At 68.3% G+C, this 57,671-nt stretch carries 48 protein-coding genes and 2 tRNA genes (1 of these 50 running past the window's edge); 31 read left to right on the top strand and 19 right to left on the bottom strand.

Features of this window, described 5'->3' with window-relative positions:
- The 5 genes in view from HF323_RS14055 to HF323_RS15660 are tightly spaced (at most 16 nt apart) and all read left to right on the top strand, a layout consistent with a single transcriptional unit that may run on beyond the window.
- Positions 1–1,136, top strand: partial view of a glycoside hydrolase family 88 protein gene (locus tag HF323_RS14055; protein ID WP_169583422.1) — the 3' portion only. It extends 49 nt beyond the left edge of the window; 1,136 of the gene's 1,185 nt are visible here — the last part of the coding sequence; its start codon lies beyond the left edge, outside the window; it ends in the stop codon at positions 1,134–1,136.
- Entirely contained in the window at positions 1,133–1,903 is a 771-nt protein-coding gene (kduD, locus tag HF323_RS14050; protein WP_317451085.1) for a 2-dehydro-3-deoxy-D-gluconate 5-dehydrogenase KduD, read from the top strand. The genes HF323_RS14055 and kduD overlap by 4 nt, the downstream gene beginning before the upstream one ends.
- A 16-nt stretch (positions 1,904–1,919) precedes the next feature.
- A complete protein-coding gene (kduI, locus tag HF323_RS14045; RefSeq protein WP_169583420.1) occupies positions 1,920–2,759 on the top strand; it encodes a 5-dehydro-4-deoxy-D-glucuronate isomerase in 840 nt (279 codons plus the stop codon).
- A 7-nt stretch (positions 2,760–2,766) separates the two neighbouring features.
- Positions 2,767–3,672, top strand: a complete 906-nt coding sequence (locus HF323_RS14040; protein ID WP_317451084.1) for a sugar kinase — start codon at positions 2,767–2,769, stop codon at positions 3,670–3,672.
- The gene (locus HF323_RS15660) at positions 3,669–4,352 is read left to right on the top strand and encodes a bifunctional 4-hydroxy-2-oxoglutarate aldolase/2-dehydro-3-deoxy-phosphogluconate aldolase (protein WP_169583418.1); all 684 of its coding nucleotides are present in this window, start codon (positions 3,669–3,671) and stop codon (positions 4,350–4,352) included. Before HF323_RS14040 ends, HF323_RS15660 begins: the two co-directional genes overlap by 4 nt.
- 6 nt (positions 4,353–4,358) lie before the next feature.
- Here the strand turns inward: HF323_RS15660 and HF323_RS14030 are convergent, their stop codons facing one another.
- The gene (locus tag HF323_RS14030; protein WP_169583416.1) at positions 4,359–5,393 is read right to left on the bottom strand and encodes a LacI family DNA-binding transcriptional regulator; all 1,035 of its coding nucleotides are present in this window, start codon (positions 5,391–5,393) and stop codon (positions 4,359–4,361) included.
- A 130-nt stretch (positions 5,394–5,523) separates the two neighbouring features.
- Positions 5,524–7,164: a phosphoglucomutase (alpha-D-glucose-1,6-bisphosphate-dependent) gene (pgm, locus tag HF323_RS14025; protein ID WP_169583414.1), complete on the bottom strand. Its 1,641-nt coding sequence runs from the start codon at positions 7,162–7,164 to the stop codon at positions 5,524–5,526.
- A 158-nt stretch (positions 7,165–7,322) separates the two neighbouring features.
- On the opposite strand from pgm, the gene pheA reads away from it, so the two are divergent.
- The 3 genes from pheA to HF323_RS14010 all read left to right on the top strand — a co-directional run bounded on the left by pheA (position 7,323) and on the right by HF323_RS14010 (position 9,966).
- The gene (pheA, locus tag HF323_RS14020; RefSeq protein ID WP_169583412.1) at positions 7,323–8,300 is read left to right on the top strand and encodes a prephenate dehydratase; all 978 of its coding nucleotides are present in this window, start codon (positions 7,323–7,325) and stop codon (positions 8,298–8,300) included.
- Positions 8,297–8,731 carry a pyridoxamine 5'-phosphate oxidase family protein gene (locus HF323_RS14015; RefSeq protein WP_169583410.1) on the top strand — a complete coding sequence of 145 codons (435 nt, stop codon included), beginning with the start codon at positions 8,297–8,299 and terminating at the stop codon, positions 8,729–8,731. The genes pheA and HF323_RS14015 overlap by 4 nt, the downstream gene beginning before the upstream one ends.
- Before the next feature lie 188 nt (positions 8,732–8,919).
- Positions 8,920–9,966 carry a class I SAM-dependent methyltransferase gene (locus tag HF323_RS14010; protein ID WP_223169461.1) on the top strand — a complete coding sequence of 349 codons (1,047 nt, stop codon included), beginning with the start codon at positions 8,920–8,922 and terminating at the stop codon, positions 9,964–9,966.
- Here the strand turns inward: HF323_RS14010 and HF323_RS14005 are convergent.
- The 3 genes from HF323_RS14005 to HF323_RS13995 all read right to left on the bottom strand — a co-directional run bounded on the left by HF323_RS14005 (position 9,932) and on the right by HF323_RS13995 (position 18,348).
- A complete protein-coding gene (locus HF323_RS14005; RefSeq protein WP_169583406.1) occupies positions 9,932–15,901 on the bottom strand; it encodes an SdrD B-like domain-containing protein in 5,970 nt (1,989 codons plus the stop codon). The genes HF323_RS14010 and HF323_RS14005 overlap by 35 nt on opposite strands.
- A 144-nt stretch (positions 15,902–16,045) precedes the next feature.
- A complete protein-coding gene (locus tag HF323_RS14000; protein ID WP_169583404.1) occupies positions 16,046–17,107 on the bottom strand; it encodes an MsnO8 family LLM class oxidoreductase in 1,062 nt (353 codons plus the stop codon).
- A gap of 221 nt (positions 17,108–17,328) precedes the next feature.
- Complete coding sequence (locus HF323_RS13995) at positions 17,329–18,348, bottom strand: LacI family DNA-binding transcriptional regulator (protein WP_169583402.1); 1,020 nt, start codon at positions 18,346–18,348, stop codon at positions 17,329–17,331.
- Positions 18,349–18,492: 144 nt separating this feature from the next.
- On the opposite strand from HF323_RS13995, the gene HF323_RS13990 reads away from it, so the two are divergent.
- The 5 genes from HF323_RS13990 (at position 18,493) to HF323_RS15775 (ending at position 25,826) form a co-directional block, all read left to right on the top strand.
- The gene (locus HF323_RS13990; RefSeq protein WP_169583400.1) at positions 18,493–20,508 is read left to right on the top strand and encodes a beta-galactosidase; all 2,016 of its coding nucleotides are present in this window, start codon (positions 18,493–18,495) and stop codon (positions 20,506–20,508) included.
- Positions 20,505–21,440: a sugar ABC transporter permease gene (locus HF323_RS13985; RefSeq protein WP_169583398.1), complete on the top strand. Its 936-nt coding sequence runs from the start codon at positions 20,505–20,507 to the stop codon at positions 21,438–21,440. The genes HF323_RS13990 and HF323_RS13985 overlap by 4 nt, the downstream gene beginning before the upstream one ends.
- The gene (locus HF323_RS13980) at positions 21,437–22,339 is read left to right on the top strand and encodes a carbohydrate ABC transporter permease (RefSeq protein ID WP_169583396.1); all 903 of its coding nucleotides are present in this window, start codon (positions 21,437–21,439) and stop codon (positions 22,337–22,339) included. The genes HF323_RS13985 and HF323_RS13980 overlap by 4 nt, the downstream gene beginning before the upstream one ends.
- A gap of 73 nt (positions 22,340–22,412) precedes the next feature.
- Positions 22,413–23,753, top strand: coding sequence for an extracellular solute-binding protein (locus HF323_RS13975; RefSeq protein ID WP_169583394.1), 1,341 nt, complete (start codon positions 22,413–22,415; stop codon positions 23,751–23,753).
- 9 nt (positions 23,754–23,762) lie between these two features.
- On the top strand, positions 23,763–25,826 hold the full coding sequence (locus tag HF323_RS15775; RefSeq protein WP_169583392.1) for an alpha-galactosidase: 2,064 nt from the start codon (positions 23,763–23,765) through the stop codon (positions 25,824–25,826).
- A 96-nt stretch (positions 25,827–25,922) separates the two neighbouring features.
- Here HF323_RS15775 and HF323_RS13965 read toward each other — a convergent pair whose 3' ends face one another.
- Together HF323_RS13965 and HF323_RS13960 are read right to left on the bottom strand one after the other, a co-directional pair.
- On the bottom strand, positions 25,923–27,278 hold the full coding sequence (locus HF323_RS13965; RefSeq protein ID WP_169583390.1) for a deoxyribodipyrimidine photo-lyase: 1,356 nt from the start codon (positions 27,276–27,278) through the stop codon (positions 25,923–25,925).
- An 81-nt stretch (positions 27,279–27,359) separates the two neighbouring features.
- On the bottom strand, positions 27,360–28,775 hold the full coding sequence (locus tag HF323_RS13960) for a diacylglycerol kinase family protein (protein WP_169583388.1): 1,416 nt from the start codon (positions 28,773–28,775) through the stop codon (positions 27,360–27,362).
- Positions 28,776–28,985: 210 nt separating this feature from the next.
- Here HF323_RS13960 and serS point away from each other — a divergent pair, with 210 nt between their 5' ends.
- The 7 genes from serS (at position 28,986) to HF323_RS13925 (ending at position 35,792) form a co-directional block, all read left to right on the top strand.
- A complete protein-coding gene (gene serS, locus HF323_RS13955; protein WP_169583386.1) occupies positions 28,986–30,260 on the top strand; it encodes a serine--tRNA ligase in 1,275 nt (424 codons plus the stop codon).
- Positions 30,257–31,210 (top strand): HAD family hydrolase, encoded by a 954-nt coding sequence (locus HF323_RS13950; protein ID WP_169583384.1) that lies wholly within the window; start codon positions 30,257–30,259, stop codon positions 31,208–31,210. The genes serS and HF323_RS13950 overlap by 4 nt, the downstream gene beginning before the upstream one ends.
- Before the next feature lie 130 nt (positions 31,211–31,340).
- Positions 31,341–31,425, top strand: a tRNA-Ser gene (locus HF323_RS13945).
- 55 nt (positions 31,426–31,480) lie between these two features.
- Positions 31,481–32,758, top strand: coding sequence for an LCP family protein (locus HF323_RS13940; protein WP_317451083.1), 1,278 nt, complete (start codon positions 31,481–31,483; stop codon positions 32,756–32,758).
- Positions 32,758–34,059 carry an LCP family protein gene (locus HF323_RS13935; protein ID WP_169583382.1) on the top strand — a complete coding sequence of 434 codons (1,302 nt, stop codon included), beginning with the start codon at positions 32,758–32,760 and terminating at the stop codon, positions 34,057–34,059. Before HF323_RS13940 ends, HF323_RS13935 begins: the two co-directional genes overlap by 1 nt.
- Positions 34,060–34,214: 155 nt before the next feature.
- On the top strand, positions 34,215–35,573 hold the full coding sequence (locus HF323_RS13930; RefSeq protein ID WP_169583380.1) for a serine hydrolase: 1,359 nt from the start codon (positions 34,215–34,217) through the stop codon (positions 35,571–35,573).
- A gap of 127 nt (positions 35,574–35,700) precedes the next feature.
- A tRNA-Ser gene (locus tag HF323_RS13925) sits at positions 35,701–35,792 on the top strand.
- 315 nt (positions 35,793–36,107) lie between these two features.
- Here the strand turns inward: HF323_RS13925 and HF323_RS13920 are convergent.
- The 4 genes from HF323_RS13920 to HF323_RS13905 all read right to left on the bottom strand — a co-directional run bounded on the left by HF323_RS13920 (position 36,108) and on the right by HF323_RS13905 (position 38,580).
- Positions 36,108–36,494: a hypothetical protein gene (locus tag HF323_RS13920; protein WP_169583378.1), complete on the bottom strand. Its 387-nt coding sequence runs from the start codon at positions 36,492–36,494 to the stop codon at positions 36,108–36,110.
- A 56-nt stretch (positions 36,495–36,550) separates the two neighbouring features.
- The gene (locus tag HF323_RS13915; RefSeq protein WP_169583376.1) at positions 36,551–36,784 is read right to left on the bottom strand and encodes a hypothetical protein; all 234 of its coding nucleotides are present in this window, start codon (positions 36,782–36,784) and stop codon (positions 36,551–36,553) included.
- 64 nt (positions 36,785–36,848) lie between these two features.
- Positions 36,849–37,985, bottom strand: coding sequence for a tyrosine-type recombinase/integrase (locus tag HF323_RS13910; RefSeq protein WP_169583374.1), 1,137 nt, complete (start codon positions 37,983–37,985; stop codon positions 36,849–36,851).
- A complete protein-coding gene (locus HF323_RS13905) occupies positions 37,978–38,580 on the bottom strand; it encodes a hypothetical protein (protein ID WP_317451082.1) in 603 nt (200 codons plus the stop codon). The genes HF323_RS13910 and HF323_RS13905 overlap by 8 nt, the downstream gene beginning before the upstream one ends.
- 110 nt (positions 38,581–38,690) lie before the next feature.
- Here HF323_RS13905 and HF323_RS13900 point away from each other — a divergent pair, with 110 nt between their 5' ends.
- The 4 genes from HF323_RS13900 (at position 38,691) to HF323_RS13885 (ending at position 40,499) form a co-directional block, all read left to right on the top strand.
- Entirely contained in the window at positions 38,691–38,939 is a 249-nt protein-coding gene (locus HF323_RS13900; protein ID WP_169583372.1) for a DNA-binding protein, read from the top strand.
- Complete coding sequence (locus tag HF323_RS13895) at positions 38,936–39,187, top strand: glutaredoxin domain-containing protein (protein ID WP_169583370.1); 252 nt, start codon at positions 38,936–38,938, stop codon at positions 39,185–39,187. The genes HF323_RS13900 and HF323_RS13895 overlap by 4 nt, the downstream gene beginning before the upstream one ends.
- A complete protein-coding gene (locus HF323_RS13890; protein ID WP_169583368.1) occupies positions 39,184–40,158 on the top strand; it encodes a hypothetical protein in 975 nt (324 codons plus the stop codon). The genes HF323_RS13895 and HF323_RS13890 overlap by 4 nt, the downstream gene beginning before the upstream one ends.
- A gap of 68 nt (positions 40,159–40,226) precedes the next feature.
- A complete protein-coding gene (locus tag HF323_RS13885) occupies positions 40,227–40,499 on the top strand; it encodes a hypothetical protein (RefSeq protein ID WP_169583366.1) in 273 nt (90 codons plus the stop codon).
- Between the two features lie 207 nt (positions 40,500–40,706).
- On the opposite strand, the gene HF323_RS13880 is transcribed toward HF323_RS13885, so the two are convergent.
- Together HF323_RS13880 and HF323_RS13875 are read right to left on the bottom strand one after the other, a co-directional pair.
- On the bottom strand, positions 40,707–41,270 hold the full coding sequence (locus tag HF323_RS13880; protein WP_169583364.1) for a recombinase family protein: 564 nt from the start codon (positions 41,268–41,270) through the stop codon (positions 40,707–40,709).
- Positions 41,267–42,259 (bottom strand): zeta toxin family protein, encoded by a 993-nt coding sequence (locus HF323_RS13875; protein ID WP_169583362.1) that lies wholly within the window; start codon positions 42,257–42,259, stop codon positions 41,267–41,269. The genes HF323_RS13880 and HF323_RS13875 overlap by 4 nt, the downstream gene beginning before the upstream one ends.
- A gap of 555 nt (positions 42,260–42,814) precedes the next feature.
- Between HF323_RS13875 and HF323_RS13870 the strand changes: the two genes are divergently transcribed.
- The 4 genes from HF323_RS13870 to HF323_RS15315 all read left to right on the top strand — a co-directional run bounded on the left by HF323_RS13870 (position 42,815) and on the right by HF323_RS15315 (position 46,112).
- Positions 42,815–43,156: a VOC family protein gene (locus HF323_RS13870; RefSeq protein ID WP_169583360.1), complete on the top strand. Its 342-nt coding sequence runs from the start codon at positions 42,815–42,817 to the stop codon at positions 43,154–43,156.
- A gap of 141 nt (positions 43,157–43,297) precedes the next feature.
- Positions 43,298–43,786 carry a hypothetical protein gene (locus HF323_RS13865; RefSeq protein WP_169583358.1) on the top strand — a complete coding sequence of 163 codons (489 nt, stop codon included), beginning with the start codon at positions 43,298–43,300 and terminating at the stop codon, positions 43,784–43,786.
- Positions 43,787–43,980: 194 nt separating this feature from the next.
- Positions 43,981–45,348 carry a hypothetical protein gene (locus HF323_RS13860; RefSeq protein WP_169583356.1) on the top strand — a complete coding sequence of 456 codons (1,368 nt, stop codon included), beginning with the start codon at positions 43,981–43,983 and terminating at the stop codon, positions 45,346–45,348.
- Positions 45,349–45,647: 299 nt separating this feature from the next.
- Positions 45,648–46,112: a hypothetical protein gene (locus tag HF323_RS15315; RefSeq protein ID WP_211160634.1), complete on the top strand. Its 465-nt coding sequence runs from the start codon at positions 45,648–45,650 to the stop codon at positions 46,110–46,112.
- Positions 46,113–46,600: 488 nt separating this feature from the next.
- On the opposite strand, the gene HF323_RS13850 is transcribed toward HF323_RS15315, so the two are convergent.
- From HF323_RS13850 to HF323_RS15645, 3 genes are all read right to left on the bottom strand, one after another.
- On the bottom strand, positions 46,601–48,016 hold the full coding sequence (locus HF323_RS13850; protein ID WP_169583353.1) for a hypothetical protein: 1,416 nt from the start codon (positions 48,014–48,016) through the stop codon (positions 46,601–46,603).
- A complete protein-coding gene (locus HF323_RS13845) occupies positions 48,013–48,579 on the bottom strand; it encodes a hypothetical protein (protein ID WP_169583351.1) in 567 nt (188 codons plus the stop codon). Before HF323_RS13845 ends, HF323_RS13850 begins: the two co-directional genes overlap by 4 nt.
- Positions 48,580–49,096: 517 nt before the next feature.
- Positions 49,097–49,222 carry a hypothetical protein gene (locus HF323_RS15645; RefSeq protein WP_262926877.1) on the bottom strand — a complete coding sequence of 42 codons (126 nt, stop codon included), beginning with the start codon at positions 49,220–49,222 and terminating at the stop codon, positions 49,097–49,099.
- Positions 49,223–49,547: 325 nt separating this feature from the next.
- Between HF323_RS15645 and HF323_RS13840 the strand changes: the two genes are divergently transcribed.
- The gene (locus HF323_RS13840; RefSeq protein ID WP_169583349.1) at positions 49,548–50,726 is read left to right on the top strand and encodes a hypothetical protein; all 1,179 of its coding nucleotides are present in this window, start codon (positions 49,548–49,550) and stop codon (positions 50,724–50,726) included.
- Here HF323_RS13840 and HF323_RS13835 read toward each other — a convergent pair.
- Positions 50,693–51,226: an NUDIX hydrolase gene (locus tag HF323_RS13835; protein WP_169583347.1), complete on the bottom strand. Its 534-nt coding sequence runs from the start codon at positions 51,224–51,226 to the stop codon at positions 50,693–50,695. The genes HF323_RS13840 and HF323_RS13835 overlap by 34 nt on opposite strands.
- 43 nt (positions 51,227–51,269) lie before the next feature.
- Between HF323_RS13835 and HF323_RS13830 the strand changes: the two genes are divergently transcribed.
- Positions 51,270–51,932: a nucleotidyltransferase family protein gene (locus tag HF323_RS13830; protein ID WP_211160632.1), complete on the top strand. Its 663-nt coding sequence runs from the start codon at positions 51,270–51,272 to the stop codon at positions 51,930–51,932.
- 337 nt (positions 51,933–52,269) lie between these two features.
- Here the strand turns inward: HF323_RS13830 and HF323_RS13825 are convergent, their stop codons facing one another.
- Positions 52,270–52,695 (bottom strand): hypothetical protein, encoded by a 426-nt coding sequence (locus HF323_RS13825; protein ID WP_169583345.1) that lies wholly within the window; start codon positions 52,693–52,695, stop codon positions 52,270–52,272.
- Positions 52,696–52,801: 106 nt separating this feature from the next.
- Entirely contained in the window at positions 52,802–54,040 is a 1,239-nt protein-coding gene (locus HF323_RS15770; RefSeq protein WP_169583343.1) for a PASTA domain-containing protein, read from the bottom strand.
- Between the two features lie 580 nt (positions 54,041–54,620).
- Here HF323_RS15770 and HF323_RS13815 point away from each other — a divergent pair.
- The gene (locus HF323_RS13815) at positions 54,621–57,194 is read left to right on the top strand and encodes an AAA family ATPase (RefSeq protein WP_223169470.1); all 2,574 of its coding nucleotides are present in this window, start codon (positions 54,621–54,623) and stop codon (positions 57,192–57,194) included.
- Positions 57,195–57,671: the final 477 nt, after the last annotated feature.

Raw genomic sequence — 57,671 nt, 5'->3', positions numbered from 1 at the left:
CGGCGATCGCCGCCGCGCTGTCGACGGTCCGCCGCAACATCGCGGCGTACGGCGATCTCTACCCCGACGACACCACTCGCGGCGATCGCTATGAGCTGCGCCCTGCGGCGGGCAGCATCAGCGAGGGCGGCAACCGCGGCTGGACGACGAGCTTCTGGCCGGGCATGCAATGGATCGCATGGGAGCTGACCGGCGATGTCGCCTTCCGCGCCGCCGCCGAGCGGCATGCCACGGACTTCGCCCGCCGGGTGAACGCGGGCGAGGACCTCGAGACGCACGACCTCGGTTTCCTCTACACCCTCTCCTGCGTGGCGCCGTGGCGGCTTCTCCGCGACGACGCGTCGCGCGACGCCGCGCTGGCCGCCGCCGATCACCTCATGACGCGCTTCCTCGAGCCCGCGGGAGTGATCCAGGCGTGGGGTGACCTGGCCGATCCCGAGCAGCGGGGCCGGACCATCATCGACAGCCTGATGAACATGCCGCTCCTCACCTGGGCGTACGAGCAGACGGGTGATCGGCGGTATGCCGAGGCGGTGCAGCGTCACACGGCGCAGCTCGAGGCGCACATCATCCGGGCCGACGGCTCCACGTTCCACACGTTCTTCTGGGATGCCGTGACGGGCGAGCCGCTGCGGGGCGGCACCGCCCAGGGCGCCCACGACGACTCGTGCTGGTCGCGCGGCCAGGCCTGGGGGATCTACGGGTTCGCGCTGAACTACGCCGCCGTCGGCGACGAGCGCCTGTTGAACGCGGCGCGGCGCTGTGCGGATTACTTCCTCGACCACCTTCCCGCCGACGGCGTGGCCTTCTGGGACCTCGTCTACGGCGACGGCAGCGGAGCCGAGCGCGACAGCTCCGCAGGCGCGATCGCGGTCTGCGGACTCCTCGAACTCGCGCAGCGCGAGACCGATCCGGCTCGCGCGGAGCGCTACGACGCGGCGGCGATCCGGATCCTGGACTCCCTCGTCGAGAACTACACGCCGCGCCCGCCGGAGTCGTCCGACGCCCTGTTGCTTCACAGCGTGTACGACCTGCCGAAGGGCAACGGGGTCGACGAAGGGTCGCTCTGGGGGGACTACTTCTATCTCGAGGCGCTCGCCCGCGTCGCCGATCCCGACTGGCGGCCGTACTGGTGAGCGGCATCCTGGAATCATTCCGCCTCGACGGACGCACGGCGCTCGTGACCGGCACGAGCAGAGGCCTCGGCCAGAGCGCCGCCGTCGCACTGGCAGAGGCCGGCGCGGACGTCGCGCTCCTCGATCGCGGCGACGCCGAGCACACCGCCGCTCGTATCGAGGCCCTCGGGCGCCGCGTCCTCCGGCTCCAGGCCGACTTCCGCTCCGCCGAGGCAGCCGATCACGCGGCCGTCATCGACGAGGTGGTGGCGACATTCGGACGGCTCGACGTGCTCGTCAACAACGCCGGCACGATACGGCGGGCACCGGCCGCCGAGCATCCCGTCGGTGATTGGGACGACGTGCTTCGCGTCAACCTCGACGCCGTCTTCCACTTGTCGCAGGCGGCGGGCAGGCACATGCTCGAACGCGGATACGGCCGCATCATCAACGTCGCCTCGATGCTCTCGTTCCAGGGCGGCATCACGGTCCCCGGCTACGCCGCCTCGAAGCATGCTGTCGCGGGACTCACGAAAGCCCTGGCCAACGAATGGGCGGCGTCAGGGGTGACGGTCAACGCGATCGCCCCCGGCTACATGGCGACCGACAACACTGCGGCGCTGCGAGCGGACCCCGAGCGCGAGGCTTCGATCCTGGGGCGCATCCCCGCCGGGCGCTGGGGCGCGCCCGCAGACCTGCAGGGGGCGTTCGTGTTCCTCGCCTCCGACGCGGCCGCGTACGTCACGGGGGTCGTCCTCCCCGTCGACGGCGGCTGGCTCGTCCGCTGATCAACCAAGGAGAACCATGCAGCAGCGTTACGCCACCCACCCGACGCAGATCCCAGGGATGACGACCGACCGACTCCGGTCCGAGTTCCTCGTTCGCGATGTCTTCGCGCCCGGCGAGATCCGCCTCGTCCTCACCCACCACGACCGCGTCGTTCTGGGCGGGGCCGTTCCCGCGGGCGATCGGCTCGCTCTGCCCGGGTACGACGAGATCCGCAGCGACTACTTCCTCGAGCATCGGGAGCTCGGGATCGTCAACGTGGGATCCGCCGGCACGGTGACAGCCGACGGCGAGGTGTATGCGCTCGAGAGCGGGGCATGCCTGTACCTCGGACGGGGCATCCGCGACATCGTCTTCGCCGACGACGTGGACGCGGCATCCGGGGCGGGCGCCCAGTTCTACCTCTTCTCGGCCCCGGCCCACACCACCTACCCGCCGGCGCTCGTCGCGCCGCACGAGGGCACGGTCCGAGAGCTCGGCGACCAGGTCACGTCGAACCGTCGCACCCTGACGCAGTACATCCATGAGGGCGGCGTCCGCAGCTGCCAGATCGTGATGGGGGTGACGCGCCTCCACCCCGGCTCGATGTGGAACACGATGCCCGCGCACACTCACGACCGGCGCACGGAGTGCTACCTCTACTTCGACCTCCCCGAGGACGCCCGCGTCATCCACCTGCTCGGTCAGCGCGAGGAGACCCGTCATCTCGTCGTGGCCGACCGGCAGGCGGTGATCTCGCCGAGTTGGTCGCTCCACTCCGGTGTCGGCACGGCGGCGTACTCGTTCGTGTGGGCCATGGCCGGCGAGAACCAGTCGTTCGACGACATGGATCCCGCCCCGGTCACGACGCTGCGGTGAGGCCTGCGTGACGAGCCTGCACCGCCCACGCCTTCTCGCCGCGGGCGAGACGATGGCGATGATCGCGCCCGTCGTGGCCGAGCCGTTCGAAACCGCGGTGGCATTCCGTGTCGAAGCCGGGGGTGCGGAGTCCAATGTCGCCGTGCATGCCGCCGCGCTCGGCGTCAGCGCACGATGGTTCAGCCGCCTGGGAGAGGACGCGATCGGCCGCCGCGTCGTACGCCAACTGAAAGGCCGGGGAGTCGACGTCCGTGACGTGGTCCTCGATCCCGCTCGCCCGACGGGAGTGTACGTCAAGGACCCGGGACGCGCTGTCGGCTACTACCGCAGGGGCTCTGCGGCGTCTCACCTGTCGCCGAACGACGCGCTCCGGCTCGATCTGGCCTGGGCGGATGTGCTGCACCTGTCGGGAATCACCCCGGCACTCTCGGCGTCCGCCGCCCGGTTCGTCGACCACGCGATCCTCCGGGCACGTGCCGCCGGGGTCGCAGTGAGCTTCGACGTGAATCACCGTCCCGCTCTGTGGGGGTGGAGTGAGGCCGCGCGGGCGCTCGCACCCCTCGCGCGACGGGCCGATGTCGTCTTCGTCGGTCAGGACGAGGCGGAGCGCCTGTGGGGTGTGCGGACGCCGGAGGAGGTGCGCGCGCTCTTCCCCGACGTGCCCGAACTCGTCGTCAAGGACGCGGACGTCGGCGCCACCGTGTTCTCTCGGGACGGGCAGGTGTTCGAAGCGTCGCGAGCGGTCGAGGTCGTCGAGCCCGTCGGTGCCGGCGATGCGTTCGCCGGCGGGTACCTCGCGGCGCGCCTCTCGCACGCCCCGCTGGCCGAGCGCCTGCGCGCCGGCCACGAGCGGGCCGCCGCGACCCTCGCCACCACCAGTGATTTTCCGGACCGAGAGAAGGACACCGCATGACCGACGATGAGATGTGCGCCTGGTTCGACGGCGCGTTCGACGGTGCCCCGCTCATGGCGATCCTCCGCGGGATGGGAGTCGAGCGCACCGTGCGGCTGGCCGAGACGGCGTGGGAGCTGGGGATCGCCTCCGTCGAGGTGCCGCTGCAGACCGAGCAGGACCTGATCGCGCTCGAGCGCGTCGCGCGTCTGGGCGAGCGCCGCGGGCGGGCGGTCGGCGCCGGCACGATCGTCTCCGCCGGACAGGTCGACGCCGCGATCCGGGCAGGTGCCCGCTACCTCGTCTCGCCGGGGCTGGACGCGGCGGTCGTCGAGGCTGCCCGCGTGAACGGCATCCCGATACTCCCCGGCGTCGCAACGCCCAGCGAGGTGCAGGCCGCGCTCGGGCTCGGGCTCACCTGGCTCAAGGCGTTCCCCGCGCACTGGCTGGGGGCGGAGTGGTTCGGGCACATGCGGGGACCATTCCCCCGGGCGCGATTCGTCGCGACGGGGGGCATGGACGCGTCGAATGCCCAGACGTTCCTCGACGCCGGCGCGCGTGTCGTCGCGGTCGGATCGGCGCTCGAAGACCCGCGGCAGCTGCCTCTCCTGGCGACGGTTCTCGCAGGCGCAGGCGCAGGCGCAGGCGCAGGCGCAGGCGCAGGCCCAGGCCCAGGCCCAGGCCCAGGCGCAGGGGCGTGACGGCGCTCAGCGGCGCGGCGGAGTGCTCTCGCGGACGAGGACCTCGAGGGTGAGCCCCGGTGTCGAGGCATCCGGGTCCGTCTCGACCACGGCCCGCAGGGCCCGGTAGCCGACCTCTTCGAGCGGAACGCGCACGGTCGTGAGCCCGGGGCGGATGTCGCGAGCCGCCGGGATGTCGTCGAACCCGGCGACCGCGATATCGGCGCCGACCTCGCGTCCGGCGTCCTGGACGGCGGCCATGACCCCGAAGGCGACCGCATCGCTGACCGCGAAGACGAGGGTTCCCGCGTCGAGACCGTCGGCGAGCAGGTCTCGTGCGGCGGCGTAGCCGTCGTCTCGGGCGAACCCGCTCCGGCGGATCTCGCGCACCTCGCCCCCGCCGCTCTGGAAGCCCTCGGCGAAGCCTTCGACGCGTGCGTCGGATGCGCGCAGCCCCGCCGGGGCAGCGACGACCACCGCCTCGCGATAGCCTCGTCCCGCGAGTTCGGCCCCGAGTGCGCGGGCTCCCGCGCGGTCGTCGAGCGCGATGCTGCGGGCCGTCTTCTCCTCGCCGCCGACCGTCACGGCGCGGCCGTTCATGTCGGCGAACGCCTGCAGCTCACGCTCCAGGTCCGCTCCCTGCGGCGCGCCCGAGCGGGCTTCGGCGAGGATGAGACCGCGCGGCCGATGGCCGCGCAGTGCGTGAACGAGCCGCACCTCCCGCTCCGGGTCGTGCTCGGTCACCGCGATCGTCAGGACCACACCGGCCTCCTCGGCACCCCGGGCGACCCCGGAGGCGAGGAGTGCGCTGGCCGGGTCGGCGATGTCGGGCACGAGAAGTGCCACCATCGCCGAGGTCCCGCGAGCCGTCGCCTGCGCGGACAGGTTGGGCGTGTAGCCGAGCTTCTCGGCTGCGGCCTCGACGCGTTCGCGGTAGCTCTCGGCCACTTTGCGGGTCGATCCGTTGAGCACGCGAGAGGCTGTCGCCAGGGACACACCGGCCTCGCGTGCGACGTCATGAAGTGTTGCGGCGCCTCGGGTAGGCGCGTGCTGGTCGCTCACAGTGCTGAGTCTATGGCCGCATTGCTCACGCGGCACCGGGCGGCAAGCGCTTTCTCACGCCGACCGTGTGATTGCTCGCTCAACTTCCGCTCACTCGGTCCCCGGGAGCGTGCGCTCGCACCCCGACGGGTCAGTCTCCCAGCGCGGCCGCCACCACGCGGCGAGCCTCGTCCTGCACCGCCGCGAGGTGCTCGGGACCCTTGAGCGATTCCGCGTAGAGCTTGTAGACATCCTCGGTCCCCGACGGGCGCGCGGCGAACCAGGCGTGCTCGGTCTGCACCTTCAGGCCGCCGATGGCTGCGCCGTTCCCGGGCGCGTGCGACAGCTTCGCGGTGATCGGCTCACCGGCCAGTTCGGTCGCCGTCACCGCCTCGGGTGCGAGCTTGCCGAGCGCTGCTTTCTGGGCGGGGCTCGCAGGGGCGTCCACCCGCTGATAGGCCGACGAGCCGAACTGCGACTCGAGCTCGGCGTAGCGCTGCGACGGCGTCTTGCCCGTCACCGCGAGGATCTCGGCCGCAAGCAGGCACAGCAGGATGCCGTCCTTGTCGGTCGTCCACACCGTGCCGTCCTTGCGCAGGAACGATGCGCCGGCGGACTCCTCGCCGCCGAACGCGACGGACCCGTCGAGGAGCCCGGGGACGAACCACTTGAACCCCACGGGCACCTCCAGCAGTCGGCGCCCCAGTGATGCGGCCACCCGGTCGATGATCATCGACGACACGAGGGTCTTGCCGACTGCGGCATCCGTCGGCCAATCCGGCCGGTGCGAGTACAGGTAGTCGATCGCGACCGCGAGGTAGTGGTTCGGGTTCATGAGCCCGCCGTCAGGGGTGACGATGCCGTGCCGGTCGGCGTCGGCATCGTTTCCCGTCAGGATGTCGTACTCGTCGCGTCGTGCGACGAGCGCCGCCATCGCGGACGGCGACGACGGGTCCATGCGGATCTTCTCGTCCCAGTCGAGCGTCATGAACTTCCACGTGGGATCGACGTCGGGGTTCACCACCGTCAGGTCGAGCCCGTGCACCTCGGCGATGAGCGACCAGTACTCCACCGACGCCCCGCCCAGCGGGTCGGCGCCGATCCGGACGCCGGCGGCGCGGATCGCATTGACGTCGATGATGCTCGCGAGATCCCGCACGTAGGCGTCGCGGAAGTCGTACTGGCCGAGGGCGTCGCCGTCGAGGTCCTTGAACGGCGTGCGCGCGACCCCGGCCAGGTCTGCCGCGATGAGCTCGTTGGCCCGATCCGCGATCCATCCGGTCGCGTCGGTGTCGGCGGGGCCGCCGTTCGGCGGGTTGTACTTGAAGCCGCCGTCGCGCGGCGGGTTGTGGCTGGGGGTGACGACGATGCCGTCGGCGCGACCCGGATCCGCGGCATCCCGGCCGTTGTTGTACGTCAGGATCGCGTGACTCAGTGCGGGCGTGGGCACCCACGAGTCACGCGCGTCGACCCGCACGTCCACGCCGTTGGCCACGAGCACTTCGATCGCGCTGCGCTCCGCCGGCAGCGACAGCCCGTGCGTGTCGCGCCCGAGGAACAGCGGCCCCTCGATCCCCTGCGCGCGGCGATAGTCGACGATCGCCTGCGTCGTGGCGAGGATGTGCACCTCGTTGAAGCTGGAGCTCAGCGACGAACCGCGGTGGCCGCTCGTGCCGAAGGCGACGCGCTGCTCGGGCACGTCGGGGTCGGGCCGCCGGTCGTAGTAGGCGGCGATCAGCTCATCGATGTCGATGAGATCGGATGCTTCGGCGGGCTGTCCTGCGCGAGTCATGTGTCCAGTCTGCCCGCTGACGGGCGTTCGTGTCGTGGGCTTGACGCCGGATGTCGGCCCGACCGGGGCATAACTCCTCCGGCGCGTGGGGATCCGGCCGCAGGCCGGTGTCTCGGCGCGGGAGATGAGGAGTTGTGCACGTCGCTAGGCTGGCACGCGTGACTTCCGAGGCGCTCGAGACCGAGGCATCCGTCCCCCATCGCCGTACCTACAGCTACCTCGGCCCGGCGGGGACGTTCACCGAGGCCGCCCTCGCGCAGGTCCCCGAGGCGCGAGGGCACGAGTGGCGCCCCGTGCGCAATGTCGGCGAGGCGCTGACCGACGTCGTGGACGGGCGCTCGGATGCGGCGATGATCGCGATCGAGAACTCGGTCGACGGCGGTGTGTCGACGGCGCAGGACGCGTTGGCCACCGTGCCGAACCTGCGGATCGTGGGGGAGTACCTCGTGCCGGTCGAGTTCGTCCTCGTCGGGCGCCCCGGTGCTCGTCTCGAGGACGTCTCGCTCGTGGCGGCGCACCCGGTCGCGTACGCGCAGTGCCTTCAGTGGCTGTCGAAGACCCTCCCCGCGCACGCGCACATCCCGGCGGCCAGCAACGTCGCGAGCGCGATGAGCCTGATCGACGGAAGCAGCGACGCGGATGCCGCGATCGCGCCTCCCGGGATCCTCGAGCACCACGAGCTCGAGCTGCTCGCGTCGGCGATCGGCGACAACGCCAACGCCGTGACGCGCTTCGTGCTCGTCAGCCGCACCGTCGCCCCGCCCCCGCCGACCGGCGCCGACAAGACGTCGCTCATCGTCGAGCTGCCCGACGACCACCCCGGCGCCCTGCTCGAGATGCTCGAGCAGTTCGCCACGCGAGGGATCAACCTGTCGCTGCTGGCCTCGCGCCCGATCGGCGATGCCCTCGGACGGTACCGCTTCGTGATCGATGCCGACGGTCACATCGAAGACGAGCGGATGGCCGATGCGCTGCTCGGGCTTCGCCGGTTCAGCCCGAAGGTCGTCTTCCTCGGCTCGTACCCGCGCGCCGATCGCGCCGTCGTGCACTACCCCGAGCGCTACTCCGACGACGTCTTCGTCGAGGCGCGCGACTGGCTGCGAGGCCTGCTCAGCGGAGAGCCGGACGAGACATGAGCTTCGTCTTCGACCCGGCCGACAAGGCCCACGCCCGCACCCTCGCGCGACTCGAGAGCGAGCAGGTCGCGTGGATCGGCACGAACGGCCGCGACGGATACCCGCACGCCGTGCCGGTCTGGTTCCTCTGGCTGGGTGACCGTGCCATCGTGCTCAGCGAGCCCGCGACCGTGAAGGTGCGCAATCTGCAGGCCGATCCCAAAGTGCTCCTGCATCTCGAGGCGGGCCCCGACGGCGAGCAGCTCAGCGTCCTGCGGGGAACGACGACGCTCTTCCCGGGCGCGGGGCCGGCGTGGCGCGAGCGCATCGGCGCCGAGTACGACGCGAAGTACGGCGAGTGGATGCTGCGTCTCGGGCTGCCGGGTGAGGCCATGTTCGCCCGCTACAGCACGGTCATCGAGATCACGCCGGTCACGCTGATCGCCTGGTAGACCCGGGCGTTCGAGCCGACCGGGTCGGGTCACCGGGAGCGCACGCGGAGGCAGATCTGCGCCGGGAGGGACTGGCGCGGCCGCCCCGACGCTCGTACCGTCGGGGATGCGAGCGCACGGGGGCGCTCGCCTGCACGAGTGAAACGGGGTTCCTCATGTCCACCTCGCCAGAGACCTCCCCTGCCGGCATGAGCGCCGACGCCTTCGCCGAGCGCATGCTGTCCTCCGCCCTGGGCTGGATCGACGTCATGTCGGCTTACGTCGGCGACCGGCTCGGCTGGTATCGCAGCCTCGCCGATCATGGACCTTGCACGCCGGACGAACTGGCCGCGCGCACCGCGACAGCGCCGAGGTACGCGCGGGAGTGGCTCGAACAGCAGGCGACGAGCGGGGTCCTCTCCCTGGGCGACGATGGGCGATACGCGCTGCCGGCCGGTGCGGCCGAGGTGCTGACCGACATGACCAGCCTCGCCTATCTGGCTCCGCTGACGCGGCTGTTCGCGGCATCCGGGGCGCAGACGGCCCACCTTCTCGACGCCTATCGCACCGGAGGGGGCGTGAGCTGGGAGCAGCTCGGCGCCGATGCGCGCGAGGCGCAGGCCGACCTGAACCGGCCGTGGTTCGCAGAGCTCGGTGCGGCGTTCGCCGAGGTGCCGGACCTCCACGAAGTGCTGTCCCGCCCCGGCGGACGCATCGCCGACGTGGGGATGGGCGGAGGCTGGTCGTCGATAGAACTGGCACGCGCCTACCCGGAGCTCCGCGTGCACGGGTTCGATATCGACGAGCCCTCGATCGAGCTCGCGAGGATGAACGCCGAGCAGGCGGGCGTGGCGGACCGCGTGGAGTTCCACAACGCCGACGGCGACGGACTCGAGTATTACGGCCCGTTCGACGCCGCTTTCGCCTTCGAGTGCATCCACGACATGCCCCGGCCTGTCGATGTGCTGGGGGCGATGCGGGTCGCGGTCCGGGACGGCGGGCCGGTGGTCGTCATGGACGAGGCGGTAGGGGAGCGGCTCGTCGCGCCCGGTGACGACGTCGAACGACTCATGTACGGATTCAGCCTCTTCTGCTGCCTGCCCGACGGACTGTCGCATCGGCCGAGCGCCGGCACCGGGACCGTCATGCGCCCCGAGACCCTCCGACGCTACGCGCAGGATGCCGGATTCGCCGATCTGCAGATCCTCCCCATCGAAGACTTCAGCTTCTTCCGGTTCTACTCCCTGCTGCGCTGACCCTGCGCCGGGTCGCCAGCAGCAGGATTCCGCCGAGCACCACGCCGAGAGCGCCTGCCCAGATCAGGGGCGTCGGGTCCGGACCACCCGTTGCGGGCAGGTCGCCATCCCCGCCGATGGCGGTCTTGGGTGACCCGGTATAGTGCGCCGCGTCTTCGTCGGTGACCGTCGTGTCGAGGTCGGGAGCATCGGCACGGACCGACCCGATGTTGACGTACGGGCCGCCGATCGCCACGCCGTCCGCCTCGCAGGTGAACGAGGCTCCCGGTGCGAGCGGACCGGCGACGACGTGGGACGGCGTGCCGTCGCACCGGATCTCGCTCGCCTCGAGCAGGTCGTCGCTGACGACGATGTTCGTCAGGGGCACCGAGCCCGTGTTCGTGACGACATAGGTCCACTCGACGTCGTCGCCTTCGGTGAGCGGCACTCCCGGGGCCTCGTCCGCGTCCTCGCCGTTGACGGCCTTCTCGATGTCGACCTCGGCGAAGTGACCGAAGTAGTGCGAGGGGTCGGCGTCGGCGACGACTTCGCCGGCGACCGGCTCCCCGTCGGCGTCGGTCGTCGCGGGGCCCGTCCCCTCGACCATTCCGGTGTTCGCGTACTGTCCTTCGATCGCCTCGCCGGAGGCGGTGCACGTGACGGACGCTCCCGGCGCGAGGGGGCCGGGGATCACGTTCTCGCTGGTGCCCTCGCAGTCGATGGCGTCGGACTCCACCCGGTCGTCCGTCACGGTGACATCCGTGAGGGGGGCGGTGCCGGTGTTGGTGACCACGTAGGTCCACTCGACGTCGTCGCCCGCGGCGAGCTCGACACCGGGAGCCTCGTTCGCATCCTCGCCGTCGGTCGATTTCACGATCTGCACGGCGGGCTCGATGCCGAGGTAATGGGAGGCGTCCTCGTCTCCGACCTGGACTCCCGGCACGGGTTCGCCGGCGGCGTCCGTCATCTCGGGTCCGGTCGCCAGGACCGTTCCCAGGTTGGTGTACTGCCCGGCTACGGCCGTGCCCGATGCGACGCACGTGACGCGTCCTCCTGGCGCGAGCGGCCCGGGAAGGACGTTGCTCCCCGTGCCGCCGCAGTCGATGTCGTCCGCCGCGACCAGGTCGTCGGTCACCGTCACATCGGTGAGCGGCACGTTGCCGGTGTTCGTGACCACGTAGGTCCAGCGCACGTCGCCCTCCACCGTCACAAGCGGGCCGGTCGGGTCGTCGGCGTCCTGTCCGTTCGTCGCCTTCTCGATGTCGACCGACGGCATTGCGCCGAAGTAGTGCGAGGGGTCCTCGTCGGTCACCGCCGTGCCGGTGGAGTCCAGCGCGCTCACCGCGCCGGTGTTGGCGTACTGGCCGGCGGTCGCTGCGCCCGTGGCCGTGCAGGTGACGGATGCTCCGGGGCCGAGCGGTCCGGGGATGACATTGCTCCCCGTACCGTCGCAGTCGATGTCGCCCGCGTCGACCATGTCGTCCGTCACGGTGACATCCGTCAGGTCCAGGGCGCCGGTGTTGGTCACCACGTACGTCCAGCGCACCTCCCCGCCGTCGGGGACGAAGGGTCCCGTCGGATCGTCGGCATCCTCGCCGTTGGTGGCCTTCTCGATGTCGATCGCGGAGGCCGCGATCACCGCCAGGTCGATCGTGAATGCGGTGAACGAGTCGGGGATGAGGGCTGCCGCGAGCGAGGCCACGTCGTCGCCGCTCGGGCCGTTGCCGCCCGTGAGGTCGCCGTCGCCGTCGCGCACGTACTCCAGCGTCACCGGCGCGCTGGTGAGCCCGGCGGCAGCCGGATCGGGGGATGCCGTGTTGTTGTTGTCGTCGTTCTCGTTCGGATCGAGCGCGTCGCCGGATCCGAACGTGCTCACCCGGTGACCTGCAAGAGGGCCGCCGCCGGTGAACATCGCCGCCGGGACGTGGACGGTGTAGGTGCCCGCCGGCAGCGCCGCGACCGACCAGCGTCCCGCCGCGTCGGTGACGGCCGAGGCGATCACGTCCCCTCCGGCGTCGCGCACCTGGACGGTCACCCCGGGCACGCCCTGCTCCTCGCCATCGAGGGTGCCGTCGCCATCGGCATCCATCCACACCAGATCACCCAGCGTGAAGCCGGGCATCAGCACGTACGGCTCGTTCGACAGCAGGGGCTGCAGCGCGAACGTCGGCGAGAAAATCATCGCGCGGTTCACGTAGACGTTGTCGAGGTCGTTGCTCGTCGATACGGCGGCGATCTGGGCGAGGACGCGGGACTGCACGGGCAGCGCCGTGCTCGAGACGAATCGCACGGCCGTCACGTCGTCGAAGTCGGCGACTTCGGCCGCCGTGAGCCACCGACCGCCGGGCGCGGCCGGGTCGACGTTCGTCGCATCGCGAGGATCGTGGTCGACGCTCGGCGACGGGGTCGTCGTGTAGTACCAGGTTCCCGGTACCGAGCCGGCGCCGCCTCGCACGTACGTCGGCGCCGCGAGCGGCCCGACGAGTTCGGCCAGCCCGGTGTACTGCGAGGAGAACTGGTCACGTCGCGACGGGGCATCCGCGGCGCCGTCGCCGTTCCACGGAAGCACATCGATCACGTCGGGCGGGAGGAACGAGAGCACCGTCGAGGTGTTGCCCCACTCCAGCGACCACGAGTACGTCTCGCCACTGGCGACGAAGGGCTTGTCGACGGACTTGGTGATGCCCATCTGCCCCGAGCCGACGACCTGGATCGTCGCCGTGGCAGTGGGCTGGTTCTCGGCGTTGGACGCCCTCGCCAGGACCGTGTTGACATAGGTGTCGCCAGGCTGGGCGAGCGTATCCACCCGCGTGCAGATCCGGAGGCGTGGCGCACCGTTCGTGGCATGGAACACCCACTGCGACGGAGCAGTCTCGATCTCGACGTCCCCGGCGCGGAAGGTCGCCTGACGGGTCGCCGCATCGTAACTGACCGTGACGCCGGCAGGCAGCAGGCCCTGCGTGCATCCCATATCGAAGTGAAGACCCTGGGGAATCGTGTCGACCACCTCGAGGTCGAGCAGTGTGGCGCCGATTGTGGCGCGGTTGATGCTGACCTGCAGGTCCCAGACAGCAGGATCGCCGGGGAGGTACTGCGTCGGGGTGACCGTCTTCGACACCGCGAGCTGCATGCCCGAGAACGTGAGCTGACGTGGCAGCGTGGCCCAGCCGTCGCCGCTCTGCCCCGTCGGCCACGCGCCCACGTTCGTGAGGCGCACGCCCGAGGGGATCGGTTCGCCGGCGTTCGGGCCACCGTTGTAGAACGTGCGGGTCTCGAGCTCGAACATGAGATGAGAGGCGAACGGCCCCGGCTGGACATGGCTCGGGTCGACGGGGCGGATGCGCACCATGTTCACGCTGTCCAGCCAGTCGGCGCCGAACTCCGCGGCCGGATCTGTCGCCCAGGGCCCCGCGTAGGTGCGGCAGCCCGCGGCGGCCGTGTTCAGCGAGGATGCGTCGATGGGATACACACCCCCGGAGATGGGTCCTGCCTGCGTATCCACCTCGTTCGGCCCGACGGCGTACTCGATCACGAAGTCGGAGGGGTCGACGTTGCTCCCTGACGGGAAGGCCCCCATCCGCGGGGTGCCGGGCACGAGCTCGAACACGGACACGTCGAACACGTCGCACATGCGCAGGTCGTCGACGGAGACCCGCGCGTTGTTGGCCGAGAGGGAGACGCGCGACTGCACGACATCTCCCCCGAAGGTGGGCGTCGTGACCTCGAAACCGTTACGGATGTACTGCTTGTTGCCGGTGAGCGTTCCGCACTCGCCGGTCGAAGGTCGCACGCTTCGCACATCGAGATTGTTCCCGGTCGCCGTCGTGCCGTCCCATCCCGGTTCGAAGCCCGTGCCGTTGTTCGGCTGCCCCTCGATCGTCCAGTGATCGGAGTCGACCGCCTCGTTGCGGAGGTCGATCGTCGCACCGGTCTCGCAAGGGTCCGATGGCAGGTCGTCGAGCGGAAGGAACAGGCGGGCGATGAAGTCCATCCGACGGTTGTTGAATCCCCGCTGATTCGGCATCGCGCTGATGTCCCAGCCATCAGCAGGCTGCACACCCGTCTCGCACGTGGTGGAGGCGACGTTCGGGTCGGGCTGCAGCTCCCGGCAGCTCAGCAGGATCGCGTCGGGCTGAGTGACCAGCCGATCCTTGAACGTGATCGGGCGATCGAGCCACGGTCCGACATTCTCGGGGCCGGCCAGATCCAGGATCCGGAAGTCGTAGTCCACGGTGTAACCCTCCACGGGCACGCCGTCGATGATCTGCGTGGTGAATGCCGGCCCCTGGCGGAAGTTCTTCTGCAGATCCCACGACGGTGCGGCCGAGCTCGCAGTCCGCGTGGCGAGGTTGTTCCCGGTGCCGTCCCACCCCGGCTCCTGCCCGTTGCCGAAGTTCAGTTCGCCGCCGTTCATGGCCCAGTGATCGGTGTCCTGAGCCCGGTTGTCGTAGCTGAACGACCCTGTCGGCACGTCGTCACCCGGCTGCCAGGTGGGGTCGATCGCGCGATTCATCTCGTCGAGGGGGACGAACACCGTCATGATCATCTGTCCGCCGCCGGTGTCTGCGCCCACTCCGCTGTTGGGCCGGATGCTGAGCTCCCAGCCGTCGGTCCCCTGCACCTCGGTGACGGGCGGACAGGTGAGCGTCCAGGGCGATGAGGCGAGGCCGTCGACCGGATGGCCCGATCGGCACTCGGTGATCCGGGCGCCAGGAAACTCGGGCAACACGTCTGTGAAGGTCACCGGCCACAGGAGCTCCGCGCCGCCGACGCCGCCCATCAGGTCGACCATGTTGAACCGGTAGCGCAGCAGGTAGCCCTCGAGAGGAGTTCCGCCGACGTTGAGGATCGTGAAGTCGGGTCCGGCATTGCCGACGGCGGTCGAGGGGTAGAGGACCTTCTGGAGATCCCACTGCGCGGTGGCCGTCACCGCGACCTCGGGCCCGGAGACCGAGTTGGACATTCCCGCGTCTCCCTGGCCCGCGTAGGCATGGAGCTCGACGCTCGCGTGCGCGGGGACGGGGGTGTCGGTGGTGAAGCGGTGCGCGAACTGGATCGCCGCGACGCTCGACGACATCGTCCCGAGGTTGCAGGTCACGGTGATCGATCCGTCCGCGTTCAGCGTGCGCGAGGACGCGGGGTTGGCTCCGTTGGCGGCGGCGAGGCAACCGGCGGGCAGCCCATTCGTGTTGGGGCCGACCAGTTCGAGCGCCGCCCCGTCGGGTGAGGAGAGGGTGAACTGCGCCACGACGTTCGGCACCGTCGCCCCGGTGGGAAGGCCGGTGAGTGACACCGAGTACGACTGCAGCACAGAATCCTCTGTGCGCACGATGCAGTTGCCGGGGCCCGAGTCGAGGCCCGGGCCGTCGGACGCGTCGAACGGGGGAAGGCCCGTGATGGCGAGTCCCTGGCACGCGTCGGCTTCGGGGAGCAGCTCGACCAGCAGATCGGCAATGGGCTGCATCCCGGCGTCCAAGCCGGTCACCTGCGTGGCGCCCGCAATGGTGAATGCGGCGCTCACTCCTCGCTCGGGGTCGCCGGGCAGGGGCTGTCCGGCGCGCACGAAGTCGTTCGCGCCCGTGGCGGTGGCGGGGAAGCGGAACGGTCCCGGCGCATTCACGCGCACCACGTGGGCGCCGTCGGCGACGTTGGCGAAAGAGTACGTGCCGCCCACCCCGCTGACTGTCGAGGCGATCACGGCACCGCCCGGTGAGGACAGGAGCTGGACCGTGACCCCCGGCTTGGTCGACTCCGAGGCATCCCGCAGACCGTCGCGATTCGCGTCGGCCCACACGATTCCGGAGATGAGGCTCCCGGGCCCCGCCACCGCCGCGGGGGTCCCCGCCATCGGGAGCATGGTGCCCATGATCACGGCGACCACGGTCGCGAACACGGCAGTTCGCCGTGCTTCTCGCTTCGACCTCGCGCGGTGGGCGCCCGTCTTCTGGCCCGACATGGATGACTCCTTCTCGGTCTGTGGCAGAGCGCGGGAAGTCGCTTTCTCACAAGCCACGGTTCTACGCTCCTGAGGCGTGCAGACGAAGGCATCACCCACAACGGGTGGTTTTCGTAATGTCTCTGTGTATTCGGTGAGGTCGCGTCAGCAGAGGTCGAGCTCGGCCGCGAGAAGCTCGAGAGTCTGCAGCCGGCCGGGCGCGGCATCCATCGGCTCGGCGTCATACGACCCGGCGATCGGCGAGATCATGATCTCGTCGACACCGTGCTCGGCCGCGAACTTCCGGAGCTCGCCGGCGACCGCCACGGCGGTGCCCACGAACCAGTTGGCGCGGGCGGATGCCATGAACGTGTCGCCCAGACCGTCGAAGTCCGCGGCTCCGGCGATCGACTGCTCCACGGTCTCGAGCGGGAGCGGCGGCCGATTGGTCCGCAGGCGCGCGGTCATGCGCAGGTTCGGGAGTGCGCGCTCCTCGGCCTCCTCGGCGGTGCCGGCGGCGAGCACGTTCGCGGTCAGGAAGGTGCGCGGCTCGGGGTGGGCCTCGCTCGGCTGATAGGCGCTCCGGTACAGGTCGAGCGCGCGCTCGAGGCCCTGCCCGGAGAAGTGGTTGGCGAAGACGTACGGCAGGCCGAGAGCCGCCGCGAGCTGGGCCGAGTAGTCGCTCGAGCCGAGCAGCCAGACCTCGGGCACGGTCGTGGCTGCGGGGGTGGCGTGCACGTCGTAGGTGCCGCCCGACGTGAAGCGCACGCTCGCGCCGTCGGGTGAGACGAGCGACACGATGTCGCGCACGTGATCGGGGAAGCGCTCGACGTCGCTCGTCGTGCCGCTCTGGCGCAGCAGCTGGGTGATGACGGGGTCCGAGCCCGGAGCCCGCCCGAGCCCGAGGTCGATGCGGCCGGGAGCGAGGGCCTCGAGCGCGGCGAACTGCTCGGCGACGACGAGGGGGGAGTGGTTCGGCAGCATCACCCCGCCCGATCCGAGCCGGATGCGCGTGGTCCTCGCTGCCGCGGCGGCGGCGAGGACCGGCGGTGTCGTCGATGCCACGGCAGGCATGTTGTGGTGCTCGGCGAACCAGTAGCGCGTGTAGCCGAGCTGGTCGGCCGCGGAGGCGAGCGAGAGGGATGCCGCGACCGCCTGGGCGCTGGACTGCCCGGCGCGCACCGGCACGAGGTCGAGGACGGAAAGGGCCGGGGTCGCAGTGCTCATCTCGAACTGCAACCCGCTCGCCGGTGCCGCCATTCCGCGCGGTGGAACGGATTCAGGAGACACGCCGGTCGAGGCATCCGTCTCCCGGCGTGCCGGACGGGTCTTCCTGAATCTGTCCCGCTGCGGCCCAGGGCCGGCGGCGTCACCTGGCCTTCCGGTCCTCTTTCGCACCGGTCGTTGAGCGAGCGCAGCGAGGTGAAGCGCACCCCCGGGGACGCGCGTCAGGCCGACTCGCGCCAGACGACCGGGCACTCCAGCACGCGCCCGCCGTTCTCGGGGTCCTCGCCGCGCAGCTGGCGCAGCACCGACTCCGCGGCGGCCCGCCCCAGCTCTGTCGCCGGCTGATGCACCGTCGACAGCGGCGGATCGCACCGCAGCGCCCACGAGCTGTCGTCGAATCCGACGACGCCGACATCGCGCGGGATGCTGCGGCCCGCCGCCTGCAGCACGTCCATCGCGCCCGCGGCGACGGCATCGCTCGAGGCGAAGACTCCGTCGATGTCGGGGGCGCGTTCGAGCAGCGCCCGCATGCCGGCCTGCCCGTCGGAGTAGGAGTACAGCGGGACGCGCTCGACGAGCTGCGGGTCGAACCTGTTGCCGAGGGCGTCGACGAAGCCGGCGAGCCGGTCGGAGCCGGAGTCGCGGTCGAGGGCCGAGGCGACCATGCCGATCCGCCGTCGACCGGTCGCGATGAGCCGGGTCGTGATCTCGCGCGCGGCGCCCCGGTTGTCGATCGCGACGTAGGCCGCCTCGCCGATGTCGCGCGGATGCCCGACGAAAGCCGCGGGAAGCCGCAGGTCGGCGACGGCACGCGTGATCGGGTCGCCGACGCGGGCGGAGACGATGATGACCCCGTCGATGAGTCCACCGCTGAGGTAGCGCGCGAGGCGTTCGATGTCGCGCGTGGAATCGGCGATCAGGCACGACAGCTGGTAGTCCGCCTCGGACAGGGCGGCGTTCGCGCCGAGGAGGATCGAGCCGATGTTCGGGTCCTCGACGAAGAGCGAGTGCGGCTCGTGGACGATGAGCCCGATGGCCTGCGAACTCTGCATCACGAGGCTGCGCGCGGCGCGGTTCGGCACGAAACCGACCTTTGCGATCGCGGCGTCGATGGCGGCGCGGGCCTCGTCCGAGACGTAGGGCTGACCGTTCAGCACGCGACTGACGGTGCCGCGCGAGACTCCTGCCTCGGTTGCGACATCCTTCACGGTGGCGCGGCGCTTGCGACCGTTGGACTCCACGGGACCATGGTATGTGCACGCGCACACTCCGTGTTGGCGATATTGACACGGAATTCCGGCAGGCTTACTCTGTACACGTTCACAGAACCTCAGCGTCGAGGAATCGCGCTCGGATCTGTGCACGTTCACAGATCCGAGGAGAGCATGACCACCCCCGCCCGCCCCTTCGAGCACGACGGCATCGCGTTCGGTTGCGACTACAACCCCGAACAGTGGACGCCCGAGGTGTGGGACGAGGACATCGCGCTGATGGGCGAGGCCGGCGTGGACCTCGTGGCCATCAACATCTTCGGCTGGTCGCACATCGAGCCGCGCGCCGGGGAGTACGACTTCCGGGCGCTCGACGACGTGCTCGGGCGGCTCCACACCGCCGGCATCCGCGTGAACCTGGGCACCGGAACGGCGTCGCCTCCCGCGTGGCTCACCACCGCCCACCCCGAGATCCTGCCGATGGCCGAGGACGGCACGCGCCGCTTCCCCGGCGGCCGGCAGGCGTGGTGCCCCAGCTCACCGCTGTTCCGTGAGGCGGCCCTCCGACTGGTCGACGCCGTCGCCCGTCGCTACGGCGACCACCCCGCGGTCGCGCTGTGGCACGTGTCGAACGAGCTCGGCTGCCACAACGCCATGTGCTTCTGCGATGAGAGCGCCGCCGCGTTCCGCCGCTGGCTGCGCGGCAGGTACGAGACGCTCGATGCGCTCAACAGCGCCTGGGGCACCGCCTTCTGGAGCCAGACCTACCGGGAGTGGGACGAGATCCTTCCGCCCCGTGCGACGCTGTCGACGCGCAACCCCGGGCAGTTCCTCGACTTCCACCGCTTCAGCTCCGACGAGCTCCTCTCGTACTACCGCGCCGAAGCCGACGTCATCCGCGGCATCAGCGCCGTGCCGATCACGACCAACTTCATGGTCACCGCGCACATCGAGAACCTCGACTACTGGTCGTGGGCCGCCGACATGGACATCGTCGCCAACGACCACTACCTCGACCACCGCCTCGGCGATCCGCTCGCCGAGCTGGCCTTCGCCGCGGACCTCTCCCGCGGGCTGGGGCGGGGGGCGCCCTGGCTGCTCATGGAGCACTCGACCGGCGCCGTGAACTGGCAGCCGCTCAACAAGCCCAAGGCCGCGGGCGAGATCATCCGCAACTCCCTCACCCACGTCGCGCGCGGCGCCGACGCAGTGTGCTTCTTCCAGTGGCGCGCCTCGGTGCAGGGCAGCGAGAAGTTCCACTCGGCGATGCTTCCCCATGCCGGCACCGACAGCGCCGTGTGGCGCGAGGTCGTGGAGCTGGGCGGCATCGTGGACCGCATCTCCGAGGTCGCCGGCTCGCGCGTGCAGGCCGATGTCGCTCTCGTTTTCTCGTGGGAGTCCTGGTGGGTCACCCACACCGAGTCCCGCCCAAGCCAGTCGCTCGGCTACCTCGACCAGGTGCATGCGGCGTACGGCGCGCTCCACGCGCTGGGCCTCACGGTCGACATCGTCGCGCCCGGGGCGGACCTGTCGGCGTACCGGCTCGTCGTCGTCCCCGGTCTGCACCTGGTGCGCGAGAGCGAGGCATCCGTCCTCACCGACTGGATCGCCGCAGGCGGCACCGCCCTCATCACCTTCTACAGCGGAACCGTCGACGAGGACGACCGCGTCTACACCGGCGGCTACACCGGACCGTTCCGCGACGCGCTCGGAATCCGCGTGGAGGAGTTCGCTCCCGTCGCGCCCGGCGAGCCGCTCACCCTCAGCACCGGCGCCGGTGCCGGACTGTGGTCGGAGCGCGCGCACGTCACCACGGCGGCGGTCGAGGCATCCTTCACCGACGGGCCCTCGGCAGGCCACCCCGCCGTCACCCGCAACGCGTGTGGCGAGGGGGCGGCGTGGTACGTCGCGACGCTGCTCGACGCCGATGCGTACCGCGAGCTGCTCGGCCGTCTGGCCGCCGAAGCGGGCGTGCGCCCCGCGGCCGACGTGCGCGGCGGCGACGGCGCGCTCGAGATCGTGCGCCGGACGGGGGCGGATGCCTCGTACCTGTTCGTCGTGAACCACGGCGGTGCCCCTGCATCCGTCGCGGCACGCGGCGCAGAACTCATCACCGAGATGCCGGTCGCCGGAGACCTGGTGGTCCCCGGCGGAGCCGTCCGCATCATCAGAGAGGAGGCGGCCGCATGACCGCCACGGAAGTCCTCGTGACACGAGGAGCCCGAAAGGGGACGGGAGCACCCGGCGCGGCGCGGCGCAAGACCCCGCACAAGGGCGCGATCGCGATCTTCACCGGCCCGTTCAGCGTGCTGTTCCTGCTCTTCTACCTGATCCCCATCGGCTACGCCGTGTGGCAATCGCTGCTGGTCGTCGAGCGCGAAGGCCTGTACGGCGAGCCGACGGAGGTCTTCGGCGGGCTGACGCAGTACATCCTCGTCTTCCAGAACGCTCCGTTCTGGGAGTCGGTCGGCCGCGTGCTGCTCTTCGGCGTCGTGCAGGTGCCCGTCATGCTCGGCCTGGCCCTGTTGTTCGCGCTGCTGCTGGACTCCCCGGTGCTCAAGGGCAAGAAGTTCTTCCGGCTCGCGTTCTTCGCGCCGTACGCCGTGCCCGGCGTCATCGCGGCGATCATGTGGGGCTTCCTGTACTCCCCGAACCTCTCGCCGTTCACCGATGTGACGCGGACGGTCGACTTCCTCTCGCCGGAGCTCGTGCTGTGGTCGATCGCGAATGTCGTGACGTGGGTGTTCGTCGGCTACAACATGCTCATCATCTACTCGGCGCTGCTGGCGATCCCGTCCGAGGTCTACGAGGCGGCCAGACTCGACGGCGCCGGGCAGGTGCGCATCGCGTGGTCGATCAAGATCCCGATGATCGCACCCGCGCTCATCCTCACGGCGGTCTTCTCGATCATCGGCACGCTGCAGCTGCTCGCCGAGCCGCAGGTGTTCCGGTCGTTCAGCGCGGCGGTGTCGAGCACGTACACGCCCAACATGACCATCTACGCGACCAACTCGATCCCCAACACGCACCTCGCGGCGGCTTTCTCGGTCGTCCTGGCGCTCGCGACATTCGTGCTGTCGTTCGTGTTCCTCAAGGTCACTCAGCGGAAGGCCGAAGCATGAGCCTCCTCACCCGTACCGCCGGCGCGACGGCCGACGACCTCACGCCCGCCTCCCGCGGGCCGAAGGAGAGCATCCTCTCGCGCGGTGCCGCCCTCCTGGTGATGGGCGTCTTCACGCTCTACTTCCTGGTGCCGATCTGGTGGCTGTTCATCGCCTCGACGAAGGACCGCGGAGACCTGCTGACCACGAACGCGCTGTGGTTCGCGGACTGGAACTTCTTCGCCAACGTCGCCGACCTGTTCGCCTACAACGACGGCATCTACCTGCGGTGGCTCCTCAACAGCCTGGCGTACGCCGGTCTCGGTGCCCTCCTCGCGACCGTCTTCGCCGGGATGGCGGGCTACGCGCTGGCGAAGTATCGCTTCCGCGGGCGGGAGGTGTACTTCAACGTCGTGCTGGGCGGCGTCCTCGTGCCGGCCACCGCGCTGGCTCTGCCGCTCTTCCTGCTGTTCAGCCAGGTCAACATGACCAACACGTTCTGGGCGGTGCTGCTGCCCAGCATCGTGAGCCCCTTCGGCGTGTACCTGAGCCGCATCTACGCGTCGGCGAGCGTGCCCGACGAGCTCATCGAGGCGGGCCGCATCGACGGCGCCGGCGAGGTGCGCACGTTCTTCACCGTGTCGGCCCGGCTCATGATGCCGGCCCTCATCACGGTGTTCCTCTTCCAGTTCGTGTCGATCTGGAACAACTTCTTCCTGCCGCTGATCATGCTGCGCAGCCAGGAGCTGTTCCCCGTCACGTACGGCCTCTACGCGTGGAACACGCAGCTCAACCAGATCCCCGAGCTGCGCACTTACGTCCTGGTCGGGTCGTTCCTCTCGATCGTCCCGCTCATCGTCGCCTTCCTCCTCCTTCAGCGCTTCTGGCGCAACGGCCTGGGCACCGGGTCCGTGAAGTGAGTCCCTGCCGCGGGTCCGCGCCCGAGGCATCCCCTGTAAATCCCGATCACCACCTCACCAAGTAAGGAAGATCATGCAGCACAACAAGAGGGCAGTCGTCACCGGCGTCGCACTGCTCAGCGCACTCGCGCTCGCCGGATGCGCCGCGGGCGGTTCCGGCAGCGGCACCGACGGCGGGGGAGCGGATGCCTCGGCCTGCGCCCCGTCGGACGAGAACGTCACGCTCGACTTCACCTCGTGGATCCCGGGCATCGAGGACGTCGTCGCCATCTGGAACGAGCAGAACCCCGACATCCAGGTCGAGGTGCAGACCGGCCCCAACGGCAACGGCGGCACGTACCAGTCGTTCTTCAGCCAGCTCGAGGCGGGCAACGCCCCCGACCTCGGTCAGATCGAGTACGACGCGCTCGCGAGCTTCCGCGTGCAGGACGGACTCGAGGACCTGTCCGCGTGCGAGGACGTCGTCGCCGCCGAGGAGCAGTTCATCCCGTGGACGTGGGGACAGGTGACGCTCGGCACCGACGGCGTCTACGGCATCCCCCAGGACTCCGGCCCCATGGCGCTGTTCTACCGCTCCGACCTGTTCGAGCAGAACGGCATCGAGGTTCCCACGACGTGGGAGGAGTACAAGGAAGCCGCCGTCAAGGTGCGCGAGGCCGGCGGCTACATCACGAACTTCTCCACCGCCGACATCAACCAGTTCGCGGGCTTCGTGTGGCAGGGCAACGGCGACTGGTTCGCCAACGACGGCGAGGAGTGGACCGTCGAGCTGACCGGCGAGGAGTCCACGACGGTCGCCGAGTACTGGCAGGAGCTGCTCGACGAGGACCTCGTCGCCACGTACCCGGCTTGGACCGAGGAGTGGAACAACGCGTACAACTCCGGTGAGGTCTGGACCTGGAACTCCGCCGTGTGGGGCGCCAACTCGATCTCGTCGGGCGCTCCCGACACGGCCGGCAAGTGGTCGGTCGCTCCGTCCCCGCAGTGGGAGGACGGCGGCGCCAGCTCGGGCAACTGGGGCGGCTCGTCGATCGCCGTGTTCAAGGGCACCGAGCACCTCTACGAGGCGACCAAGTTCGCCCTGTGGCTGAACACGTCCGACGAGGCGCTCACCGCGCTCAACGAGTCGGCGAACATCTACCCCGCCACGACGGCCGGTCTGCAGCTGCCGTCGCTCCAGGAGGGCGTGGAGTTCTACGGCGGCCAGAAGATCTACGAGGTCTTCGCCGAGGCGGCTGAGCAGGTCAACCCCGACTTCGTGTGGGGCCCGACCATGACGCAGACGTACGCGGACGTGTCGGACGGCTTCCAGAAGGCCGTCACCGGTCAGGGCACGCTCCTCGAGGCCCTCGAGGCGGCGCAGGAGTCGACGATCGCCACCCTGAAGGCGCAGTCGATCCCGGTTGCGGAGTAGTCTCCCCGCGTGATCCATCACCTCCGTGCCGCGGGAGTCAGCCTCGTGCTCGACTCCCGCGGCGCGGGCGTTCCGGCCGTCGTCCACTGGGGACGAGACGTCGGGGCGCTCGCCGAAGCCGACCTGAAACTCCTCGCCGATGCGGCGGTGCCCGCGGTGCCGCCGAGCTCGATCGACGCGCCGCTGCGGGTGTCGCTGCTTCCTGTGCTCGGCGACGGGTGGACGGGGCATCCGCCGCTCTCGCTCCCCGGAGTGCGGGGCGTGCCGAGTCACGTGCGCACCACGCGCGAGGGCGGGGCCCTCGTCGTCGAGAGCCGGTGGGCGGATGCCTCGATCTCGACGCGCCTGGAGCTCACGGCTCACGGCGTGCTGCTCGTCGCGCAGACGGTGCGCAACGACGGCGAGGCTCCGCTCGTGCTGGCGTCGGCGGGTGTCGCGCTTCCCGTGCCCGCTCGTGCGCGGGAGGTGCTCGACTTCTCCGGGCGCTGGGCGGGCGAGCGCGCTCCCCAGCGGGTGACGCCTGGCCACGGCGTCTGGTTGCGCGAAACGCGTCACGGCCGCGGCGGGCACGACGATCCGTTCCTCATGATCGCCGGCACGCCCGGCTTCGGCTTCCGATCCGGTGAGGTGTGGGCTGCGCACGTGGCGTTCAGCGGCGACACGCGGCAGTGGTTCGAGCGCGCCGATCTCGGACCCGCGCTGCTGGGAGCGGGTGAGCGAACGGCAGCGACGACGCTCATGCCCGGTGAGGAATACGATGCGCCGACGGTCGTGGCGACCTGGTCGGGGGCCGGGCTCGACGGGCTCTCGGACCGCCTCCACCCCTGGGTGCGCTCCTGGTCGACGGTCGGTCGAGCGCGGCCGCTGACGCTCAACACGTGGGAGGCGGTGTACTTCGATCACTCCCTCGCGAGGATCGAACCGCTCATCGAGCGGGCGAGCGAGGTCGGGGTCGAGCGCTTCGTGCTCGACGACGGCTGGTTCCTCGGCCGCACCGACGACCGCCGCGCTCTCGGCGACTGGACGGTCGACCCGGTGCGCTGGCCCGAGGGGCTCGGCCCGCTCATCGAGCGGGTGCATGCCGCCGGCATGGAGTTCGGTCTGTGGGTCGAGCCCGAGATGGTCAGTCTCGACTCCGAACTGGCGCGGAGGCATCCGGAATGGCTCCTCAGTCGTCCCGAGTCGGTGACCTGGCGCTGGCAGCATGTGCTCGACCTGTCGCTGCCCGAGGTCGAGGAGCACCTGTTCGAGCGACTCCACGCACTCCTGAGCGAGCACGCGATCGCCTACCTCAAGTGGGACCACAACCGCGACCTCCTGGTCGACGACACCGGCACGCAGGCGCGGGCGCTGTACCGGTTGCTCGATCGCGTGCGGGCGGCGCATCCCGGCGTCGAGATCGAGTCGTGCGCGTCGGGCGGCGCGCGCGTCGACCTCGGCATCCTGCGGCGGGTCGAGCGCGTGTGGGTCAGCGACACGAACGACCCGCTCGTGCGCCAGCGGATCCAGCGGTGGACGGGCATCGTGATCCCGCCCGAGTACCTCGGCTCGCACGTCGGCGACGCGCGCGCCCACACGACCGGACGGGTGTCGGGGCTGGGGCTGCGGCTCGCCACGGCCCTCTTCGGCCACGCCGGGATCGAGTCCGATCTCACCCGCATCGCGCCGGGCGACCTCGAGGCGCTGCGCCGGTGGGCGGACGCCTTCCGCGCACACCGCGACGTGCTCCACTCCGGGAAGGTCGTGAGGGCGGATGCCTCGGACGACGCCGTGCTGATCCACGGCGTCGTCTCGCAGGACCGGTCCGAAGCGCTGTTCTCGTACGCGGTGCTCGACGCGACCCCCGCCGCGCTGCCCGCGCCGGTTCGGCTCGTGGGTCTCGATGCCGCACGTCGCTATCGCGTGACGGTGGTCGATCTCGGCGCCCCGCCCGAGGTGCTGGAGGACGCACCGCCGCCGTGGTTCGCCGCCGGGGAGATCGAGCTTCCCGGCGCGGTGCTCTGCGAGACCGGGCTGCCGATGCCGCTCCTCCTTCCGGGAAACGCCGTCGTGCTGCACGTCACGGCGGTCTGAGCCGTTTCGTCTCGGTCGCTGCGCTCCCTCGCTCAACGACCGGATGCCCCTGGTCGTTGAGCGAGCGCAGCGAGTCGAAACGCGCCGGCGGCCGGCTCAACCCCGCGGCGCGCGCTTGACCACCTCGTACGCGGCGAGAGCCTCCTTGCGGGTCTCCGCAAGATCGACGATCGGCTCGGGCGGGGCATCCGATCGATGCTCCGGCGCCCACCGCCGGACGTAATGGCCGTCGGAATCGAACTTCTTCGCCTGCAGCTCGGGGTTGAAGACGCGGAAGTACGGCGCGGCATCGGCGCCCGACCCGGCGACCCACTGCCAGTTGAACGGGTTGTTCGCGGCATCCGCGTCGACGAGTGTGTCCCAGAACCACTGCTCACCCCGCCGCCAGTCGATCAGCAGGTTCTTGACGAGGAACGACGCGACCACCATCCGCACCCGATTGTGCATGTAGCCCGTCTCCCACAGCTCGCGCATGCCGGCGTCGACGAGGGCGACCCCCGTGCGCCCGCGCTGCCACGCCTCGAGATGCGACGGCTTGAGTCGCGGCCACGGGAAGGCGTCGAACTCGCGGCGCAGGTTCTTCGTCGCGAGGTCGGGGAAGTGGAACAGCGTGTGCCACGCGAACTCGCGCCAGCCGAGCTCCGACAGGAACCTGCCCCCGCCGCCGTGCGCCACGGCCTCGTGCCACACCGTGTGCGGGCTGACCTCGCCCCAGCGCAGCCGAGGTGACAACAGCGACGTCGCGCCGCCGGCGGGCTCGTCGCGCCCGCGATCGTAGGTGTCGAGGTCTTCCGAGAGGAACGCGCGCAGGCGTCGCCTGGCCGCGGGCTCTCCGGGCTCCCACGTCTCGCGCAGACCCCCCGCCCAGTCCGGCTTCGTCGGCAGCAGACTCCAGTCGTCGAGATCGTCGGAGGCGATCGAACGCCGCGCTGCGCCCACCTCCCGAGGCTCGGGCAACGGCGCTCGCGGTGCCGGCTGCGCGAGGCACGCGCGCCAGAAGGGGGAGAAGACGGAGAAGTGCGTGCCTGCCGCCGTCGTGATGGTCCACGGCTCGAAGAGGACCGACGCGGCGAACGAGGCCACCTCGATCCCGTCCGCGCGGAGCGCCGCCTTGAGCGAGGCGTCGAGCTCGCGCTCGGGTCCGCCGTAGCGACGGTTCCAGAAGACGGCGGTGGCCGAGGCATCCGTCACCGCCTCCCGCACCACGCGCTCGGCGGGACCGCGCCGCAGGACCAGCTGACCGCCCCGCTCGGCGAGACGCTCAGCGAGCGAGGCGAGGGAGTGATGCAGCCACCAGCGTGCGGCTCCGCCGAGGGGTCGCACCCCCGGCGACTCCTCGTCGAGGACGTACAGCGCCACGACAGGCTCGTCGCGATCGAGCGCGGCCCGCAGCGCCGGGTTGTCGGCGAGGCGCAGATCGTCCCGCAGCCAGACGAGGGAGGAGCTCGGCATGGGTCCATCCTGCCGGGCGGGGGCTCCGGACCGGTGGGCTTGACACGGCCGGCCCGGCCCCGAGCTGTACCTGACGGGCGGTCACACCCCGTCGGTGTCGTGACCCTTCGGGACCGTGATGAGCAGCGCGCCCGCCGCGACGTGCGTGCGCACGTGCACGGCCTCGCCGAACTCGTCGCCGTCGAGCTGCACGGGCTGCGCCTCTGACGTCGCGAGCTCGATGCCGGTGCCGCGCGAGTAGCGGACGGCGTTGTCCTTCGTGCGGAGGGCGAGCACGCGGCGTCCGGCGCGGAACTTCCGCAGGAAGCTGTTGTCCCACGCGACGCGGCGCCACACGAAGATCCAGCCGAACAGGCCCTTGGGCTGGAAGATCACGATGTCGAGCGCGCCGTCGGTGACGGATGCCTCGGGGATGAGCTCCAGACCGGCGGGAAGCGACCCGCAATTGGCGAACAGCACGCTCTGCACGCGCGCCGAATGCAGCCGGGACCCGGCGAGCTGGTACATGATCCGGAACGGCTTCGCGCTGACGAGCGAACGCGCGGCGCCGTCGACGTAGGCGACCCAGCCGACGGACTTCTTCAGCTCGGGCCTGGTGTTCGCGATCATCGCAGCGTCCAGCCCCATGCCGCCCATCACGACGAACGCGTGTTCGTCGACCTTTCCCCCTGCGCGGCGCAGCGATGCCCACCCGACGTCCATCGCGAGCTGGTCGCCCTCGAAGGTCGCCCGGATGACCGCCTCCGCGTCGTCGAGAGGCAGCCGGAGGTTGCGTGCGAGAAGGTTCCCGGTGCCGCTCGGCACGATCGTGAGGGGCACGCCGCTGCCGCTCATCGCCTCCGACACGGCGCGCACCGTGCCGTCGCCGCCGGCGACGAGCACCGCATCGACGTCTTCGGCGAGTGCCTGCCGGGTGACGTCGTCCCCGAGGTCGTCGACCGTCGTCTCGTAGAACAGGGGCTCGGACCACCCCGCCTCGCGCGACAGCCGCTCGACACTCGCGCGCAGCTCGTCGGCGTCGACCTTGATGGGGTTGTACACGAGGGCAGCCTTCGGCGACGGACGCTCCGCTCCGCCCTCCATCGGCCGCGGTGCGCCCTCGGGGCCGACACGGCGGGCCTCGCCGGTCTCGCCGTCAGCCGTGTCGGGCTCGATGTCGTCGGGTTCGCGGATCACCTCGTCGGGCTTCGCAGCCTTCGCCGGGTCCGGCTTGTCCTCGCCGCCGGGACCGGTCGCGGATACCTCGTCCCCGCCTCCATCCGCGGAGTGACCGGAGGACGAGTCATCCGACTGCTCGCCGACCTGCGCCGCGATGTCGGCGTTCACCGCCTCGATCTCCTCGGTCCCGGGGCCGTCGGCGTAGATCCGATCGGCGGGGTGGGGCGGATCGATGTCGCCGGGACGCGCAGTGTCGTCGTCGGGACGCGCGGCGTCGTCGGGACGCGCGGCGTCGTCGGGACGCGCGGTGTCGTCGTTCGATCCGGATGCCCCAGCCATGGGTCCCACCCTAAGGCGGCGGGGACGAAGCGGCGAAGAATCAGGAAGAACCGGCACGTGCGGCGTGCGTGGGCGGAGGGAGGCGGCGCGTCTCCTGGTCTCTCGACGTCGAGTGCCCGAGCCGCGCTCGCCGGGCACCCGCCTGCGCTCGCCGGTCACCCCAGCGCGCGCTCAGATTCCGGCGTGACGCCCGGCGACTAAGCTTGCAGGGTGATCGATCCCGCTCTTCTCCGCGAGAATCCCGTGCTGGTCAAGCGCTCGCAGGAGGCCCGCGGAGAGTCTCCCGACACGGTCGACGAGGCGCTCGCCGCCGACCGCGACCGGCGTGCCGCCATCACGGCGTTCGAAGAGCTCCGCGCCGCGCAGAACGCGCACGGCAAGCGGGTCGCCCAGGCGCCGAAAGAGGAGAAGGCAGCACTCGTCGCCGAGGCGAAGGAGCTGAGCGAGCGGGTCAAGCAGGCGCAGCACGCCGTCACGGCGGCGGAGGAGGCATCCGCCCTCGCCCTCTCGAAGATCGAGAACATCGTCATCGACGGCGTGCCTGCCGGGGGAGAGGACGACTTCGTCACCCTCCGCACGCACGGTGAGGTCCCCGCATTCGGGTTCGAGCCGCGCGACCACCTCGAGCTCGGCGAGTTGCTCGGCGCGATCGACATGGAGCGCGGCACCAAGGTGTCGGGGAGCCGCTTCTACTTCCTCACCGGCATCGGCGCGCGCCTCGAGATCGCGCTGATGAGCCTGGCGCTCGACCGTGCGCTGCAGGCCGGCTTCACGCCGCTCATCCCGCCGACGCTCGTGCGGCCCGAGGTGATGCGCGGCACGGGGTTCCTCGGTCAGCACGCCGCCGAGGTTTACCACCTCGAAGAGGACGACCTGTACCTCGTCGGCACGAGCGAGGTCCCGCTCGCCGGCTACCACATGGAAGAGATCCTCGACCTGGGCAAGGGCGCCAAGCGCTACGCCGGCTGGTCGACGTGCTACCGGCGCGAGGCCGGGTCGTACGGCAAGGACACGCGCGGAATCATCCGCGTGCATCAGTTCAACAAGCTCGAGATGTTCGTGTACACGACGCCCGAGGATGCCGAGGCGGAGCACCTGCGCCTGGTCGCTCTGCAGGAGGGCATGCTGCAGGACCTGGGACTCAGCTATCGCGTGATCGATGTCGCAGCGGGCGACCTCGGCTCGAGCGCCGCACGCAAGTACGACGTGGAGGCGTGGGTGCCCACGCAGAACGCGTACCGCGAGCTGACCTCGACCTCGAACTGCACGACGTACCAGGCACGGCGGCTCGACATCCGCCACCGGCTCCCCGCCGACCGCGGCGGGAAGACCGAGCACGTCGCCACGCTCAACGGCACGCTGGCCACCACACGGTGGATCGTCGCGATGCTCGAGACCCACCAGCGTGAGGACGGCTCGGTCGCCGTCCCCGAGGTGCTGCGCCCGTACCTGGGCGGCCTCGAGGTCATGGAGCCCGTGTCATGACCGACACCGAGCACAGTGCCGGCGACCTGGTGAACGACCCGGTCGTCGAGGAGACGCTCCCCGCGACCGGTGCGGTCGAGGTCGAGACCGAGTCCGGCGCCGCGGGGCTCGTCGACGAGCTGGCGCGCGAGACCGCGGCCACCGATGTGCGGGTCGAGCGCATGCTCATCGTGCTCGACATCGACGGCACCGTCGTGCTCGAGGACGAGTCGCTGAGTCCGGGCGTCGTCGATGCGGTCGCGCACGCGCAGAGCGCCGGCCACGAGGTCATGATCGCGACCGGGCGCGCGTGGGAGAGCACCCGCGGGATCATGCGGGTGCTCGGCATCGCGCCCGAGTACGCCGTCTGCTCGAACGGTGCGGTCGTGCTCAAGCGCATCGACGCCGACGACCTCGCGTACGAGCGCTGGCACGTCGAGACGTTCGACCCGCGTGAGGTGCTCACGCTGCTCCGAGAGCACCTGCCCGACGCCCGCTATCTCGTCGAGCTCCCCGGGGGCGAGCGCCTGTACACCGAGTACCTCGAGGACTGGAACCTCGTCCACGCCCGCCGCGTGCCCTTCGATGAACTGAGCGAGCAGCGGGTGTGCCGCATCGTCGTCGTCGCGCCGGAGCAGGGCGAGGGAGAGTTCCTCGAGCTCGTCGAGCGCATCGGCCTGCACCAGGTCTCGTACGCCGTCGGCTGGACGGCGTGGCTCGACATCGCCCCGCAGGGCGTCGACAAGAGCACGGGGCTCGAGCGCGTCCGCACCGAGCTGGGCATCCGCCCCGAGCAGGTCCTCGTGATCGGCGACGGACGCAACGACGTCGGCATGTTCGCATGGGCGCTGCAGCACGGCGGCCGGGCGGTCGCGATGGCGCAGGGCCCGCAGGAGGTCCGGGATGCCGCGGGCGAGACCACGACGTCGGTCGAGGCGGGCGGCGTCGCCGAGGTGCTGCGCAGTCTCTGACACGCCGTGGGCGAGGCATCCGGAGCGCCTTTCAGACCTTCCACAGGCGCTCTTGCGAGAATGGCCCGACAGTGCTGTCGGCTAGACTCGACGCCTGTTCGACGGATGCCCCGGCACGGGGCCGTCGTCGGGAGGGTTGTCCGAGCGGCCGATGGACCTGGTCTTGAAAACCAGTGGGCAGCAATGTCCCGTGGGTTCGAATCCCACACCCTCCGCACTTGAGGTTCGCCGGGTGCGGACCCGCCAGCCGACACACCCCGAGGGGACCGCGTGACCGAGACGACCAAGCCCGCCAAGCGCGGCCGTCGCACCGTCGCACGGCACGGCGAGCTCTCGTCGCCGCACCCGGTGTCGCTGATCATGAAGATCGTCGGCATCGTGATGGCGGTCGTCCTCGTCTCGGGGGCAGGCGTCGGCCTGTACGCGTTCTACGACCTCACCGCGAGCGTCGCCGCGAACGTCGTCGAGCTCGAGGGTCAGGGCCCGGTCCCGCCCGATATCGGGGCGATCGAAGGCGGCGTGAACGTCGTCCTCGTCGGCACCGACGAGTGCGAGCCCGAGTACGCCCACATCTTCGGCGACCGCTGCACCGGCGCGGATGCGGAGGGGCAGCTCAACGACGTCAACATGCTGCTGCACATCTCCGACAACCCCCGTCGCGTGACGGTGGTGTCGTTCCCGCGCGACCTCATGGTGCCGATCCCCGAGTGCACCGATGAGGACGGCACCGTCAACTCGGCGACCTCGAAGTCGCAGATCAACGAGGCGTGGAGCCGCGGCGGGCTGTCGTGCGTGACCAAGACGATCTCCGACCTCAGCGGCATGAACATCCCGTTCGCTGCGAAGGTGAGCTTCGGCAACGTCATCAACATCACCGACGCGATCGGCGGCGTCGACGTCTGCATCGGCAACGGCGGTATCCGCGACCGCTACACCGGCATCGACTGGCCGGCGGGTCCGCGCACCGTGAAGGGGCTCGAGGCGCTGCAGTTCCTCCGCACGCGTCACGGTCTCGAGAACGGCAGTGACCTCGCCCGCATCAGCAATCAGCAGCAGTACATGTCGAGCCTGGCGAAGAAGCTCGTGAGCGACGAGGTGCTCTCGAACCCGGCCACGCTGTACAAGCTCGCGACGACCGCCGTCGACAACATCACGCCGAGCTCGTCGCTGGCGAACCCGACGACGATGGTGCAGATCGCGCTCGCCGTGAAGGACGTGCCGCTCGAAGAGATCGTGTTCGTGCAGTACCCCGTCGGCGAGGACCCCTGGGATATCAACCGCGTCGTCCCGAACGAGTCCGCCGCCGACGAGCTGTGGGCCGCGCTCGAGGCCAACCAGCCGATCACCGTGACCAACGACCCGAGCACCACGGGCGGCGTCATCAGCGAGGGCACCGGCGGCGAGGCATCGCCTTCGGCGACGCCGGCTCCGGATGCCTCGGCCACGCCGTCGCCGAGCGAGACCCCCGTCGAGCTTCCCGACACCATTCCCGGCCAGTCCGGGGCCGACAAGACCTGCTCGGCCGGCAATCTGAGGTCCAACGGCTGATGCCGGCGGTCGCCAGGTCCTCGGAGGAGGGCCGCGTTCCCCTCGCCCGGCACGCGATCCGCCCTCGCCAGCACCCGGTGCTGTCGCTCCTCGCGATGGTCGCCGTCGTGCTCGGGGTCGTGGGGGCGAGCGCTGTCGGACTGGTGGCCTTCCAGGTCGTCGACACGGCGAACGCGCTCAACACCCATTCCGTCGTCCTCAACGAGGACGAGGTGCTGCCGCCCTCGCTCGGCGCGATCGAAGGTGGCGTGAACCTGTTGCTCGTGGGAACGGATTCGTGCGAGGGCGCGAACGCGGAGCTCTCCGGAGCGTGCCAGAACGGCGACACCGACGGCGAGCGCAACGACGTGACGATGCTCGTCCACATCTCGGACGAGCCGAGACGCGTCACCGTCGTGTCGTTCCCTCGCGACATGATCGTCCCTATTCCGTCGTGTCCCACCGAGGACGGCACCGGTTCGTACTCCGCGATGAGCGCGCAGATGATCAACGTGTCGTACATGTACGGCGGGCTGGCCTGTACCGCGCTCACCGTGCAGGAGCTCATCGGCGACACCATCGACTTCGCGGCGGCCATCCGCTGGACCGGCGTCATCAACATGTCGGATGCCATCGGCGGCGTCGATGTGTGCGTGTCGGGCGATGTGTACGACCCGCACACGGGGCTCGACCTCACCGCCGGCACCCACACGCTGGAGGGCGCGCAGGCGCTGCAGTTCCTCCGCATGCGCCACGGCATCGGCGACGGGTCGGACCTCGGACGCATCTCCAACCAGCAGCAGTTCATGTCGTCGATGGTGCGCAAGCTGCAGTCCGAGTCGGTGCTGGCCGACCCGAGCGTGCTCCTCAACCTCGCGACCACCGCGATCAACCAGGTGCAGGAGCAGCAGCTCGTCCTGAGCCAGTCGCTCGCGAACCCGACGCTCATGGTGCAGATCGCGATGGCCGTGAAGGACGTGCCGTACGAGGACATCGTCTTCGTGCAGTACCCCACCGTGTACTCCTCCGACTACGGGGCCAGCCGGGTCATCCCGGTGACGGATGCGGCCGACGTCCTCTTCACGGCGCTGCGCGAGAACAAGCCGCTCACGCTCACCGGTGAGGCGAGCCAGGGCTACGGCGTCGAGGTGACGGGCGAGACCGCCCAGCCCGCGACGAAGCCGACGGCGACGCCGGATGCCTCGGCCTCCGCGACCCCGGCGCCGGCTGAGACCGCTCCGTCCGAGGAGCGCGTCGAGCTGCCCTCGGACATCGCCGGCCAGACCGCGGCGCAGACGACCTGCACGGTCGCGGGGGGTTAGCGGGCCGGGGCCGATCTGTTTCCGCGAGCCCGGTCGGCCCGGAACGCGTTGTCCACAGAGTGGGCGTTCGCCTGCGCGTCGGGTCTTGCTCGTGAGAGTGTGGGCGCCATGCGTGCCTTCCTCGCCGATGACGTGCTGCGCGGAGCGTCCTCGCGATGACGACGGATCAGCAGGCGTCCGACGAGTTCGCCGATCTCGCCGACCTCCTGCAGGACGAGCAGGACATCCCGCCCGGGAGTCGCGGCCCCCTGTCGCCGGACGCTCGTCGCGCACGGCGCCGCCGGGGGCTCGCCGCTCTGGTCGCGATCGCCCTGCTGCTTGCCGCCGCCGCGGGGTATGCCGCGTGGGCGCTCACGGCTCCCCTGCCGGCGCCGGTCGAGGCATCCGATGTCCCGCGGGTCGCCACCCCGGCGGCTGCAGCCCTCACCCTGCCGGTGGACGGCGCGGCCGCGATCAGCGTGACGGGAGCGGAGGAGCACCTCGGCGCCGACGCGAGCGGCATCTGGGCGGCGAGCGGCGGGAACGAGCCTCGACCGCTCGCGAGCATCACGAAGCTGATCGCCGCGCTCGTGATCCTGGACAGATACCCGCTCGCCGGCGCGGACGATCCGGGGCCCACGATCACGTTCAGCAAGGCCGATCACGACCTCTACGACGACTACTACGTGATGGGGGCCACCATCGCCGCGATGCCGACGGGGACTCGGATGCCTCTGCGCGACGCGCTCGCGATGATGCTGGTCCCGTCGGCGAGCAACTACGCCGACGCCGTGTCGACGTGGGCGTTCGGGTCGCGGTGGGGCTTCGCCGAAGCGTCGCGGGCGTGGCTCGCGAAGAACGGTCTGTCGGGCACGACCGTCGTCGAGCCGACGGGGCTGAGCCGTGACAACACGAGCACGCCCACCGACCTGATCGCGATCGGCGAGCTGGCGGCCGCCAACCCGGTCGTCGCGAAGATCGCGCGGACGTCATCGATCAACCTGTCGGGGCCGGGACTCGTGTACAACACCAACGGCCTCCTCGGCACGGCAGGGATCACGGGGCTGAAGACCGGCAACCTGGGGGCCGGCGCCCACAATCTGCTGTTCACCGCCTCGGTGGACGTCGGAACGGGCACGCCGCTCGCTGTCGTCGGCGTCGTGCTCGGGGGTGCCACGCGGCAAGCCGTCAACACCGACGTCGTGCTTCTTCTCGACAGCCTCCGCGCCGGATTCCACGAGGTGCCGGTCGCGACGCAGGGTGACGTCGTCGGCACGTACAAGACGGCGTGGGGTGAAGAGGTCGAGCTGGTGATCTCCGAGGACGCCTCGATCTTCACGTGGTTCGACACTCCCATCACCGGGGTTCTTGGGACGACCGCTCCGACGGCGTACGACGATGGCGAGGTGGTCGGGACGATCACGTGGACCGCGGGTCCCGAGACGGAGAGCGTCGACGTCGAGATCCAGGGAAGCATCGAACCGCCCGACGCGTGGTGGCGCCTCACCCACCCGGGGCTGCTCGACCCGGGGTAGGCGAAGCACTGCGGGGAGAGCGCCGGCAGGTCGCGTACGTCGGGGTCGTCGGATCGCGTGCGAAGACCGTGCCTTGGCCGGGTTATGATTGCGGGGTGTGTCCGACGCTTCGCGCAGTCGGATGCCTGGAGACGTCGCATAGTCAGGCCTAGTGCACCACCCTGCTAAGGTGGAGTCCTCGCAAGGGGACCGAGGGTTCAAATCCCTCCGTCTCCGCCACGCATCTCAGCTCGCGATCCCTTGAAAACACTGGGGAGTCGGGCCCACTTCGGCGTTCTTCGAAACCGCTCGTGGGAACAAATTGGGAACAATCGCCACGGGGGCACGGGCTCCCAGCCACCGATAGTCGGCGCCAGGCCTCAGCTGTCCCATCCTGAGTCCGGCCGATTTGCGGCTGCCGTGAGGTGGAATGCGTCGTACCGACGGCGAGGATGCACCCCGACAACAACACGCTGTCGGATGCGACGGGCGCGGTGGCTGGCGCGATCCCAATACACTGGCGGCAGATTCGTCGTGCGCTTCGACGAAGCTTCCCTACATGCCGAGCTCGGGGCAATAGACCTGGGCTGTGAGGATGAACTTCTCGGCGTCCTCTGAGTCGATCGTGTCTTGGATCTCGATCCACGCTGCACCGTCCGCGACTTGGGCGCAGATTGTATTGGACAGCTCGACTACGGAGTCAGCCAGCTCGCCATTGCCGATGGGAGTGCCCCAGATGAGCTCGTACGCGCTTGCGAACACGAACGCCTCGCGTGGGTCGTCGCGGAAACGCTGCCACGCGTCATCCTCGACGCTTGATTCAGCCTCAGGCGCGACGGTGACGGTGACGGTCGGCGCCGGCGCGGGCTCCGCTGCACACCCTGCGAGCGAGACGCCGGCGACCGCGAGCGAAAAGATAAAGTACAGCTTCGTGCTCCCCATGAGCGCGAGTGTATCGCTGGGATGCGGACTGCCCGGGGCAGGTCGCGCTGGATCGTCTAGGGACGAGGAGGACTGATCCAGGTGCCCGGATCCGCGCCATACTCGTTCAGAAACGCATCCAGGTCCCCAAGGTGGAACCACGATCGGCTGGTGCCTTGACGTGATATCGGCGCACCGAGCCAAGCGCGGTACCGGTCGAACTCGTCCCGGGTGATGTGATCAGTTAGGAACTGGTTCAGGTAGTCCACCGCCTCATTGGTGGTCATCTGTCCGGGGAACGCGCGACGCATGCCAAGAGGCTACCCGGCGGGGTGTCAACACGGGTCTGCGGTGGCGGCTTCAGTGATGAGTTCATCAAAGGCTGCGCCCTGCCCCGCCGCCCGGCGCTGGGGGTAGCCAGTCCCTGGCGTCGCGTGCAGCCGCGTCAAGAGCATGGGAGACAGTGTCGAGATCGTCGTCGAACAGGTCTGCATACACATCGAGGGTCATCGCCGCCGAAGCGTGGCCGAGCATACGTTGGATCGCTTTCGGATGGCTTCCGGACTGCACTGCCAAGGAGGCGGCGGTGTGCCTCAGGTCGTGAACGGTCATTTGGGGAAGCCCTGCGGCGCGGAGTGCGGAACGAAACCACGATTTTGATCCGCTGCTTGCTCGGACGCGTCGCATGTACGATCCGTCCGGGCCAGGGAATGCGAGATCGGTGTATGCGCGGTCGCATACGGCCGTGCTCAGCTCTTCGAGCACGAAACGAGGGACCGGGACAGACCGCGTGCGATGGGACTTCGGAGTTCCAACATGAAACTCGCCATTGACCTCGACGGCGTTTACGGTGACGTTGATACGACGACGGCCGAAGTCGATGTCGCCCACCCGGAGGCCCGTAAGTTCCGCCCACCGCATGCCGGTATAAGCGAGAACTAGCACGACAAGCCGGCGTTCGCCGGCGGCATCCGCCAAACGCAGCACCTGCTCATGCGATAGGTATCTGTGCACGGAGCGCGACTTCCTCGGCTTTCCGATGTCGCCCATGCGAACGGGGTTGCGGGCGATCCGTCCATCAAGAACGGCATCATCGAGGATGCCCGCGAGGACGCCGATGGTGCGGAGCACAACGGTCGCGCCCACTTCCCCGCGTAGTTCGGAGACCCAATCGCGAACGTCGGTGAAGCGGATGTCCGCGACCGGCCAGTCGCCCCATTTGGGCTTGACGCGAAGTCGCCAGGCGGTCTGGACGGGCGCGAACGACGATGGCTTCATGGAGCCACGTTTCGCCTCGATCCAGCGTTCGCCGAGTGCGGTCACAGTCGCACGCCCGGCCTGCGGGTCGACGAACGCGCCCTTGCTGCGCTGAGACTCGATTTCGAAGAGCCACGCCTCGGCATCGCGCTTGCTACGGAATCCTCGTTTAGCGGCCTGTGAATGGTCGGGTCGGCGGTAGCGGACGAGGTATCGCCTGCCGCCGTTGGTGTTGTAGGGGTGGACGCTACCCATTCGCCTTTCGGCCGACGTTGGAGGTCATACCTTCAAGGCGCCCCGCGGCGCGGGCTTTGCTGATCCAGTCCGATGCGGTGCGGTGGGGGACGGCGAGCTCGTCCTGGATGAGCTTCGTCGGCGGTTCGCCGGCGAGCGCAGCCGTTCCGTAGAGAATCTCGACGATGTCCATGCGCAACTCGGTCTGACCTCGAGCGGCGGCATCCTTGGCGATCCACTCCGGGATGATCCGTCCTTCGGTGGTGGTCAGTTCAGCTACCGAGAACCACTCGGCCCCAACCGCCTCGGGCCCCTGCAGAGTCAGCGCGATGCACGAGGGAGCTGCGGCCTGAACGACGCGGCCGATCGGCAGCGTTCTCATCAGCCGGCTGTTCACTTCGACGTCGTCGCGGGCGGCGTCGGCCGTGACGGACTGTGTGATGTACCGGCCCTCCGCAGCAATGTACTTCGCCATGACGGTGATCGTCACGGGAGGGGAATCCAGGGTCGCTTGAGCGACGAAAGCAGGTGCGATGCGCAACGCGGAACCGACGGGGAGCGTCGCCGCTTTCGCATTCATGGGCTGGTCGTCGATCGTCCTCACGTCAACCTTCACCCCCTTAGTCTGCCTTGTCGTGTCGCGCATTCGCAGAAGACTCTTGCAGAGTGTATCAGAAGCTGCGACACTAACGCGTAAAGCGGGCATGGTTGCGCAAAGGATGGATCATGGACGAAACCCAGCTCTCGGAGCTCGATGAGAGGAAGGAACATCTCACGCCGAAGGAGGTATGCGAGCGGTTCCCCGGAGTCACGCTCAACACGCTCGCTGTCTGGCGGCACTATCGGCGAGGTCCTGACTTCATCGCCGTCGGCAGACGGATCTTCTACGAGCGCGAGGTGTTCGAGCGTTGGCGTGAGAGCCAGACCACCCACTGCAACCCGGACGTGACGCATCTGCCGCGGAGGCGGTCATGAGCGTCACCATCTACAGCACCGGCCCCGACTGCATGCAATGCAAGCTCACGGAGCGCCTCCTGGACGAACTCGAGATCGCTTACACCATCATCGATCTCCGCCGGGATGACGCTGCACTCGAATACGTGACGGAGGACCTCGGCTACTCGCAGGCGCCGATCGTGTGCGTGGACGGCGAACCCGAGAATCACTGGTCCGGTTTTCAGGATGATCAGATCAAGCGACTCGCGCAGGCGGTGGCATCATGACTGACGAGCTGTCGGCGGCGGATAAGTCCGCGAGGGAGATGGCCCGCAGGGCGGCGGATCGGGAGTACAAGCGTGAGTGGCGCAGGCGCAACGCTGAGCGCATCCGGGAGTATCGCGCCGTCTACGACGCGGCGAATCGCGATCGTGTGCTCGCGCAGAAGCGGGAGTACATGCGCGGTCGCAACGCCCGGCTCCGCAGACGAAAGGGGCAGTTGGAGCGACGGCGGGTGTACTCCCGTAAGTATTACGCGGAGAACCGCGACACGTATCTCGACTATCAGCGCTCGGCTCGCGCTCGACGAAAGGCGGAGAATCCCGAGCGCTTCCTTCGGCTGTCTCGGGAGAGCCAACGCCGGTGGAGGGAGAGCAATCGACCGCAGGTGAACCGGTGGCAGCGCGAGCGCTACGAGGCGGATCCAGTCGCGGGACGCGAACGATCCGCGCGGTACTACGCGGAGAACCGAGACGCGGTGCTCGCGAAGCGACGGCTCCGCTGGGCGGAGAACCGCGAGCAATCGCTGGTGAAGCAGCGGGCATACCGAGCGCGAGAACGTCGGCGCCGTGAACTGGGTCTCCCGCCGCGCCGGATTCACCGCGTGCGAGCCGCAGAGCGGCACGCCAACGAACAAGCCGCGCAGGACTTCTTCACCCGGGAACGCACCCCTGCCGAGATCGCAGCGATCCGCGGAGACGCCCCGACAGATCCCTCCGACCTTGCACGATGGGGGCGTGACAGCGCTCGAGCGCGTGCGGGCTCCTATCTCGCCGATCTCGCCGCCAGCCGCGCCCGAGCGGAAGAACACGCGCCGCCCAAGACCGTCGCCATGTTGGCGCGCGAGGCAGAGGAAGCGCGTATGGAGGAGATCGCGCGGCACATCAACGACCGGCTCCGGCGCCACCCCCGCCGTCCGGACACCGCCGACGCGCCGCTCTACAGCAATCCTCCCCACACATCGGGGCTGGGCCGTTGACCACACATCCAGCAGCCTCCCCGCCGTCGTCCGCCGCGCGGGGCACAATCGTTCCGAAAGGACACATCATGATCGATCGCGCACAGGCCGAAGCCACCACCTACCGCGTCGCGTTCGCTGCCCTGACCTTCTACCCGGACAAGCCCGAGGTCGAGCCGGGGTTCACCATCGACGAGGACCTGGAGTGGGCGTTGCAGCCCGTCCTGGATCTTCCGCCCACCGAGTTCGACCTCGTGCGCGATGTTGCCCGCGCCACGATCGCAGACCCGACGGGACACCGTGAGGAACTGACTCGTCTGCTTGCCAAGCTGACAGAGGGGGATGATTCCGATGTCCAGTGATGCCCTGTTTGGGTTCGGTGTGTTTGTGGCTGTGCTCATTCCGGTGCTTGTCGTCTGCGGCCTTCCGGTGGTCGTGCTCGCGGGCGTACGGCGGGGCGTTCGCGTCGGGCTGCACGGGCTGGCGGCGCTACTTGTGCTCAGTTGCGTGGGGCTTGCGATCGCCGCAGTCCTTGGTGCCAGCGGCGCCGCTCCGGCGCTGCTTACGGGCTAGCTCGACTGGCGCGGAGCGAGCGCACGCTGCACGGCGCTAGGGCTGACGCCGAGAACGTTCGCGATGTGCGCGATCGACCGGTGCTGGCGCCGGAGCTCGCGAGCGACTGCAAGTCGCTCCGGGCTCATCACCGACGGTCTCCCCGGGTGCCTACCCTCCGCCTCCGCGCGCTCCATACCCGCACGCGTGCGGATGCCAACCAGCTCCCCACGCAGCGCGTTCAGAGCGCTGAGCATCTCTCGCGGATCGGTCGCCGACTGGGTGGTCGCGAGTGCGGGCTCCGCCAGTGACAGAAACCTCACGCCGCGGCCGCTCAACTCGGCGACGGTCTGCACGAACGCCGTCAGCCCGGGCCGCAGTCGGGCAGCCCGGGTCACGACGAGGGTGTCACCGGGCTTCAGCGCGGTTAGACACGCGGACAGTTCGGGCTGATCACGCGCGGTGGGCTGGACCTGGTCGATGAAGGCCAGCTTCGCCCCCGCGTCCAGTAGTGCACGCTTCTCTGCATCATGATCCGATGCCGGGCCAAGCGGGCGAGAGTAGCCGACCGACCGTGTCATCGCGACGGGCCACGAGTGTCGGGCGTGCCCGGGGTCACGGCGGGACCGGTCGCAGCTTCGGGTCGGCGCGCGGGGAGCGATTCGCGCAGTCGCACGAGATCCTCGGCCAGGCGCGCGTCGAGCGCACGGGTGACCTTCGAGCCGGCCGGCACCGCCAGGGTCGGCACGATCTCGCGGATCGCGCGGCCATGCAACTCGACCAGCAACGAGGTGAGATCCGCTGGCGCGGGGTGAAGTGTTCGGGAGAAGCGGGTCACCCGCTTGAGCTCGCTGAGCCACTGCACCGCCCGCAACGTGGTCATCGGAGCACGAGCTGCGTCCTCGAAAGCCGCCGCTGCTCCTCGCAGCGAATTCTCCGCGGCGGTCCCGTCGAAGGCATGCTCGCCGTCACGATTGCGAACGGTGATGCGATCGACGCCCGTCGCGGTCTCTAGCGCGCGGAGGACGGACAGCGTGTGCGCGAAGTCGTGGTCCGCGTCCGACTCGTCGAGCGTTGCGTTCCGAGTGCCCGCGTGGAGTTGATGCGCGTATAGCGAGGCCAGTGTGAGGGCGTTCTCCGCCGGTGACGTCGCGACGACGGCCACCTCGGTGCGGAACCCGTCCTCGTGGAAAAGTCGCTCGATGCCGATGACCGCCTCGACGTCGGGGAATTGACCAGCGAGGAGGAGCGGGAGCCGTTCTTCGCGAGCGTGACGGAGACATTGTGTCAGCCACGTCGCCGCTGCTTCCGCCACGCGCTCCTGCGCATCGGGCGCGGACTCGTCGGCCTCGGAATGGAAGCTGGAGAGCGCCCCTGCGGAGATCACGGCGATACCGTCAGACGCCTCGCTCACGAGAGCGCCGATAGCACGAGTCGCCCCCGACCCGCGAGGCCCAGCGACGAGCACGAACCGTGGCTCGGCGGTCGGACGCGCCCCGGCGAAAAGCGTCGGGATGACCAGGTGCTCGAGCGCCTCGTCGACATCGAACTGGAAGGATCCGGCACCCATCTTGGCCGGTGAGCCAGTCGCGGGCCTCGCCGACCGATCGGGTAGTGCGCTCCGATCGAAGCCATCGAGCGACAAGACGTGATCGCGGAACTCACGTCCACCGGATGTGGTGGCGGAGGCACGGTCGGCAGCAGACAGGAGCGCATCGTACGCAGCCGCGTCATTTACCCGCCACGGCGTTACTGCCCCACGCATCGAGCCTCCCGCGCCGAGTCTATCCACCGCCCGAAAAGGACACGCCGCCGATTTCGAACCGCACCGACTGAAAAGCTCAGCCGCGGTCGATACAACGGTCCCTTCCTCTCCGACGGGGAGAGGATAGCGAGGCGCGGACGACTCCGCTCCTGTCGTTCGCTATTTGCAGACTCCGCTCTCCGCTGCGCTTCGAGCTCCGCTTATCAACCGCTCACTCGGGCACTGCGTCATCCCCTCCCCGCTGTGATTAGCCAATTGTCGGGACGAAGGCGGAACTGAGACGTGCGGGGTTCAGGATGATGCCCCTACCGACGGTGCGCGATCGGACCGCCCGAGGGGTGTCCGGCGTAGGATCGCGGGATGGTGGAGCTGTTCGCCGGGTTCGCGGTTTCCGATTACGGGCCAGCGTTGGCGTGGTATCGACAGTTGCTAGGTAGCGAGCCGAGCTTCTTCCCCAACGAGCGGGAAGCGGTCTGGGAAGTCGGTGCGCACTGCTACGTGTACTTCGAAGTGCTTCCCGATCGGGCTGGCCGCGGGCTGAGCATGGTGATGGTGGAGGATCTTGACGAGCTCATCGACGCGATCACTGCCCGCGGGATCGACGCCCTTCGGACGGAACAGTACGAAGAGGGCATGCGCAAGGTGGTCTATGCCGACCCGGACGGCAACGAAATCTCGTTCGGCGGGACGAGTAGACGCTGACATCACTCTCGATCGCCATCCGGGCGCGCGCGGTGGCGGGTGCTTCCCGGGCAGGCTCTCATGGGGGTCGAGTCACCACGTTTGTTGGCAGACGTCACGCACGGTCGGCACGGTGTCGTGCCACCCGGCTAGCCTCAGGGCGTGACGATCGAACTAGGGTCCGTGCTCGCCGCCATCTTCGTCGCTGTCATCGCGATCGTGGGGTGGGCTGGCCCACGGTGGACCAAAGAGGGCCGCCTTCTGACGCGCATTCGTCGGCTCGGTGAAGCCCATGCCGCAGTCCCCGAGTCGAGTGAGCGGACCAAGTTGGGGGCTACGCTGACTGAACTCGCGCAAGAACTGAACGCATGGAACGCAGCGGACCAACGGTTAGTTCGGCGGTGGCGCGTCGGGGCGGCGCTTGGAGCGCTGGTGATCTCGTACGCCGTGGTGTTCGTTGTCTGGCCAGCTGCGAGCGAGGACCTGAGCACGCTCTGGTTGGGGTCATTGATCATCGGATCCGTCGCAGGCGCTCTCGCCGTCGCTGTGACGGAGACCGCGGAGCGCGTGATTGCAGGTCGCGCGGCAAACGTTCGGCGTGAGGCGCGCGAAAGAGCGTTTGTGCAAGGCGAGTCGTCGACATTCGGTTGACTACTGTCCCCGCCAGATTCTCGATCCCTACGCGAGCGGTGAACGGAAGCGGAGACGCCGACGCATAATCGGATCGATCGTGCTCGGGACGCGGGGACACCCGGTAGGACCGCGCTCTGGGGCGCGAAATGCAGAGTCCGCCGCCGAGTTGCCGCTAGCGTGCGTGGAAAGTCGTTATCCCTAACGGAGTTGAAGTGGCAGAAGAGAACCCCTGGAACGCCGCGCGCCTGATCCCGACCTCCGGGATCAACGGTGCTGAGGAACAGGAACGGCGAGCGACCTCGGCTCTGCTCGCTGTTATGGCGTCGGTGAGGGAATATGGCCGGGTCATCACGAGTCGTATGGGCGCGCCCGCGGGGGCGCTCGACACGTTCATCGAGGTGCCGTTCCAATTGGGCGACAAGAAGGTCTTCCCCGACGGCCTCATTCGAGTCAAGCGGGGAAGCAAGGTCTGGACCGCGCTCGTCGAGGTAAAGACAGGCAACAACGAGCTGCAGCGGGAACAACTGGAGAACTACCTCGACGTCGCCCGGGAGCACCGCTTCGATGCGCTGCTGACGATTTCTAACGAGATCCCACCGGCGGCGGGCACGCACCCGACCGTCGTCGACAAACGCAAGTCGAAGTACGCCACGATGCACCACCTGTCCTGGACAGAAGTGCTGACCGCCGCGATCATGCAGAAGGAGTTCCGTGGCGTCGCTGACCCTGACCAGGCCTGGATCCTGGGTGAGCTGATCCGGTACCTTGAGCACCCGAAATCCGGCGCCGTCGAGTTCACGGACATGGGGCCGAGCTGGGTGCCCGTCCGTGAGTCGGTGTCGAGCGGCACTCTTCGCAAGAGCGATAAGGACGCCGCACAGGTGGCCGGCCGGTTCGACGCACTGCTGCGCTATGGTGCGCTCAAGCTCGGGCAGCGACTCGGCGCTGATGTCAGTCAGGTGTTGTCGAAGGCGGAAGTTGCGAATCCCGCGTTGCGTATCTCGGCTGTCACCGACATGTTGGTGAGCGAGGGCAAGATGTCGGGCGCAATCCGGATCCCGAATGCCGTGTCGCCATTGACCGTGACCGTTGATATCCGGGCGGCACAGGTCACCTGCTCCTTCTCGACGAGCGCTCCTGCCGAGGGCCGACCCACCACGAGGGTGAACTGGCTGCTCCGACAGCTGAAGGATGCACCTGACACGCTACGGGTTGAGGCGTTCGCTGCTCGTCAGCGGGGCGGCACCGCTGAACTCCTGAAAACCGCTCGCGAGGATCCGAGCGTTCTGGTCGCTGATCCGTCGAAGGAGATCAAGTCGTTCACCGTCACGTACATCGGAAAGATGGGCGCTGCGCGGCTCGCCGGAAGGTCCGGGTTCATCGATTCGGTGATGGACGCGATCCTCGAGTCGTACGACGTCGTGGGCCAGCGGCTAAAGGACTGGACGGCGGCGCCGCCTCGTCTCCGCAAGCCGGAGGAGGTGGTCGTGGACGAGCAGGTGTCGAAGGACATTCCGTCCGCGGCGCTGTCTTCCCAAGACGACGAGCTAGCGGGCGCTTCGGCCCCGAACGCATCCTGAGTCGCTGACACGGGCGTCTCAATCAGCAGTATCTCTGCACCTCAGTCGACTGAAGGGACGTGCCGGACGCGATCCCTATGCGAGCACGGCACGCATGAGGGGCGGTCGCGTGCGGGCGGGCATTTCGCGACGCGCCGCGAGTACAATCTCACGTTTCTGATGGGTAACGGTGCATTAGGCAATGACGACAGCGGCCAACCTCGAGTTTCCGCGACGAGCTCCGAGCTCCGGTTCATGGACACAATCTCGATCTGTTAGTACAGTTGTAGAATCAGTTGTTTCTACAGAATGGATCGATCATGTCCACGATTGCCGGACTGCGTGAGATTGTCGAGGAGCAACGCGCACTCGCCGATCGCTTGGCCCTGTTGCTGGCGGAGCTCGAGGGGGGCACGGCCGACTCTATCCAGCCGGGCAGTCCGATATTCGACCCCGACATCGACGAGCCACCTATGCGCCCGAGCATCGACGGCAACCGTGCGCAGCTGGATTGGGTCTCGATCATGATCTGGTCGAGACTCGCAGCTCTCAATGTGCGCGAGCATCGTGGAGCGTCGCGAGACGAATACGTGCAGTGGGCGAAGGAAGCGGGGTATCGAGACGGTCGTGGTTGGAACCGGTGGGACGGTTACGACGATCTCTCTGACGGGCGGTGGATCAACGGCGTGGGGATCGGCCACCTCCGTGCGTACTGCCGCCGCCAGAATCGATCCATCCCCGACGACATCGCTTCATGGGCGAACGACGGTTGCGTCCCCGAATGAGCTCCCGGCGGCGGAGCGGTTCGACGATCCTGAAGCGGGCACAGGCACGATCGGGTACGCCCGTCGCGCCTCACGACGAAAGGACAATCTGAGCCGTTGCGGAATCAAGGCGTGTTGGTCGACTGGTCGGGGGACTGTGGGCTCAATTAGGCATTTCCCTCGCGCGAACGAGTGCACTCCTTGTCCTGCCGGATGTCGTCGACGAGCGTACGCGGCTGGGGCGAACCGCGCGGATCCCGCAGTTGCGCACATCAAGCGGCTCTCTGCTACCCGCGGACGAGCAGATGTTCATATCGCCTTACACGGGCCGATTCCGATGGCCGCTCTCGGCGGGCGATACCTGAACACGCTGCGCACAACCGTCTATGAATGGGACGGCCACACAGGGAACGACTCCCGGTATCGGGAAGCCCTCGTGCTCGAACCGGGTTTGGCTGCCGGTCCGATCTCCGAGGTATTCAGCAGGCGCTAGAAAGCCGAAAAGGCCGTCATGTCCGGCCCGAGCCGCTGCCGTTGTCCGACGAGTCGAGCAAGGCTGCGATGTCGTCGTTAGCGATAGGGCGCTTCACCGAGAGCAAGGTTAGCGCCCGCACGTGAAAGGCGACGGGGGCTTTGCCGGTCGCAGTCGCCGCTGCAAACTCTACTTTGACGGTTGGCGCGGTCTCATCGCCGCTAGCGCGGACACTTACCGACGAGACGTGAAAGTCGTCCTCGATCGTCGTCCGAATCTGCTCGACGTCCTCTCGAACCGTGTCGCCCTTAGTAGTTGCAACCGAGAGCTGCCGGCTAAGGCCCCGTAGTTCGATTCCCGTCAGATCGAAACCGCGCAACGGCGGTGAGAGTTCATCCCATCTTGCATCGGGGCCGTCCTCGCGCCCCCGAAGCTTCCGCGCGTCGGACCCGAACCACATCGTCCACCGCCGCACATCTGCAGCGAGGCGCCCACTCCGCATGTGCCAGTGCGGAGGGGTGGCGTCCATCTCTTCCTCGGTCATTTCCGCGGGATTGAAGAACAAGGACGACCTGCCGGCCATAAGCGCCGGCGCCGCCTGGCGTACAAGGGGCGTCAGGTCGAGCCCATCGAGAGCACCCGACATCGACTCCAGCCGCTCCATGGTCAACATCGTCGCGAGCGTGCGCCAGACCTGCGGAACGCGTACATCTCCCGCGCGCTGGAGGACGTACGGTAACACGACGCGGAGCTCACTATCGGTGAGCGAATCCTCCTCCAACTGCGCAAGGACGGTCGCGTCGGGTTCATTTTCGAAGAACACCTGAAGCAGGGTGGCAGTCCTCGTCAAACGTTCTGCAGTCGCACCGACGAAGAGTCTCCGCACTGTCTTGTTGAACGCCTTCAACGCTTCTAGTGGCTCTTGCTGCTCGACGCCTACTATCCTCTGCGCATCGCCGTCATCCAGTACCCCACGGCCACCTCGCACGATGTTCGCGCGGACAAGCCCGGAGAGTTGGGTCGCATCGGTCGGGCTGCCTGCAGGCGCAACGATCTGAGCCGTAGCCGTGATCTCGGTTGCTAGCGTGCGACTTTGTTTGGGCATTTGATCCCGAAGGCGGGACCACGTCCGCTTTTTCTCGTCCTCCAGCCCGAGGATCAGCGGCTCCTGGTCCGCCAAGGCATCGATGTCCTCAGCTGCGACAACGGCGCGGAGAGAGCCGCGGATGAAGATGCGCCTTTCGCGCTTCTTGCCGTCTTCTCGCCAGGTCGCCACCATATCGGGTACATAGCTGTGGTTGAAGTAGTCGGTCTTCTCGATCTTGACACTCGGGTCAAGTCGCCGCATTTCGTCCGCTACTGCGCGCTTCACTCCATCAATGACGTCTTCTGGCTTCTGGTGGGCGCGTGCCTCGCGTACAGCCTTGACCACCGGCACTTCGGCGTTCGTCATGCCGCCTTCCCCTTCTTCTTGCGCTTGAGGACCGCTTCGATCTTGTTGAGTTCGGAGCGCGTGATGGTCAGCTCCTTCTGTCTCTTGTTCAGCACCAGCAACCACACTCGACCGGTGACGAGGTCGAGGATGTCCTCATCGATGGCCGCCCCGTTGAGAAGATCAGTCTTGTCGTCCTTCTCGGCCGCCGCTTTGTTAGCTTCGATGGCCGCCTTGATCGTTGACCGCTTCGTCAGTGTGGGCCACGCAGTCTGATCGAAGGGATGCGTGGTCACCCACATGAACTCCCACCGCGGGTCTTGTGTTCTGGCGATCTCCGCGGCTGTCGCGCTGTACGCAATCGCGAGGAAATCCTTATACTCCATGGGTTGCTTCCCCACCCCGGTGTACGCCTTGTTCTCCACAAACAGCCCGCGCTTGTTCTCAAAGAACCACCCTCGGAGATCGAAAGTCTGGACCGACCCATCCAGGCAACTCACAGTACAGTCCGGGGCGAACTCGTATGCATCGAACGGCAACTCGAGATGAGTAGTGCTCTCCAGCCATCGCTTGGTCCGCATCACCCCTTTACGACCCGCCTCGTGAGCTGATTCAGCACGCAGAGCCAAGCGCCATACCCCCCGGTTCTTCGCCTACTTCGGCGAATGGCACTCACTCTAGGGCAGGGTAACCCTTGGCTCGGACATTGCAACACAGCTGCCTGCCGCCATCTCTGCGGCCCTTCCGAGTGAGCGGCGACTTTCGTCGCGGCGGCCTCCAGAGGCGCGGGCCGCATCAACTGAAGTACTCGCGCGTATCTCTCTAGTCCGTCAGTTCTGACGAATGGGTGGGGCTGCCGTGGGTCATGCACCAGCTTCCATTCGTCGGCGGCGCAACCGCTCGCGGTGATTGCCGTCTGGAGACACATCTGACCGTCGACAAGCCGGTGATCAGTCCTTCGCCGTTCCAGCTTGCGCGGGAGCCTCACCCATCCGGCACCAGGTTGTCTCGCATGAATGCGCCAGCGTGCCAGCCAGCATCTGGAACGGAGAGAGGGTAGGCGATTGGATCCCAATCACCTACCCTCTCAGTAGTGAATGCTCACGCGAGCGTAACGTTCACCACGATCCAGATGACAGTTGCCGCTGCCACCAGGACCAGTAGTCGAGCGGTCGGGCCCCATCCTTTAATGGCGGCCCGCACCGTTCGGCCGATTTCCTTCCACATGTCGACCTCCTTGGGGCGGAATCGAAGCCATTGCTTCTTCCGGTCAGGCGCGGCCCGTGTGGCCGCTTCGTGAGTCCTTTTTTTCATACCTGGCCCGTCAAGCGGGTCTGATACTGTCAGACCGAATCAGACCTCGTGGGGCGGGCCGATGAATTCCTCGCTGTACCGAACTCAGCTTCAGCACGTTGCCCGCCAGTTGGAGTCATTGCCGCGACCGGACGGTGGGTGGGGTCTAACTCCGACGTCGGTGTCAAGCATCGTGAACACAGCTGAGGTTGGGGTTGTGTTACGCGCTGCCGGCCGTGGAACAGACGTCGGGTCTCGAGTGATTCAATACATCTCGGCCGCGATCCCTGCGTATTGCCGCCCGGAGCCGAGCTACCCGGGCGAGCACTTCGGGCGGGGCGAACGGACTCGGTTCGTGTCGTTCGGGCTCGAAGGCTTGACCACATATCCCGAAGTGCTGTTCGGTTCCGATGTTGCGATGGAGACGGTGCGGTTCAGCCTCCGCTTCCTCTCTGAATCACAGTTCCAGGGCGGTTGGCCGGAGACGCGCGGCGAAGCACCGGATTCAATTCATCAGACTGCCCGAGCCATCTGTTCGCTCGTTCGACTGCTGCTCGCCGACCAGACGCACGGCGGTCTCGCTACCGAGGAGCAAGAGGTGGCACTAGAGCTCGCGCTCGCCGGCGGCGCGCGGTTGCTCTCACTACAGCTCGACGATGGCTCCTGGCCGGTGCGTCCCACCACCGGGAACGAGCGAAGCGCTGCTAAGACTGCACTGGCGACGATGTCGCTGGGCTACCTCGCCCACCTGAGCGCGAATCCGGAAATTACGCACGCGCGTGAGGACGGAGGTCGTTGGCTCATGGCGAATATGCGGGCATGGGACGGCCGAACCGAAGAGGATGTGGATGAGAAAGGCACCCATTGGGTGCACATGGCGTATGCGGAGTGCGTGCGCGGCGTTCTCGCTGGCTATCCGGAACCACCGCGGCAATTGAAGTCGGTGTTCGACCGGCTATCCCGCCGCTGGTCTGTCGACGAGCGGTTGTGGACCGAGCCGGGCAAGCCCGAAGGCAAAGCAACGATTCGTGCGGCCTATCACACGGTGATGGCCTTCGAAGCTGCGCGCCCCGATTCGGTGCTGGTCGCGCCAAAGCCCCTACCGGCTCCTGAGGAACCCAGGCTCGGCCAGATCCGAGGCATCCGGATCAACGAACGGACGATCGAGGTCCTCGGAACCAAAGCGCACGCCGAGATGGCTCTAAGCCCCGGACCGATGGTTACCCTACTAGCACTACACCAAATGGGCGGACGCGCGACGACCCAGGAACTTGCCGACGCGACCGGGAAGCAGGTTTCGTCGATCCACCAAGACGTGAAGCTGATCAACTCGAGCGCCGTCACCGCGTCATTCGACGCCGTACCCCACGTCGTTCTGAGCGTCCAGGAGCAGCGTCGATACGTCTACGAGTTGATCGCACCCATCGTCGATGACTGAACGTCGGGGTGGTGCTCGAGGGCGTAGCGGCTGAGCATTCGCACCTGCTCGAACGTAGGAATTTGCTCGATCTGCGCCGCGTCGAACCATCCCACCTCATGCACCTCTGACAGTTGCGCCGATATGGGAGCCTCACGGTCGACGCGCCGCACGAAGTAGAACTGCACGATCGCGGGAATGTGGAAGCCCTCCCGTTCCACGTCCACATAGAAGGGGCCGGGCAGAGCAGTCGCATTGTCATCGTTTAAGAGCGACGGTGTCGCGCTCAAGACCTCGACATCCAGCCCAGTCTCTTCCTTGACCTCGCGGGCCGCGGTTTCATGGAACATGTCGCCGGCCTCGATGTGGCCGCCCGGCGGGACCCACTTATCGAATCCGCGATGATGTACCAACAGCACTTTGTCGTCCTCGACGAGGTAGCCCGAGCAAACCAGGGCGTATCCCAGTCCACGGGCGACACCGCCTCGGGTGATCTGAATGGGATCCGCGATGTCACTCATCGAGGCCACCTTAGTGTCTCGCCAGCCATACGCTGACTGTGGCATGGACAGCACCCGAAGCATCAACGATATGGCAGTTGTCGTTCTGGCCGCCGGACGCGGTGAACGGTTGCGCCCGCTCACCGATTCGACTCCGAAGCCTCTATGTCCGGTTGGGGGCCGACCCATCATTGATTGGGTGGTCGAGCGGCTCGGGGTGAGCGACGAGCAAGTCGCCGTAAATGCGCACTACCTGGCTGGCCAGATCGTCTCCCATTTCCGTCGACGACCAGTTCACGTCGAGGTCGAGGACGAGATCTTGGGCACGGCAGGCGCAATCGGCAATCTGGCCCAATGGATCGACGGACGGGATGTGCTCATCCACAACGGCGATGCGTGGATAGACGGCGACTTGACTCGACTCTGGCGCGGCTGGGATCGACAGCGGCCGCGCCTCCTTGTCATCCCTACACCGAGGCGATCCGACTTTGGTAAAGCTCGGTTCATTGGTGCAAGCCTGTTGCCTGCTGCTGACGCGGCACAACTGAAGGCGGTTCCGTCCGATCTATATCGAGTCATCTGGAGAACCGCGTACGACGCTGGGGGTCTGGAATTGGTGACCTTCGATGGCACTGCGATCGACTGCGGCACGTGGGACGACTATCGCCGGGCCGACCGGATCGCCACCCTTGGGCAGGGCGGAGCGTTGAGGGCAGTCCAGAGGTAGAGCGTCCGGGCGCCGACGAACTTTGTGCTGGCTTCCGATTGATGCGGAACTTAGAAGCCCGGCGCGCTCTGGCTCAGAGATATCGGTGACGTAGACGCCCGTGTGCCGCTCGGGCCAGTCGAGCGGCTCCGCAGGTTCTTGCGTGACCTGCGCGACACCCGCTGAGGCTGCGACACGAGGACGGTCACGCTTCAGACGGCTCACCTCTACCCACACAACGTCGCCGTCCCTAGGCCAGAGCAACAAGCCCAACCTGGATCGTACGCATTTGGCATACCGGGAGTCGTGTGACGGGCTCGATCACCGCGCGAAGAGCCGGTTCCTGATCGTCCGCCGTTCAATCAAGTTCTACGCCCTCGACCCTCGCCTGCTCGCGTTGTAGTCGCTCAGCTTCATCACACGTCGCCCAGAGGCCCAGCAGTTCATCGCCGTGAACCGTGAACGCTCCGACTCCTGGAACTCCCCAATTCACGATGAGATACGTGTGTTCGCCGGGGGAGGACGTCGAGGAGAAGACGTCACCGACGTTAGAGGTGGGGAGAGAATACCCATCGGGGAAGACCAGCGACGAGCCGGCGAGGTTGCACTCTGGCTCGCCGAGCTCACGAAGATTCTCCACTGCCAACGAGCGCGGCTGGCACTGGTCGAGGGATTCGTATCCCAGCGGGATGCTCACCCCTCGATCGTTTCCGCCGCAGCCCACAAGGCCTGGCAGGAGTGCCGCGCCCACCCCGAGCGCAAGGAGTCTGCGGGTGGGTGCCATGACGGGAGACTACCGGCCTGGTCAGTGCTCGTATTTCTTGGGCACGGATGCCGGTCGCTGACGGTGCCGAGTGTGCACGGACGAGCACGGTCCGGTGTGGTCCCGGTCAGCCGCAGCTGACCACGGCATATTGACCCGTCGAGGTATTCGTTCGTACCCGTTGGCCGTTCACGTAGATGTTGCAGGTGATACTTGTGCCGTCGAGGATTTGCGCGTTGAAGTTGCGGTAGCTCGAGTCCCCGGGCCAGCTCTTTCGCCACGGAAGCGGTTCGTTCGTCGCTTGGCTGATGTTGTAGGTCCCAGGCGCGATCCAGGTAATGCTGGCCCGGCTGCCGTTGCCGACCACTTCGTAGACGATGGAGGGCGCTTCGAGGGTGATCGCGACATCTGACCCGGGCTCCACGATTGTCCCGGCCTTGGGCTGCTGAGAACTGACCTTCTGCGAGCCTGACGTTGAGCCGCTTACCTCCAGGCCCGCGTTCGAGAGGGTGCTGGTTGCAGCCAGATCGGTGGCTCCCACGACGTTGGGAACTTTCACGCCCCATTCCAGCTTGACTGAGCTTGCGATGGGGAGTTTGCCGTCCATGGCAGCAGGGTTGGTCGCCGTTACTACCCACGCCGGGTCATAGTCGTCCGCAGGCGGCCCCGCCGGGCGAGGTTCGAAGCCCGCCACGGTGAGCTGGTCGAGTGCTGCTTCCAGCGGCAGTCCCACGACGTCGGGGGCGTCAACGAGAGGTCGGTCGAGCGTGACGTAGACGGACTCGCCCGCCGCCATTGACCCTGTCGCGGTTTGCTCGAGGATCTTCCACTCCTCAAAGCCATCCACTCGGTCGGCGGTTGGGTCTGCTGCCTCCACAGTGATGCCGATCCCCGCACTGGCAGCCTGCGCTTCGTCGAGAGACATGCCGCTCATTTCCGGAACCACGACATCCATGGGGACGACTTCCAGGACGACCGTGCGGTCGGTGTGAACGCGTTCGGCTGGCTCCGGCCGTTGGGACTGCACGACGCAGAGTTCGGCCGCACGAACGTCGTCCTCGCAGAAATCGGACTCGGTCACAATCTTCGTTTCGAGTCCGCTGTCTTCGACAGCGGCAATCGCATCCGCCAGAGGTTCGCCTTCAGCCTGCGGCACAGTGATTCTTGTGACCTGATCGACGATCACTGTCGTCAGAACGCTCAGCACGATTGTGACGACGACAACGACCGCAGCGACGCTGATTGTTCGACTGCTGGGGCGCCAGCCGCGCTTGGCTGGCAACGGTTGAGCCGCTTCCCCGGCGCCGCTCTTGGGCTCGCGCTCGAGGGCGTCGTCGACCGCCGGTTCCGAAACCTCTTCCCCCACAACTGCTCCCCTGCAACCAGTGCGATCTCGAGTCGCAAACAGCATCAGGGTAGCGGAATCGGTGGACGCTGCTGCCGCGGGCCGTAGCGCCGCGGCACGCCGGAGCGAACCGCGTCATGGCTGGACCACGCACACGCTCCGCGACGAGGTTGCCCGCAGGTGGGTCCTGCAACGTGTGCTCAGCCTGAGACTGACCGGTCGCCCGCCGTCGTTGCGATCGATGATTCGTACACCCCGCTCGTGACGATGCCCGATGATCGCGCGCCTACCGCGCCGCGCAAACCTGTACCGCCGACCACACTCCGCCGGCAGCATGACGGCAGGTGCGCGATCTGTACCGACGTACAGCAATGCACGTAGGCACTTCTGCGAAGGTATGTCGCGAATAAGCAAATCAGCGTACTCTGATCGTATGCGTGGGGGGCTGCGACGGTGGAAGCGCGGGACGCAGTCTCGCGGCGTCCGCAATGCTGTCGGGTACGCGTTGGACGGTGCGTGCGACGCGCATCTCACTCGGCCGGCTGGGGTCGACGCCGCGGTCGCGTACGGTCGCGGCACGCGGGTCGAGCGGTTCACCGTGATGGGGCACCAGGTTGCCCGTGATCGGCTCGGGGCGCGAGCACTGCGCCGCTGGGTGAGCGGTGAGGAGCCTGCGACGGCGTCGCCGCGCGGTCGGGTGATGCGCGCGCCAAACGCGGACCTGCTACTGGACGGGACAATCAACTTCCCCAAGTCGTACAGCATCGCCGCGCTGATCGACCCGGAGATTGCGGAGGCGTTCGAGCAGCTGCAGGACCGGCTGCGTGACCGCATCATCCAGTTGTGGCGGCGTGAGCTCAACGCTCGACGCGGGGCAGGTGGCTGCATCCGGGAACGTATTGCGCGGCTCGAGGTGGTTGAGCTCCGGCACCGCCGGTCGCGGTCGCTGGACCCGCACATTCACCGTCATCTATGGCTGAGCGTGAAGGTGCAGGGCGAGGACGGCAAGTGGTCGAACCTCGACTCGCGGGTCGCGATGAAGCTGCACACGGTGGTGAACGCGGAAGGCGAGCTCGCTGCCCGCACCGATCCCGAGTGGGTCGCGGCGCTCGCCGCACGCGGGTACACGCTGGGCCCGCACGGAGAGATCACCGAACTCACCCCTGCGGTCCGGCCGTTCTCGCGACGGTCCAACCAGATAGACGCGAACCGGGCGGCGCTTCTCGCGGCGTGGCAGGACGAGCATCCCGGGCTGCATCCCGGGCCGGAGGACCTTCACCACATCGACGAGAGAGCCTGGGCGCACGGGCGGCCGAACAAGCCCGCCCCTGTGGATGAACCGTCCTGGGAGGCAAAGGTGCGAGAGGAAATCGCCGCGATCGATCCGCTGCTGCTCGAGCATCGTGAACGCGTCGAGCCGTCACCGGTTCCACTCGCGCAGCTGGACCGAGACAGTCTCGCGGCGGCCGCTGTCGTCGACGCCGATAAGCGGTCGGTCTGCAGCAGCGGAAGGTTCAGCCCGTGGGACATCCGGGCCGGCGCCATCCGTGCGCTGGCATCAAGCGGATTCGTCGCCGAACGGGGGTTGCTGGACGAGCTTATCGACGACGTGTGCGAGCGCGCCACCGGTCATGTGATCGACCTGCTGCCCGACGAGGAGGACAAGCCGGCGCACATCAAGGCGCTGATGGCAGAAGCCACCGTGATCCTGAAACTTCGCGTCGCTGCTCTGTACGCGGAACTTGCAGAGCCGGGCGCAGTGCCCACCACCGGGGCCATCGACGACCTGGCCCATGCGGTCGTGCCAGACAAGCAGCTCGATCCAGACCAGCTCGCCGCGGCGGCGGCGCTGGCGGGTTCGGATGGGCTGGTGTGCGTGACCGGGCCCGCCGGGGCCGGCAAGACGGCCATCCTGCAGGTCGCTTTGAGCGCACTGGCCGCGCAACACCGCCGACTACTCGTCGTCACCCCGACCAAGAAGGCCGCTGCAGTCGTCGCGCACCACACCAAAGCGGAGGCGACCAGCCTTCACGGGCTCCTCCACGATCACGGCTATCGGTGGCAGCACGATCACCACGACGCGCAGCAGTGGACCCGGCTCCGTGTCGGCGACCTCGACCCGGCGACCCATACGACGTACCGGGGTCCGCGGCGGTATGCCATGCAGGGCGGGGATCGGGTGGTCGTCGATGAAGCGGGGATGGTGGACCTTCACACCGCGGCGGCGCTGGCAGAGCTGGCACAAGAAGTGGGGTTCGGGATCGCGGTGGTCGGCGACCCGCGCCAGGCGGCACCGGTCGGTCACGCCGGCGCGATGGCCCTCGTGGCGCAAAGCGCGGACCGAGCAGTCGAACTCGTCTCAACCCATCGGTTCACCAACCCGGCATACGCCCAGCTCACCCTGCGATTGCGCGACGTGACGACGCCCGAGGAAGCAATGGTGTTGGCTTCAGACCTGAGTGCGGCAGGCCACATCCAGCGGGTCGCGACACTCGAGGACGCCAATCGGATCATGGTGGACGCCTGGCTCGATCACGCCGCTCACGGGCAGCGACTCGCGCTGGTGACCAGCAGCAACGACGCAGCCCACGCCCTCAATGAGGCCATCCAGCAACGCCGCATCGACACCGGCCAGATCCACTCGCACCGGGTCACTCTCGGACGACACGGACAACGCCTGCTCGAGGGCGACATCATCCAGACCCGGCGCAACGACACGGCAACCGGTGTGCAAAACCGGGCGACCTGGCGCATCCGCCGCATCGGGCGTGACCTCATGGAGGTTGAGAGCGTCACCGACACCACCGACCGGCGCCGCATTCCCCTCGAGTACGTCGGTGAGCACATCCATCTGGCGTACGCGTCGACAGTGCACGGTATCCAGGGCGAGACGACGGACGCGGCGATGGTGGGGCCGGGTGTGGATGCCGCGGGCCTCTATGTCGGGCTGACCCGGGGACGCATCCACAACACCGCGTTGTGCGTCGCCGCGTCGCCCGAGGACGCCGTCCGGCAAGTCGCCGACAGCATGACCCGCGCGCAGACGGAGCTCACCATGAAGGATTCCCGGGCTGCGGCCTCGCGGGAACTGTCTCGTGCCGCTCGTAGTCCCGCCCTGCCACCGCCCGTCGCGGTGATGCAACCGGCTGCGGGCACCGTCGAGCTGCAGCGGTGAGCCGCTGGCGGGCTCTCACGACGGTCAGATCAGCAGAGCGCGCTGACCGGCGGAAACCCTCCAGATCGGCAGGCGGTTGTTGGACCGCCATCGGGTGTGTCGAGGCGGCGTCGCCGGTGACGGTTAGGTCCCGCCGTCGCCATTGCGCGTGGGTGAAGGTGACGAAGAGGGGGTTCCGAGAACTAGGGTCGGTCGTGGTGGTTGTATCCCCTGGACTTTGTCTCAAGGAAGGCGCACAGTACCGACAAAGCCGCCAGAGTTTCCGAGAACCGCATGGCGTCGGGGCCACTGAGCGCCACTGCAGCCTCTCGTGGCTCTATCGAGACGACCCAGTCCACGGCATACGGCTGACGGGGTTGGAGCCTGACCCGGTTTCCCGGACGGTTCTTGTGTGTTGATCATGCCGCGATCTCGGCGGCGGTGTGAAGTGCTTCGTAGTCGGCCGGGCTGAGGTCGCCCAGGCTGGTGTGCCGGCGG

The organism is Microbacterium sp. MF43, assembly GCF_012847295.1.
Classification (GTDB): Bacteria; Actinomycetota; Actinomycetes; order Actinomycetales; family Microbacteriaceae; genus Microbacterium.
Note: the sequence above shows the minus strand (reverse complement) of the source record. Positions and strands in the feature narration are given on the sequence as shown.

Excerpts from the sequence above, each read along its gene's own strand:
- kduI (WP_169583420.1), top strand. The coding sequence starts at position 1,920 with ATGCAGCAGCGTTACGCCACCCACCCGACGCAGATCCCAGGGATGACG.
- HF323_RS14000 (WP_169583404.1), bottom strand. The coding sequence starts at position 17,107 with ATGAGCACTGCGACCCCGGCCCTTTCCGTCCTCGACCTCGTGCCGGTG.
- HF323_RS13875 (WP_169583362.1), bottom strand. The coding sequence starts at position 42,259 with ATGGGTGCCGGATCCTTCCAGTTCGATGTCGACGAGGCGCTCGAGCAC.
- HF323_RS14010 (WP_223169461.1), top strand. The coding sequence starts at position 8,920 with ATGAGCGCCGACGCCTTCGCCGAGCGCATGCTGTCCTCCGCCCTGGGC.
- HF323_RS13900 (WP_169583372.1), top strand. The coding sequence starts at position 38,691 with ATGGACGAAACCCAGCTCTCGGAGCTCGATGAGAGGAAGGAACATCTC.
- HF323_RS13890 (WP_169583368.1), top strand. The coding sequence starts at position 39,184 with ATGACTGACGAGCTGTCGGCGGCGGATAAGTCCGCGAGGGAGATGGCC.
- HF323_RS15315 (WP_211160634.1), top strand. The coding sequence starts at position 45,648 with ATGTCCACGATTGCCGGACTGCGTGAGATTGTCGAGGAGCAACGCGCA.
- HF323_RS13990 (WP_169583400.1), top strand. The coding sequence starts at position 18,493 with ATGACCACCCCCGCCCGCCCCTTCGAGCACGACGGCATCGCGTTCGGT.
- HF323_RS13960 (WP_169583388.1), bottom strand. The coding sequence starts at position 28,775 with ATGGCTGGGGCATCCGGATCGAACGACGACACCGCGCGTCCCGACGAC.
- HF323_RS13835 (WP_169583347.1), bottom strand. The coding sequence starts at position 51,226 with ATGAGTGACATCGCGGATCCCATTCAGATCACCCGAGGCGGTGTCGCC.
- HF323_RS13920 (WP_169583378.1), bottom strand. The coding sequence starts at position 36,494 with ATGGGGAGCACGAAGCTGTACTTTATCTTTTCGCTCGCGGTCGCCGGC.
- pgm (WP_169583414.1), bottom strand. The coding sequence starts at position 7,164 with ATGACTCGCGCAGGACAGCCCGCCGAAGCATCCGATCTCATCGACATC.
- HF323_RS13880 (WP_169583364.1), bottom strand. The coding sequence starts at position 41,270 with ATGACACGGTCGGTCGGCTACTCTCGCCCGCTTGGCCCGGCATCGGAT.
- HF323_RS13825 (WP_169583345.1), bottom strand. The coding sequence starts at position 52,695 with ATGGCACCCACCCGCAGACTCCTTGCGCTCGGGGTGGGCGCGGCACTC.
- HF323_RS13815 (WP_223169470.1), top strand. The coding sequence starts at position 54,621 with ATGGGGCACCAGGTTGCCCGTGATCGGCTCGGGGCGCGAGCACTGCGC.
- HF323_RS13910 (WP_169583374.1), bottom strand. The coding sequence starts at position 37,985 with ATGGGTAGCGTCCACCCCTACAACACCAACGGCGGCAGGCGATACCTC.
- HF323_RS13980 (WP_169583396.1), top strand. The coding sequence starts at position 21,437 with ATGAGCCTCCTCACCCGTACCGCCGGCGCGACGGCCGACGACCTCACG.
- HF323_RS15645 (WP_262926877.1), bottom strand. The coding sequence starts at position 49,222 with ATGTGGAAGGAAATCGGCCGAACGGTGCGGGCCGCCATTAAAGGATGG.
- HF323_RS13975 (WP_169583394.1), top strand. The coding sequence starts at position 22,413 with ATGCAGCACAACAAGAGGGCAGTCGTCACCGGCGTCGCACTGCTCAGC.
- HF323_RS13885 (WP_169583366.1), top strand. The coding sequence starts at position 40,227 with ATGATCGATCGCGCACAGGCCGAAGCCACCACCTACCGCGTCGCGTTC.
- HF323_RS13950 (WP_169583384.1), top strand. The coding sequence starts at position 30,257 with ATGACCGACACCGAGCACAGTGCCGGCGACCTGGTGAACGACCCGGTC.
- HF323_RS13830 (WP_211160632.1), top strand. The coding sequence starts at position 51,270 with ATGGACAGCACCCGAAGCATCAACGATATGGCAGTTGTCGTTCTGGCC.
- HF323_RS14005 (WP_169583406.1), bottom strand. The coding sequence starts at position 15,901 with ATGTCGGGCCAGAAGACGGGCGCCCACCGCGCGAGGTCGAAGCGAGAA.
- HF323_RS13930 (WP_169583380.1), top strand. The coding sequence starts at position 34,215 with ATGACGACGGATCAGCAGGCGTCCGACGAGTTCGCCGATCTCGCCGAC.
- HF323_RS13850 (WP_169583353.1), bottom strand. The coding sequence starts at position 48,016 with ATGACGAACGCCGAAGTGCCGGTGGTCAAGGCTGTACGCGAGGCACGC.
- HF323_RS14015 (WP_169583410.1), top strand. The coding sequence starts at position 8,297 with ATGAGCTTCGTCTTCGACCCGGCCGACAAGGCCCACGCCCGCACCCTC.
- HF323_RS13895 (WP_169583370.1), top strand. The coding sequence starts at position 38,936 with ATGAGCGTCACCATCTACAGCACCGGCCCCGACTGCATGCAATGCAAG.
- HF323_RS13915 (WP_169583376.1), bottom strand. The coding sequence starts at position 36,784 with ATGCGTCGCGCGTTCCCCGGACAGATGACCACCAATGAGGCGGTGGAC.
- HF323_RS13985 (WP_169583398.1), top strand. The coding sequence starts at position 20,505 with ATGACCGCCACGGAAGTCCTCGTGACACGAGGAGCCCGAAAGGGGACG.
- HF323_RS13870 (WP_169583360.1), top strand. The coding sequence starts at position 42,815 with ATGGTGGAGCTGTTCGCCGGGTTCGCGGTTTCCGATTACGGGCCAGCG.
- HF323_RS13935 (WP_169583382.1), top strand. The coding sequence starts at position 32,758 with ATGCCGGCGGTCGCCAGGTCCTCGGAGGAGGGCCGCGTTCCCCTCGCC.
- HF323_RS15660 (WP_169583418.1), top strand. The coding sequence starts at position 3,669 with ATGACCGACGATGAGATGTGCGCCTGGTTCGACGGCGCGTTCGACGGT.
- HF323_RS13965 (WP_169583390.1), bottom strand. The coding sequence starts at position 27,278 with ATGCCGAGCTCCTCCCTCGTCTGGCTGCGGGACGATCTGCGCCTCGCC.